The organism is Pseudobutyrivibrio sp. 49 (assembly GCF_900100545.1).
Lineage (GTDB): Bacteria > Bacillota > Clostridia > Lachnospirales > Lachnospiraceae > Pseudobutyrivibrio.
Genome location: NZ_FNDP01000003.1, coordinates 1 through 57,671 on the forward strand (window position 1 = coordinate 1; position 57,671 = coordinate 57,671).

General features: G+C 37.1%; 50 protein-coding genes, 3 tRNA genes and 1 other RNA gene (1 of these 54 running past the window's edge). 17 read left to right on the forward strand and 37 right to left on the reverse strand.

The genetic code is table 11. From position 1 onward, the window contains the following. Window positions 1–263: 263 nt before the first annotated feature. From BLP54_RS04265 to tadA, 9 genes are all read right to left on the reverse strand, one after another. Window positions 264–953 carry a CvpA family protein gene (locus BLP54_RS04265; protein ID WP_090167138.1) on the reverse strand — a complete coding sequence of 230 codons (690 nt, stop codon included), beginning with the start codon at window positions 951–953 and terminating at the stop codon, window positions 264–266. A gap of 1 nt (window position 954) precedes the next feature. After that, window positions 955–2,172, reverse strand: coding sequence for a DUF5711 family protein (locus tag BLP54_RS04270; RefSeq protein ID WP_090167140.1), 1,218 nt, complete (start codon window positions 2,170–2,172; stop codon window positions 955–957). A 65-nt stretch (window positions 2,173–2,237) separates the two neighbouring features. Next, window positions 2,238–4,133: a 1,4-alpha-glucan branching protein GlgB gene (gene glgB / locus BLP54_RS04275; RefSeq protein ID WP_090167142.1), complete on the reverse strand. Its 1,896-nt coding sequence runs from the start codon at window positions 4,131–4,133 to the stop codon at window positions 2,238–2,240. Between the two features lie 33 nt (window positions 4,134–4,166). Then, window positions 4,167–6,797, reverse strand: a complete 2,631-nt coding sequence (locus BLP54_RS04280; protein ID WP_090167146.1) for a hypothetical protein — start codon at window positions 6,795–6,797, stop codon at window positions 4,167–4,169. Between the two features lie 103 nt (window positions 6,798–6,900). After that, window positions 6,901–8,223: an AI-2E family transporter gene (locus tag BLP54_RS04285; protein ID WP_090167148.1), complete on the reverse strand. Its 1,323-nt coding sequence runs from the start codon at window positions 8,221–8,223 to the stop codon at window positions 6,901–6,903. A gap of 17 nt (window positions 8,224–8,240) precedes the next feature. Beyond that, a complete protein-coding gene (locus BLP54_RS04290; RefSeq protein WP_090167150.1) occupies window positions 8,241–10,526 on the reverse strand; it encodes a hydratase in 2,286 nt (761 codons plus the stop codon). A gap of 21 nt (window positions 10,527–10,547) precedes the next feature. Next, a complete protein-coding gene (locus BLP54_RS04295) occupies window positions 10,548–11,312 on the reverse strand; it encodes a hypothetical protein (protein WP_090167152.1) in 765 nt (254 codons plus the stop codon). 38 nt (window positions 11,313–11,350) lie between these two features. After that, window positions 11,351–11,552, reverse strand: an RNA gene (gene ffs, locus BLP54_RS04300) — signal recognition particle sRNA large type. 49 nt (window positions 11,553–11,601) lie between these two features. Beyond that, window positions 11,602–12,141 carry a tRNA adenosine(34) deaminase TadA gene (tadA, locus tag BLP54_RS04305; protein WP_090167154.1) on the reverse strand — a complete coding sequence of 180 codons (540 nt, stop codon included), beginning with the start codon at window positions 12,139–12,141 and terminating at the stop codon, window positions 11,602–11,604. Window positions 12,142–12,240: 99 nt separating this feature from the next. On the opposite strand from tadA, the gene BLP54_RS04310 reads away from it, so the two are divergent. Together BLP54_RS04310 and BLP54_RS04315 are read left to right on the forward strand one after the other, a co-directional pair. After that, on the forward strand, window positions 12,241–12,936 hold the full coding sequence (locus tag BLP54_RS04310; protein WP_090167156.1) for an anaerobic ribonucleoside-triphosphate reductase activating protein: 696 nt from the start codon (window positions 12,241–12,243) through the stop codon (window positions 12,934–12,936). Between the two features lie 24 nt (window positions 12,937–12,960). Then, window positions 12,961–13,509 (forward strand): GNAT family N-acetyltransferase, encoded by a 549-nt coding sequence (locus BLP54_RS04315; protein WP_090167159.1) that lies wholly within the window; start codon window positions 12,961–12,963, stop codon window positions 13,507–13,509. On the opposite strand, the gene BLP54_RS04320 is transcribed toward BLP54_RS04315, so the two are convergent. The 28 genes from BLP54_RS04320 to dnaA form a co-directional block, all read right to left on the reverse strand. After that, complete coding sequence (locus tag BLP54_RS04320) at window positions 13,510–14,799, reverse strand: alpha-amylase family glycosyl hydrolase (protein WP_242870625.1); 1,290 nt, start codon at window positions 14,797–14,799, stop codon at window positions 13,510–13,512. It lies immediately after the preceding gene. Between the two features lie 73 nt (window positions 14,800–14,872). Next, complete coding sequence (locus BLP54_RS04325; RefSeq protein ID WP_090167161.1) at window positions 14,873–17,026, reverse strand: YhgE/Pip domain-containing protein; 2,154 nt, start codon at window positions 17,024–17,026, stop codon at window positions 14,873–14,875. Further along, window positions 17,023–17,511, reverse strand: coding sequence for a hypothetical protein (locus BLP54_RS04330; protein ID WP_090167163.1), 489 nt, complete (start codon window positions 17,509–17,511; stop codon window positions 17,023–17,025). Before BLP54_RS04330 ends, BLP54_RS04325 begins: the two co-directional genes overlap by 4 nt. A 37-nt stretch (window positions 17,512–17,548) precedes the next feature. Next, a complete protein-coding gene (locus BLP54_RS04335; protein WP_090167165.1) occupies window positions 17,549–19,765 on the reverse strand; it encodes a YhgE/Pip domain-containing protein in 2,217 nt (738 codons plus the stop codon). Window positions 19,766–19,778: 13 nt separating this feature from the next. Continuing rightward, window positions 19,779–21,386, reverse strand: coding sequence for a tetratricopeptide repeat-containing diguanylate cyclase (locus tag BLP54_RS04340; protein ID WP_090167166.1), 1,608 nt, complete (start codon window positions 21,384–21,386; stop codon window positions 19,779–19,781). A gap of 26 nt (window positions 21,387–21,412) precedes the next feature. After that, window positions 21,413–22,267, reverse strand: a complete 855-nt coding sequence (rsmA, locus tag BLP54_RS04345) for a 16S rRNA (adenine(1518)-N(6)/adenine(1519)-N(6))-dimethyltransferase RsmA (RefSeq protein WP_090167480.1) — start codon at window positions 22,265–22,267, stop codon at window positions 21,413–21,415. A 2-nt stretch (window positions 22,268–22,269) separates the two neighbouring features. After that, window positions 22,270–23,055 carry a TatD family hydrolase gene (locus BLP54_RS04350; RefSeq protein WP_090167168.1) on the reverse strand — a complete coding sequence of 262 codons (786 nt, stop codon included), beginning with the start codon at window positions 23,053–23,055 and terminating at the stop codon, window positions 22,270–22,272. 110 nt (window positions 23,056–23,165) lie between these two features. Beyond that, entirely contained in the window at window positions 23,166–25,136 is a 1,971-nt protein-coding gene (gene metG / locus BLP54_RS04355) for a methionine--tRNA ligase (RefSeq protein ID WP_090167169.1), read from the reverse strand. 12 nt (window positions 25,137–25,148) lie between these two features. Then, the gene (locus tag BLP54_RS04360; RefSeq protein ID WP_090167172.1) at window positions 25,149–25,505 is read right to left on the reverse strand and encodes a zinc ribbon domain-containing protein; all 357 of its coding nucleotides are present in this window, start codon (window positions 25,503–25,505) and stop codon (window positions 25,149–25,151) included. Window positions 25,506–25,592: 87 nt separating this feature from the next. Then, on the reverse strand, window positions 25,593–26,582 hold the full coding sequence (locus BLP54_RS04365) for a calcium/sodium antiporter (protein WP_090167174.1): 990 nt from the start codon (window positions 26,580–26,582) through the stop codon (window positions 25,593–25,595). Between the two features lie 9 nt (window positions 26,583–26,591). Then, the gene (locus BLP54_RS04370; protein ID WP_090167176.1) at window positions 26,592–27,182 is read right to left on the reverse strand and encodes a manganese efflux pump MntP; all 591 of its coding nucleotides are present in this window, start codon (window positions 27,180–27,182) and stop codon (window positions 26,592–26,594) included. 221 nt (window positions 27,183–27,403) lie between these two features. Next, a complete protein-coding gene (locus BLP54_RS04375) occupies window positions 27,404–27,976 on the reverse strand; it encodes a phosphatase PAP2 family protein (protein WP_090167178.1) in 573 nt (190 codons plus the stop codon). A gap of 79 nt (window positions 27,977–28,055) precedes the next feature. Further along, a complete protein-coding gene (gene tyrS, locus BLP54_RS04380; RefSeq protein WP_090167180.1) occupies window positions 28,056–29,276 on the reverse strand; it encodes a tyrosine--tRNA ligase in 1,221 nt (406 codons plus the stop codon). Window positions 29,277–29,369: 93 nt separating this feature from the next. After that, window positions 29,370–29,440, reverse strand: a tRNA-Cys gene (locus tag BLP54_RS04385). A gap of 19 nt (window positions 29,441–29,459) precedes the next feature. Further along, window positions 29,460–29,547, reverse strand: a tRNA-Ser gene (locus tag BLP54_RS04390). 151 nt (window positions 29,548–29,698) lie between these two features. Continuing rightward, window positions 29,699–31,435, reverse strand: coding sequence for a peptide ABC transporter substrate-binding protein (locus BLP54_RS04395; protein ID WP_090167181.1), 1,737 nt, complete (start codon window positions 31,433–31,435; stop codon window positions 29,699–29,701). An 81-nt stretch (window positions 31,436–31,516) separates the two neighbouring features. Further along, window positions 31,517–32,497, reverse strand: coding sequence for an ABC transporter ATP-binding protein (locus BLP54_RS04400; RefSeq protein WP_090167183.1), 981 nt, complete (start codon window positions 32,495–32,497; stop codon window positions 31,517–31,519). A gap of 2 nt (window positions 32,498–32,499) precedes the next feature. Further along, entirely contained in the window at window positions 32,500–33,498 is a 999-nt protein-coding gene (locus tag BLP54_RS04405) for an ABC transporter ATP-binding protein (protein WP_090167185.1), read from the reverse strand. A gap of 14 nt (window positions 33,499–33,512) precedes the next feature. After that, on the reverse strand, window positions 33,513–34,580 hold the full coding sequence (locus BLP54_RS04410) for an ABC transporter permease (protein ID WP_090167482.1): 1,068 nt from the start codon (window positions 34,578–34,580) through the stop codon (window positions 33,513–33,515). Window positions 34,581–34,609: 29 nt separating this feature from the next. Next, complete coding sequence (locus BLP54_RS04415; RefSeq protein ID WP_090167187.1) at window positions 34,610–35,524, reverse strand: ABC transporter permease; 915 nt, start codon at window positions 35,522–35,524, stop codon at window positions 34,610–34,612. 28 nt (window positions 35,525–35,552) lie between these two features. Next, window positions 35,553–36,104 carry a Fe-S-containing hydro-lyase gene (locus BLP54_RS04420; RefSeq protein WP_090167189.1) on the reverse strand — a complete coding sequence of 184 codons (552 nt, stop codon included), beginning with the start codon at window positions 36,102–36,104 and terminating at the stop codon, window positions 35,553–35,555. Further along, a complete protein-coding gene (locus BLP54_RS04425) occupies window positions 36,104–36,946 on the reverse strand; it encodes a fumarate hydratase (protein WP_090167191.1) in 843 nt (280 codons plus the stop codon). The genes BLP54_RS04420 and BLP54_RS04425 overlap by 1 nt, the downstream gene beginning before the upstream one ends. A gap of 117 nt (window positions 36,947–37,063) precedes the next feature. After that, window positions 37,064–39,598 (reverse strand): DNA gyrase subunit A, encoded by a 2,535-nt coding sequence (gene gyrA, locus BLP54_RS04430; RefSeq protein WP_090167193.1) that lies wholly within the window; start codon window positions 39,596–39,598, stop codon window positions 37,064–37,066. Window positions 39,599–39,653: 55 nt separating this feature from the next. After that, complete coding sequence (gene gyrB, locus BLP54_RS04435) at window positions 39,654–41,582, reverse strand: DNA topoisomerase (ATP-hydrolyzing) subunit B (protein ID WP_090167195.1); 1,929 nt, start codon at window positions 41,580–41,582, stop codon at window positions 39,654–39,656. Then, window positions 41,579–42,676: a DNA replication/repair protein RecF gene (gene recF / locus BLP54_RS04440; protein WP_090167197.1), complete on the reverse strand. Its 1,098-nt coding sequence runs from the start codon at window positions 42,674–42,676 to the stop codon at window positions 41,579–41,581. Before recF ends, gyrB begins: the two co-directional genes overlap by 4 nt. Beyond that, window positions 42,666–42,881: a S4 domain-containing protein YaaA gene (yaaA, locus tag BLP54_RS04445; protein WP_090167199.1), complete on the reverse strand. Its 216-nt coding sequence runs from the start codon at window positions 42,879–42,881 to the stop codon at window positions 42,666–42,668. The genes recF and yaaA overlap by 11 nt, the downstream gene beginning before the upstream one ends. Further along, window positions 42,881–43,996 (reverse strand): DNA polymerase III subunit beta, encoded by a 1,116-nt coding sequence (gene dnaN / locus BLP54_RS04450; RefSeq protein ID WP_090167201.1) that lies wholly within the window; start codon window positions 43,994–43,996, stop codon window positions 42,881–42,883. The genes yaaA and dnaN overlap by 1 nt, the downstream gene beginning before the upstream one ends. 268 nt (window positions 43,997–44,264) lie before the next feature. Then, window positions 44,265–45,647 (reverse strand): chromosomal replication initiator protein DnaA, encoded by a 1,383-nt coding sequence (gene dnaA / locus BLP54_RS04455; protein WP_090167203.1) that lies wholly within the window; start codon window positions 45,645–45,647, stop codon window positions 44,265–44,267. A gap of 475 nt (window positions 45,648–46,122) precedes the next feature. Between dnaA and rpmH the strand changes: the two genes are divergently transcribed. From rpmH to fliY, 15 genes are all read left to right on the forward strand, one after another. Beyond that, a complete protein-coding gene (gene rpmH, locus BLP54_RS04460) occupies window positions 46,123–46,257 on the forward strand; it encodes a 50S ribosomal protein L34 (protein ID WP_015550658.1) in 135 nt (44 codons plus the stop codon). 48 nt (window positions 46,258–46,305) lie between these two features. Then, window positions 46,306–46,644, forward strand: a complete 339-nt coding sequence (rnpA, locus tag BLP54_RS04465; RefSeq protein ID WP_090167205.1) for a ribonuclease P protein component — start codon at window positions 46,306–46,308, stop codon at window positions 46,642–46,644. Between the two features lie 33 nt (window positions 46,645–46,677). After that, complete coding sequence (gene yidD, locus BLP54_RS16340) at window positions 46,678–46,890, forward strand: membrane protein insertion efficiency factor YidD (RefSeq protein ID WP_176754468.1); 213 nt, start codon at window positions 46,678–46,680, stop codon at window positions 46,888–46,890. A gap of 18 nt (window positions 46,891–46,908) precedes the next feature. Further along, a complete protein-coding gene (locus BLP54_RS04475; RefSeq protein WP_242870626.1) occupies window positions 46,909–48,183 on the forward strand; it encodes a YidC/Oxa1 family membrane protein insertase in 1,275 nt (424 codons plus the stop codon). A 14-nt stretch (window positions 48,184–48,197) separates the two neighbouring features. Continuing rightward, entirely contained in the window at window positions 48,198–48,827 is a 630-nt protein-coding gene (gene jag / locus BLP54_RS04480; protein ID WP_090167207.1) for an RNA-binding cell elongation regulator Jag/EloR, read from the forward strand. A gap of 108 nt (window positions 48,828–48,935) precedes the next feature. After that, complete coding sequence (gene mnmE, locus BLP54_RS04485) at window positions 48,936–50,306, forward strand: tRNA uridine-5-carboxymethylaminomethyl(34) synthesis GTPase MnmE (protein ID WP_090167209.1); 1,371 nt, start codon at window positions 48,936–48,938, stop codon at window positions 50,304–50,306. 19 nt (window positions 50,307–50,325) lie between these two features. After that, on the forward strand, window positions 50,326–52,206 hold the full coding sequence (gene mnmG / locus BLP54_RS04490) for a tRNA uridine-5-carboxymethylaminomethyl(34) synthesis enzyme MnmG (RefSeq protein ID WP_090167211.1): 1,881 nt from the start codon (window positions 50,326–50,328) through the stop codon (window positions 52,204–52,206). A gap of 71 nt (window positions 52,207–52,277) precedes the next feature. Continuing rightward, window positions 52,278–52,997 carry a 16S rRNA (guanine(527)-N(7))-methyltransferase RsmG gene (rsmG, locus tag BLP54_RS04495; RefSeq protein ID WP_090167213.1) on the forward strand — a complete coding sequence of 240 codons (720 nt, stop codon included), beginning with the start codon at window positions 52,278–52,280 and terminating at the stop codon, window positions 52,995–52,997. Between the two features lie 68 nt (window positions 52,998–53,065). Next, window positions 53,066–53,572: a hypothetical protein gene (locus tag BLP54_RS04500; protein WP_090167215.1), complete on the forward strand. Its 507-nt coding sequence runs from the start codon at window positions 53,066–53,068 to the stop codon at window positions 53,570–53,572. A 300-nt stretch (window positions 53,573–53,872) separates the two neighbouring features. After that, window positions 53,873–54,643, forward strand: coding sequence for a ParA family protein (locus BLP54_RS04505; RefSeq protein ID WP_090167217.1), 771 nt, complete (start codon window positions 53,873–53,875; stop codon window positions 54,641–54,643). Window positions 54,644–54,645: 2 nt separating this feature from the next. Further along, window positions 54,646–55,539 (forward strand): ParB/RepB/Spo0J family partition protein, encoded by an 894-nt coding sequence (locus BLP54_RS04510; protein ID WP_090167219.1) that lies wholly within the window; start codon window positions 54,646–54,648, stop codon window positions 55,537–55,539. A 36-nt stretch (window positions 55,540–55,575) separates the two neighbouring features. Continuing rightward, window positions 55,576–56,070: a DUF4446 family protein gene (locus tag BLP54_RS04515; protein WP_090167221.1), complete on the forward strand. Its 495-nt coding sequence runs from the start codon at window positions 55,576–55,578 to the stop codon at window positions 56,068–56,070. Beyond that, window positions 56,070–56,939, forward strand: a complete 870-nt coding sequence (locus BLP54_RS04520) for a DUF3881 family protein (RefSeq protein WP_090167223.1) — start codon at window positions 56,070–56,072, stop codon at window positions 56,937–56,939. Before BLP54_RS04515 ends, BLP54_RS04520 begins: the two co-directional genes overlap by 1 nt. Window positions 56,940–56,998: 59 nt before the next feature. Further along, a tRNA-Arg gene (locus tag BLP54_RS04525) sits at window positions 56,999–57,072 on the forward strand. Between the two features lie 211 nt (window positions 57,073–57,283). Further along, window positions 57,284–57,671 carry the 5' portion of a flagellar motor switch phosphatase FliY gene (gene fliY, locus BLP54_RS04530; protein ID WP_090167225.1) on the forward strand. 224 nt of this gene lie beyond the right edge of the window, so only the first 388 of its 612 coding nucleotides appear in the window; the start codon lies at window positions 57,284–57,286; its stop codon lies off the right edge, out of view.

Genomic DNA, 57,671 nt, shown 5'->3' on the forward strand with positions numbered 1-57,671 from the left:
ACATGTTTTAAAAACTTGTATTAATTCAAGGTTTGTTTCACTGTTCAGTTATCAATCTTCGCTTTGTTGTTGCTCTCAGCAGCAACTCGTTTATACTATCACGATATCAGCTTTTTGTCAACAACTTTTTTGATTTATTTTACAAAATCATTTTTTAGAAAACTCAGTGTTTTCTAAGTCGTTACCGCTTTTTGCGGAACGAATAGTATAATATCATCAGCAAACCTTTTCGTCAACACTTTTTTCAAAAAAAATTATTGTCTTTATATTCCGATAATTCTCTCAATTATATTGGCATTATATAACACTGTAAGTATAGGCTCTGCCTCTGTTTTTTCTATTATAAAGCTGCCCAGTTGTGTGGTGGGGAAACAATTAGCCAAATACATACAAACCCAGGTTATTAAAATGCCTTCTCCAAAACCCGCTAACACACCTAGAGAACGATTCACTCCTCGTATTCCCGGAACGAAACCCAAAAGTTCTATAGCCCTGCTTAATAAAAACAACGCAAGACTACCTGCTATTACACTAATAACCATAGCTATTCCATGTATAGCTGTTTCGCTTAACTCAGCTGATATAAATTGTATTGTGGTATCTATTGACGTCTGGATGGTTTCATCCAATTTTTCTTGCACTGATGCAGGCACCAGCTTCATTACAGCATCTTCTCCAGTGCCCTCTTCTTCCTGCTCTGATGATATGTATTTGTCTTTAAGATGAGTGACAATACTTTCCTGTACCATTGTTGGTATAGGAGTATTAACGTTCAAATAGTCAGATACCACCCCACATGCAAAATTCACGAAGCAAATTAAGAAAATCCATGAGACTAGCCCATATACTATTTTTAACATTCCCCTTTTTGCTCCTCGTATAATGCAAAAAAGCATTAATAATATAAATACCAAAAAAACGGGATTATTAACTATTCGATCAACATATGCCATATTACTTCAATCCTATCTCAGCTGTTTTACTTTCTTCTATTAAATAATATCTTCTGGAAGTAGCTCCAGGTATTACGCTATATACCTTTTCATCAAAAGAATATTTGAATTTCTCAAAGCCCTGTAAGTTATATATAGCTATATTGTTACCATCGCTAATGAGAATTTCATTGTTATCCATCAATGATACTTCTGTATAACTTTCATTGATCTCCTTGGTAGTAGTTTTAAGGCCATAGAGATTATATACGTTCAACTGATTTACAACAGTACCATCTTCCATTACTTCCTCGCAGACAAAGCCAAAATGGGTGTCATTATAGAAGATACTCTTCATCTCCTCAGGTACTGTAATTTCTTTGGCTACAGTGGCCCTGAGATTATTGTTGAATACAATTATTTTCTTATCTGCAAAAGCAATGGCTTTATCTTTATTCACAAACTCGATTTTAGGTATAATCGCCCCTATATAGGTATAGGTGGCAACAATATTATCTTCTTCCTCTCTTCCTTTGTCTGTGAAGTCATAAAATACAAGCTCTGAGGTGATATCACCTCCATTTACATTGATAATGGATAGCAATAGTTTTGTCGCATCGGAAGAAAGTGCCATTGATACAGGAAATCCTCTATTTTCTGGATGAATCTCGCCAGACACCAAAAGGGTTCCTGATTTATCGTACATCTGAATGTAGCTTGTGTTATTTTCCTGAAGCAGCAGGGCTACTGTTCCCTGTCCTGCTACTCTTGCGTCTATCACAGGTATATTGGTGGAAATTTGATTAATAAATCCCTTTGTTGAGAATATATCTACCTCATTTCCTTTCTTGTCAAAAGCAATAACATATGAACCACAGGTATCAATAGAAGGATTTATCATGTCATATGTATAGTTCCAAATAAGCGAACCATTATAGGCTGTGTAGAATATACCATCACCACTGTATTTTAAAAGGTTACCCTGAAAGCTACTGTAAATACTTTCACCAGTATCTACTCTCTCCCAGGTTTTAACCTCCTCAAAATCATCGTAGGTACTAATAATTTTAATCACAATTATCGCTACGATACTGAGTATTAGCAGAACAATCAGAAACATATACCTTTTCTTAGGAGGTTTGTAATCATCCTCAGGCTCCTGTCTCTTGAAAACAGGTACTTCCTGCTGTTCCTCGTCTTCAGTTGGTTCTGGTATTTTAATAATTTTAAAATCTTCCATTTATTCCCATCTCAATTCCCTAAAACTAAAGAAATGGGCTGCAGTCACAGCCCATATTTCTTAATTTAGTATGTAAATATTGCTACTTGGTATGGCGCAAGCGGAAAAGCGGCTGAATACTCTCTTCCATCACATTCCTCTCGTCTAGGAAGAATTACCTCTGGAATCCTTCCACCATTGCCGCCATATTCTTTGTTTTCACTGTCCAAAAGAAGCTTTAATTTTCTATTTATAGGAACGCCAACGCAATAATCCTCATATTTCATTGGTGTCATATTGATTACAAATAATAAATCATTCTTTCCATTCTTAGATTTGCGGACAAAGCTAAAAATACTTCTATAGCCATCATTGGCATTTATCCATTCAAATCCTGCCCATGACACATCCTGCTCGTACATAGCTGGATACTCTCTATAAATGTGGAGCAGCTTCTTAAACATTCTGGATACATGGCGATGATTAGGATTATCTAGAACATACCAATCTAACTCTCTCGCTTCGCTCCACTCTGTGCCCTGAGCGAAATCCTGTCCCATAAAGAGAAGTTTCTTACCAGGGTGTCCCATCATAAAGGCATATCCTGCCATAAGATTTTTATACTTATCAATCTCAAGTCCTGGCATTTTCGCCAACATTGAACCCTTAAGATGAACCACTTCATCATGGCTTAATACAAGAATATATCGCTCTGCTTCATTATAACTCATAGCGAAAGTCATCTTGTTGTGATTATCTTTTCTGAAATATGGATCCAGCTTCATATAATCGATGAAATCATGCATCCATCCCATGTTCCATTTGTAAGAGAAGTTTAGACCTCCATCTTCTACATCACCTGTAATCTTTGGCCATGCTGTAGATTCTTCTGCAATCATAACCACACCAGGATTACGGCCCCTAATGAGGGTGTTAATATGCTTAAAGAATTCTATAGCTTCCAGATTCTCGTTTCCACCATGCTCGTTTGGAATCCACTGACCTGGTTTCTTTCCATAATCCAAATAAAGCATAGATGCAACCGCATCTACTCTTAATCCATCAATGTGGTAGTGCTCAACCCACTGCAGAGCGCTTCCGATAAGGAAATTCTTTACTTCTGATTTTCCATAATTGAAAATCTTTGTACCCCAATCTGGGTGCTCGCCTTTTTTAGGATCGGCGTATTCGTATAATGGTCTACCGTCAAAATCAGCTAGACCATGAGCATCCTTAGGGAAATGAGCTGGTACCCAGTCAAGGATAACTCCTATGCCGTTCTTATGAAGGTAATTTATAAGGTACATGAAATCATCAGGTGTACCGTAGCGTGATGTAGGCGCATAATAGCCTGTAACCTGATATCCCCACGAACCATCAAATGGATATTCTGAAATACCCATCAACTCAACATGAGTGTATCCCATGTCTAATACATATTCTGTAAGGCTATGAGCAAATTCTTTGTAGCTATAAAAGCCATCGTTCTCCTCTCTTGGATGTCGCTTCCAAGAGCCTGGATGAACCTCATAAATAGCCAAGGGTTTTTCCCAAAAATTTCCACTCTTACGCTGCTTCATCCATGCGGAATCTGTCCACTTAAACTTAGTATTGTCGTAGAGAATAGATGCTGTGCCTGGTCTAAGCTCTGCGTAGGTAGCATATGGATCAGCCTTATACAATTTTTCTCCATTTTCAGTGTAGATAAGATATTTGTATAGCTGTCCTTCTTTTGCTTCTGGGACAAATGTTTCAAAGACGCCCTGACTCTCAGGTTCTACTCTCTGCATAAAATTTTTGGTCTCATCCCAGTTATTAAACTCTCCAATAACTGCAACTCTGCTGGCATGAGGTGCCCATACATCAAAATAAAAGCCATTTTCTTTACCCTTCTTTGCTTTGTGGGCTCCGAGCTTTTTATAGATGTCGTAATGAGTCCCCTGTCCAAATAAATAGCCGTCTAAGTCTGTAAAATTACTCATGCCTTTGCTCCCCTAATTATGTATTTTTATTGCTTAATCAAAATCCTTCTCTTTCAAAATAATATTGCCGTCACGGTCATATTTTGGCTTGTTAAAGAATCCACCTCTGGTAGATTTTTCTATAGCACCATCCATAATCTCTGCAACCTCTTTGATAGTTGTGGCATGATTATATCTACCAATGAGATTAATGCGGTTATATAAAGCCAAAACGCCCATGTCATCAATTGAGCATCCTGCCTCGTTTGCGTAAGTTCTTGCAAAAGAGACTAACTCGTCAATTGTGAAGGCAGGAATAACAATCTTCTCAGTAAAACGCTTTGCAAAGGAACTATCCTTTGCAAGAGCCTTCTCGATGCCTCTCTTGTTATCCTCGATAATAAGGATTGTACCAGTATTATCCTGCTCCATAAGAAGTGATAAGGTTACAGCTGTCTCTTTTGAAATATCTCCAGCTGTCTCTATTATCAGGCATCCTCCCTGAATCTTTGAATAAAGCTTCTGAATGTCTTTTTCATTAAGCTTTTCGCCGGAAATCTTTCCAATACCGCCCTTTGGATAACCTGTTTTCTTCTCTAATACTTTAATAATGCTGGTAGCCATCTGCGTCTTACCTGAGCCAGGCTCTCCAACAATTATGATATTGCCGCCGCTTAACTCTGGCTGCTTAATTCGGCCAACTGCCCCTGTAAGTACCTGTACAATACTTTCTTTCATACCGCTGATAGGAAGGAAGTAAGAGAAAGTCTCTAAATCCTCTGAGTCAAGATTGTAATCTGGTACTTCTTCCTTTATGACATTTGAAAGCACTTTTTCATCAACTAATTCTGCTATTTCCTGTGGTTCAAGAACGTTTTCAGAAATGATTGGAAGATCCTCTTCTACCTCAGAATCCATATAGACTTCTGATTCAGGATAAACTTCCGACTCGCTGATAGATGCGCTTGGCAACTCAGCTAATAAATCCTCTGGTATCTGAATAACTGGAAGCTCAATATCATCAATATTAATCTGAGCGTCCTGAATTTCTGTAGCCTCTTCTTCTGGCGCCTGGAACTCAGGCTCTTCCTGAACAGCAACATCCTCCCCATTTGTCAATCTGTCGATTTCCTGCTGCAACATTTTATTTACATCAGCAATCATCTCTGATGCTTCTTTTAAATCCACTTCTTCCTCTTCTCCCTCGTCTAATGTAGGTGGCTCCCAATTTGTTGTTTCCCCGAGAACCGTATCAGCAGCCTGAACAATTCCGCCAACTGTTGAAGCCGCAGTAGTAGCTGCCAATGCAGCGCCTTCTGCCTTAATGACAGGAATATCTACTGTACCCTGTACCAATCCGTCTATATCAAGCTTTGGAACTGAAAAACTTACTGTTTCCCCAGATGTCTCTTCAGCAGTTTCTGATTCAACCACCTCTTCTTCTACAGGTTCTTCAACTGCTGTTACGTTTGTATTTGCAAGGTATTCTTCCTTAAGCAAATCAGACGAAGTCATGCCTGAATTAAGCTTAGACATAGCTCCCTCAAGGCGATTAAGGACATTATTTGCCTCTCTAAGAGCCTTTGCTCTGGCGCTTTCAAGCTCCTTTTCCTTGGCATCTTCCATGGCAGCCTCTGCTGCACGCTTTGTCTTTTCCCACTCAGCAAGGACATCATCAATAGTCATCTGTCCTTCTATCTGTTCCTCTGTTTCTGTGCTTTCATCATCCAGTCTAAGAGAAATCTGTCCGTCGTATCCTTCCTCAAGGTACTGCTGGAAAGTGTCGTTTACTGAGAAAGTCACTGTTTCTTCCTCAACAGGCGCTGCCTCTTCAGTCACATGAAGGTAAGGAATCTCTTCAACAAGAGTCTTAATCGCATCGATGTTTTCTGTAACCTCACCTGTGTCAGTAGCCTTCATAATTTCGTCTATGTTTTTCTTAATCTCAGCCTGAAGATTGATGGTGTCAAATCTTTCTGGTCCTTCTGGGAGCTTGATATCTGCTATAGCTGGAAGAATCTCACTAGACTCTGCAACTGGCTTAGATGTGATTTCCACAATACCATCCTTCTTCTGCTGAAGGCTGCGATATTTATCCTCCTGAGCCTTATCAAGTGGCTGATAAAGCATTTTAAGCTCAAGCGCACGCTCTACTACTGGGCCGTCACCAAACCAAAGAATAATCTCATCACAAAGGCTGATACATTTATCTGCCTGATTTGTTTTATGGTATAAATAAGCAAGCTCATACGCCCACTCCTCGATAAAATCACTTTCCTTGAGCTGCTCAAGTATAGTGATAAGAGTGGCTGTATCAGCACCTTTTGCTGTATTAATATTATATTTCAGGATATATTTAAGACTATCATGAGGAGCAATCTGCACGAATTCATTGTAATATTCCTGAGCTTCGTCTAATTCCTTTAATTTGATGGAAATCATACAAAGCTTGTACAGAATCATCCTTCCGATAGGAGAACGCTCATGGGCAAGCAAAAGTAAGTCCCTGGCCTCATCAATTTTTCCAGCAGCCTCATATGATTCGCTACCGGCAATAAGGTCGTTAATATTATGGACTTTTCGCCAATTTATTGTATCAGCGACTGCCATTGCATCTGCGAATTTATTTTTTGAAACGAGATTCTTCATCTCTTCAATTATGTTTCTGTATTCCATTTTTTCCACTACGTTATTCTCCAAAACTACATACTTATAGTTATAAGAATTTTATCATACGTTTCTTCTAAAATCAAAAAAACTGGGACTTAAAATCCCAGTTTTTAGATTATTATTTTGTTGATTTTTTTCTAATCTTAAGTCTGCGTCTGCGTGCCTTTTTTTCCTGGTCATGAAACTGTGAATAAGGTACCAGCACATTATTTTCTGTATCTATATGATCTAAAGAAATGTATTCCTCTGTCTCCTCTGGAAAACCTCGTTTTATAACAAGAAAGCGAGCCAGCTTACCTGTTATATAATAAATTATTGCGACGATAGGAACAGCTATAACCATTCCCCAAAATCCAAAATAGCCTCCACCAAGGACTACAGCAAACACCACCCAGAAAGAAGATATCCCAGTGGAATCTCCAAGTATCTTTGGGCCGATAAGATTACCATCTATCTGCTGCAGAATAAGTATGAATATCAGGAAATATATTCCCTTCTTTGGCTCTGTAAGAAAAATTATCAGTACAGTAGGTATTGCCCCGATATAAGGACCAAATACAGGTACGATATTTGTAACTCCGATTATTACAGATACCAATATTGGATATGGCATTTTCATAAACAGGCAGCCAATATAGCAAGTGATTCCAATTATGATGGAATCAATCATTTTACCAATGATAAAACCATAGAAAATGTCACCAGATTTTCTACTAATTTCTAAAATGATATTCGCATAATCTGGTCTGAAAATACCGCAAATCAATTTTTTTGCCTGTCCCTTGAAAACTTCCTTTGAAAGAAGAACGTAAATCGAAACAAAAGCACCAATAATCAGGTTAATAAAGATTTTACCGATTGAGAGTACACTAGATGTGATAGTTGTCATCATTTTAGACTCGTCATAATCTATGTACTCTTCCAATAAGTTCAGACCTTCTTCCATAAGATCACCAATCTTATATTGCTTGGCCTGCATAAGCGCGTCTTCGAATCGACCCTTTGTTACATAATTACAGTAATCAAGCACCGCTGCCGCCTGATAATCGATATGATTAGCCAGGTAAACTATGGTGTTAATAAGATTAGGCATTACAGTAGCGATTATGTAAATAACTACTCCCATAAGTATTACAAGGGAGATGATTGAAGATACCAATCTGCTTGCCCTTTCAGCAGTCTGTTGATTTTTCCAAATCTTCTTAAAGGGCTTATCAAGCCATATCTCTAAAAATGTCATTATTGGATTCATGAGAAAAGCCATGGCAAATCCCATGAAAATCGGCTGAATTACCGCGAGAAGGTGGTCTATGGCCAGAGAAACACTACGGCTGTTTTTCAGGAGAAAATAGAAGATTATGATTATGAAGGCTGCATACACATACCCCCTCATCTTTTTCCTTCTAAGTTTTTCCTCTAATTCATAGCGATCCTCTGGCATATTCCCCTCCTAGATAACTACTGTCTGTTGTAGTTTATTAAACATCCCTTAAGGATGATTTCTCTCTCATCATCTGTGAGCTGGCCTAATGTCATTTCGAATTCCTTAAGACCATCTTCCTTAACAACATAAGCCTTGATTGACTCTGCCTTATTAACAACCGCATCCTTTATTCCAGGGATAAAGAGGAAATCAAGATTCTTGAATGGAAGCTCTCCCTCTGGAATAACAAATGGAAGCATACCCCAGTTAATAAGGTTTGAACGATATCTCTTAGTAGCATATTCGTTGGCAATATTTGCCCATCCGCCAAGCACCTTCTGGCATGATGCTGCCTGCTCTCTTGCTGAGCCATCACCTGGCTTTACAGCAAAGATTGTTGAACCAACTCCGAAGTTGTCATGGTTGATATCTGGATATGTCTCCTTTACCTTGTGAACAATCTTCTTTAATTCTGGTACTGCATCTCCAGCACACTCACCAGCCTCTAAAGCCTTCTGTGCTTTCTGGATATTTTTTGCTCTTCCTACGTACTCAGGATCCTTTCTTGACAATGTAAATTCTGCCAATCCAAGTGGATTAGAGCGGTAAGAAGATGTCTCTCCTGAAGGGATGAGCTCATCTGTGGTTGTAACAGGGTCGTGGATTTCTGATACAACTTGAAGGAATAAATTCTCTGGGAGAGCACTCATTTTTGGCCAATCCTTAATGTTTGGACCGAAGTGAATCTCTGTCTCAGGCTCTGCAACACCGTGTGAGTCAAATACGCGGTTTGCATAAATTCTTCCGTCAAAGTGATATTTTGGCTTGCTGAAATCAACATCAATATCAGTAGCTGCTGTAAGATAACCCTTGTTTGCTGCTGTAGCTGCAATTGAACGAGCATCCATAAGAGCAACTGATGCAATCTGACCATTCTGAAGCTTAGAACCTTCACGGTTAGGGAAGTTTCTAGTAGAGTGGCGAATTGAGAAGCCGTTGTTAGAAGGTGTATCTCCAGCACCAAAGCAAGGACCACAGAATGCAGTCTTAACAATTGCTCCTGTGCTCATAAGGTCTGCAACTGCACCATTCTTAACAAGCTCCATATAAATTGGAGTAGAAGCAGGATATACAGAAAGAGTAAACTCATCTGGACCAATGCTTGTTCCACGAAGAATATCTGCTGCATCGCAGATGTTTTCAAAGCCACCACCAGCACAGCCAGCGATGATACCCTGGTCTACATATAATTTGCCATTTCTAACCTTATCCTTGAGAGAAAACTCTACCTGACCATCAAGAGAAACCTTTGCTCTCTTCTCACAGTCATCAAGAATATCCATAAGGTTAGCGTTTAATTCCTCGATTGTGTATGTGTTGCTTGGATGGAAAGGCATAGCAATCATAGGCTTAATCTCATCAAGATTAATCTCAATCATGCCATCATAGTAAGCAACCTGTCCTGGATTAAGCTCCTTGTACTCTTCCTTACGACCATGAATCTCATAGAATTCCTCTGTCTTTTTATCTGTAGTCCAAATAGAGCTAAGGCAGGTTGTCTCTGTAGTCATAACATCCACGCCAATTCTGAAATCCATAGAAAGATTTGCAACACCAGGTCCTACAAACTCCATAACCTTGTTCTTTACATAGCCCTTATCGAATACCTCTCCGATAATAGCAAGAGCAACGTCCTGAGGACCCACGCCCTTTCTTGGAGTTCCTGTCATGTAAACAGCGATAACTCCTGGCATTGCGATATCATAAGTCTGATTAAGAAGCTGCTTAACAAGCTCTGGGCCACCTTCACCCATAGCCATTGTTCCAAGAGCTCCGTATCTTGTGTGTGAATCAGAGCCAAGAAGCATCTTTCCGCCACCAGCCATCATCTCTCGGGCAAACTGGTGAATAACTGCCTGATGTGGTGGAACATAGATTCCGCCGTACTTCTTAGCGCATGTGAGACCAAACATGTGGTCATCTTCATTTATAGTACCGCCTACTGCGCAAAGTGAATTGTGACAGTTTGTAAGGCAGTATGGGATAGGAAATTTCTCAAGGCCTGAAGCTCTTGCTGTCTGAATAATTCCTACGTAGGTAATATCATGGCTAATTAGCTTATCGAACTTAATCTGAAGATTGTCCATATTACCAGAGGTATTATGATCAGCTAAGATTCCATATGCCATTGTAGCCTGATGTGCTTGGTCTTTAGTTACATCGAGGCCTGTTGCTGCTTTAATAGCGGCAGCTGCCTCATGACCGTCTTCTACGATCTGTGTGCCATTAACTAGGTAAACTCCGTTGTTGTAAAGCTTCATTCCTTATTCTCCTTTTTGTTTCTAGTGCTTTTTTCCAAAAAGACCTCCAAGGCCTTTTTTTCCAGGTTTCTTATCCTCGTCTTTTGACTCTTCCTCCTGCCACTTAAAGTATTCGGCATCCAAGTCTTCAGAGGAAATCTCATTCTCCTCCCCAGATATATTACTTGCACCAAGGTCTTGGTCTTCATCTATAGCAATCCCTGCCTGTGCAAAGTATTCCTTGTTAATTCGAATCTCAGGTGCAGCATATTTTGGAGCATCAAAGTCATCCTCTGAGCCCTCCGCTTTTTCCCTGAGTAATCTCATGTTTTCTTCGTCAATAAGACGTAAGTATTTCTGTGTATCTATTAAATCATTAAGATGACCCTTAAGTTCAAGCTGATTTGTCTTAACTGCTTGAGTCTCCTCTTTAATTTTTTTGATGGTATCCTCGTATATTTTTGTGAAAGCTTCCTGAGACTCCTTTAAAGCCTCCTGAAGATTATCAAAAGCATTGTCTGTATACATGATTGAAGCGGCATAAATATCTTCAGCTTTTCTGGTAGCTTCAAAGACAATATCATCGCCCTGCTTCTGCATCTCACGATTAGCTTTATCACGGCTCTTAACGGTAAGCTCGTATTCCTCCATCATATCGTACATGCAGCTGTTTAAATCCTTAAGCAACTCCATCATGGCATTCTTGTCCACGATAACGTTTTTTGTGCTTCCTTCATATGGCTGTGCCTTTGAAAACAACACGTGCATATCTCTTAATACTTTTTCGGTTCTGTCCTGAGCTCCCATATTTTTCCCTCGAAATTTTAAAAAATTATATAAAAATACCGAGCCGCTACTCATAGATATCAATTGGTAGCCACCCTGAGGGCACTCCCTCCAGGCAACCCCGCGTCAGATGAGCGGGCCTACTTAGTGCTGCTGCATTCCTGCCCTGACACGATTCATAGGTGCCCATTACGCAGGACCCAAAGATCAGCATACCACCAAGGTAGCCGCCAAATGATATCTATATTTTGCTATGCTCGGAGCCTTTATTCTATGAAATAAAGGCGCTTTTGTCAACCAAATACCTTTATTACATTAACTGATTTTTTTGTTCGCGAAGTTCTTCAAAGAATCTAGTCATCATTTCTTTGCATTCATCGCCTAATACATTGGTCTCTAAATCGCATACGTGATTGAATTGATGCATCTGAAGAATGTTTAAAACTGAGCCTGCACACCCTGCCTTTGGATTCATTGCTCCAACCACTACACGTGGAATTCTAGCCTGTACTATTGCCCCTGCACACATCTGGCATGGCTCAAGTGTAACGTATAAAGTGCAATCCTCCAGTCTCCAGTCACCTGTCTTTTTGCAGGCTTCTGAAATAGCCGCAATCTCGGCATGAGCAAGAACGCTCTTGTCTGTGTTTCTGCGATTATAGCCCCTGGCGATAATTTTATCATCCTGAACTATTACACATCCGATAGGAACCTCGTTTATGTTGTAGGCTTTCTTCGCTTCTTTGAGGGCCTGTTCCATATATTTCTCATATGTCTTTAGGTTTTTCTTTTCAAGCTTTTCTGCCTGTTTTTGTATTCGTCTCTCCTGACGCTCTTCTTTTGACATCATGGAATTTTCCCTCCTGTTTTGCTATACTTTTTACTATGAAAATAGTAAATTAAAAAGCTATTTTATGTTAACACTTTTATCAATAAAAGGGAATGATTTATGCTTATACTAGGCCTACAGAAAACTACTCTTTTAGATTATCCCGGCAAGGTTGCCAGCACCATTTTCACCGGCGGATGTAATTTCAGATGTCCCTATTGTCACAACAGGGATTTGGTTGTTCCCCCACCTGATGTAATGGCGTACAGCGAAGAAGATATATTCACTCATTTACTCCAGAAGAAAAAGGTTTTAGATGGTGTATGTATAACTGGTGGAGAACCTACCTTACATAAAGATTTACCTGAGTTTATTGCTAAAATAAAAGAGCTTGGATTACTTGTAAAGCTTGACTCCAATGGGACAAATCCACAAATGATTAAAGAGCTTGTTAAAAGCGGACTCATTGACTATGTAGCCATGGATATAAAGCACTCAAAAGAAAAATACAATACTATAGCCTGCATGAAATCTTTTGATCTTTCTGCTATTGAGGAATCAGTAGCTTTCCTTAAGGAAGGTCATGTTGATTACGAGTTCAGAACTACCATTATGAAAGAGTGTCATACTTCTCCTGATATAAATGCCATTGGTCAATGGCTTGAAGGTGCTAAAGCCTATTATCTTCAAAGCTACAGGGAATCTGAGCAGGTAATTAATCCTATCTTTTCACCTCATACAACAGAAACACTAAATAGCTTTGTAGAAATATTAAAACCATACGTACCTAATACACATCTTAGAGGAATCGATTAAATTTCTTTTAAACCTGGAGGTATTATGAAATTTGAGATTGAAACTGAACGACTGTTATTAAGGGTACTAACAAAACAACAGGCAGATAAAGTTCTAGAGTTTTATTGTAGAAATCGCGATATTTTCGAGAAATACGAACCGGTTATGGGAAATGATTTTTATACCATCCCTCATCAAAAGAAAATACTAGATTTTGAATATCAAAATATCTTAAAGCTTTCTATGCTTAGATATTGGATTTTTGAAAAATATAATCCAAATCAGATTATAGGCACTGTAAGCTTTCGTAATATAGTCAAACCTATCTATGAAAGCTGTACGGTTGGATACAAGATGGACAGAGACCACGTTAATAAAGGCTACTGTTCAGAGGCTTTAAATGCCACTATACCTGTCCTTGCCCATGAGCTTGGAATTCATCGATTTGAGGCACTAATCCTGCCTGATAACGACCCTTCTATACATATGGTTGAAAAACTTGGCTTCAAATATGAAGGCATCCTCCGGGATAAAATAATTATCGGCGGAGAACGCCTTGATCATTGTATGTATGCCTATCTTGCTGACAACTAACTATTTAAGAATTTTACTACCATGAGGAGGAAGAACCACATCGTGATGTTCACCTCTATAATCGAAGCTTAGATTCTGCTGATTTGCAGTACTATTCAAAGCTACAATTACATATTCATCACCTAAAACTCTGGCAAAAACCAGAGTTTCATTTTTTACCTGAACTTCTTCATACAAGCCTGTTTTTAAGGCTTCTGAGCTCTTTCTCATCTCAGCCAGTGTTCTAATATGCTCAATCAAATCAGGATTCTTCATGTTATTTATATCAATAGCTGGCCTTAAAGCATAATCACCCTGTCCTGCATTTTTATCACCTTCTATTCCAAATTCACTACCATAATAAATCGATGGAAGACCTGGCATAGTGAAAAGCAAGGTGTATACAGGGAAGATATTTTCCTTCTCTTTTAGGAGGGTGTATATCCTGTTAACATCGTGATTATCAATAAAGTTATAGAGATATTTTCCCTGATATAGACCACCCTGTCCCCACTGGCGCTTCATAGCATAATTAATTTCAAAGTAATTATGGTCATTATGGCTTGAGTAAATACCCTTCCAGCATTCATAGTTTGTTACCGCATCAAGCATTTCATCATTTACATAGATATTGTAATCTCCATGAATGATTTCACCCATAAGCCAGAAGGTAGGTTTCTTCTCTTCTGTAAAAGACTTTAATCTCTTGAAAAAGTCTCTTTGAATACAATCTGCTGCATCCAAACGTAATCCATCTATGTCAAACTCATCTATCCACATTGCAACTGCATTTAACACATGGTTATTCACAGCTTCACACCAATAATTTAACTTTACCAACTCCTGAGCTCCAGCCCAGCAATCATAAGAAAAGCCATCGTTATACCAGTTATTTCCACCGAAGTTTAACCCAGAAATCCACTCTTTGTACTCTGAAGCTTCTCTTTTTTCTTTTACATCCAGGAAAGCCTTGTGTCCTCTACCAACATGGTTGAACACTCCATCCAACACTACCTTTATACCAGCTTTGTGGCATGCCTCTACAACCTTCTTAAAATCATCATTCGTTCCAAGTCTTGAGTCCAACTTGTAATAATCAAAGGTATCGTAGCCATGAGTTCCAGATTCCCAGATAGGACCAAGATAAATCGCATTTATTCCCAAATTTGTCATATGTGGAATCCAGTCAATAAGCTGTAGAATTCTATGTCCAGCAGTCTCTTCACCCTTATTCTCTCTAGGACAATCAAATGCCCCTATAGGATAAATGTGATAAAAGATACTGTTTTTTACCCAACTAATGTCTCTCATGGTGTCCTCCTTTAACTTTAATACTCATGTGTCCATTATTTAAAAAGGCGAGACTGTCCGTCTCGCCCTTTTGTTACAACAATATTCCTGATTTTTCTTTACTAATCTCAATCTTTTCATTTAGTAATTTGAATGGGTGATAAAGTACCACGCCTATAAATACAGCTACACCTACGTAAATCAATAATGTCAGCATACAATTCTTGTATGTGTCACCATAAAATCCACCAATGCATTCTCTTACTGCATTCATTGAATAATTAAATGGCATATATTTGTACAGCTGTTGGAATACCTTTGGAAGAACCTCTATTGGGAAGGTTCCTCCTGCTCCTGCTACCTGTATAACCATTAGTATAACAGATAATGCCTCTCCAATGTTGCCAAAAGAATATGCAAAGGAATAAAGGAGCAGTGAATATACAAAGGATGACCATGCGCATGCACACCAGAATAGCAACCTGTTTTCGCACTGGATTCCTACAAAAAGGAAGGCTCCAAGTACCGTAATCAATGTTTGTATTTGTCCTATCACACAGGTAACAAAGAATCTGCCGAAGAAGCATTCCCAGTTCTTAAGATTCCACATTCCTGTAGTATCTTTGATAGCCGTCTTAAGGATTGTAGACATAATCAGTGCTCCAACCCAAATAGAAAGGACAATATAAAATGGTGCTGTCATGGAACCATTGTTTTCCACAGGATAAACATACTCATCATTTATTTCCACAGGACTTCTTATAAAGTCTGAAAGAAGCTCTGGATCTGAAGTCAGCAGCTCCATTATTCTTGTATAAGCATCGCTATTACTAATACCTTTAATCTCATTAATAAGATTTGAAAGCTTCCTTTCCATCTCAACAGCTTCATCTCTGGATTTTACCAGCTTACTGCTTGATTGTGAAAGAATAGCTTTATAATCCTGAAGGTTCGCTACAACTGAATCTATGCTTGATGCATTGTAATTGAGAAGCTTCTTAACCTCTGCAACAGAAGCCGACGCTGAATCAATAGTCTTTTGAGCAGTTGGTGAAATCATAGTGCTGTAATCATTTCTAATGGTAGCAGTCTGTCCTAGGAAGCTAGAAATATCAGCAACTGTTTTTTGTCTTATCTCCTCAATATTTGCAGCACTATTGTTTTCCGCTGTAACAAATTCCTGTAAGTCTGTCCCTATCTTTATAAAATTCTCATTTGTGACCTGAGCTGTGTTATTTACTTTTTCTGGAAGGAACTGACTATACTTGGTAATTATTCCATATGCCGTATTCCAATAGGTATTTGCTGTATTATAGAGAGCCAAGGCATTTGGACCAAGCTTTGGGTCACCGACTTTGTATCCATTAAGTCTATTATTTAAATCATTTATAGTTGCATCAACATTGTTAAGCTGATTATTAACGTTATTAACAACCTCATCAGTCTTATTCTTAGCGTTTTGAACACTTTGTTCTAATGATGGATTCTGGGATTCTGCAGATTTCGCCATTTCCTCAGCTGTTTCAGCAATTGCTTTTGCAGATTGTGCTGCTGCCTTTCCAGCCTCAGTAACCTCCTTTGTAGAGTCCATAAGCGCTATATAAGAATCCAAAATTACGATGATTCCATTCAAATCAGAATCTAATCTCTCTAGCTTTGTAATACCTTTTCCTGTGATATTACCCTGCTCATCTAAAGTCGCAAAATATTCACCTGCTTTAAGCAAAACCTCTGCAATTGTACCTACAAATGCGTGATCAACCTCTCTCTCGATGGTTGTCTTTACCTTTGCAGTAATCTTTGGAGCAATAGCGTTCTTTTTTTCATTCTCATAATAGATAATCTTAGGATTTTCCATGTTTCCACCTAAGAAACTTATCATATCTGCACTAAATTGCTCATCTATAACAATAGCTGCATAATATTCGCCTGAATAAACTCCACCTACGGCTTCCTCAGCACTATCAGTAAATACCCAGCCTATAGTATCGTTTGCCTGTAGCCTGCTAATAATAATATTTCCAACATTTACCTCTGCGCTGCCTATAAGGATTCCCTGATCAGATGAAACTACAGCTACCTGCAGGTTCTTTGTTGCATCTGGTCCATATGGATCCCAGTTGGACAAAATATTAAACCATGCATACAGACAAGGGATAACTGTTAAGCCGATTATTACTACCATTGCAACTACATTAGTAGATAATCTCTTTATGTCTGATTCTATTATTTTCAAAACATTTTTCATTTCTTAAGCTTTTCTCCCACTGACTGTATATCTCTTCTAATTTCTTTTTTTATCTCATTCTTTTCTTTTCTAATTTCTTCTTTTTCTTTCTTTATCTCTTGTCTGATTTCTCGCTTCTTTTCCTTGATATCCTGAACCATTTCTTTTCTGGCATTGTTGATATCATCTAAGCCTTGAACTACTTCGTTTCCGATAAGTGCGTTAGTCTCATCTTCATCCATAATTCCAAATTCTTTTAATCTTTCTTGAAGCTTAAAGTCCATATATTCTATATACAAAAGATAGAATGATATACCAAATAAAGATACTATCCATAAAACCAAAAATACCAGCTTAGAGCGATTGCTTATAAAGCTAATAACTAAGAAAACCAATGGTAATAGGATGTTAACCTTAAGGCCTACTCGTATTTTCTTTTGATTATCTAAGTGTACTTTTTGCTGCAACTCAAAGAAGCGGTCGTACATTTCTTCCTTTTGATTCATAATACCTCCCAGGGCAATTCTAATAAATACTGATAAACTACATCATCTCAGTATCTTCCATGCGTTCTTCCATATAGTGATTAATCTGCTCAAACGGAATCTGTATCAATAATCCTATGATTAGAGCAACCATCATAAACAGACCTAAGCATATAAAGTTCTTAATATAATCAAACTTATACATTCCACATAAACATTCTCTTATAGCGTTGATTGCATAAGGGAATGGGAAGAAAATATACATTTTTTTGAAGAACTCTGGCAATAACTCTATTGGATAAGTTCCTGAACTTCCTGCAATTTGAATTACTACGATTACTACAGAAAGTGCTTTTCCCACATCTCCCCATGTTACAACAAGGGAATAAATTAACAAGGTAAATGTTGTGGCTATAACAGATGCCGCAAGCATAAAATACCATGGATGTACACACTGAATGTGAAGCAAGAATAAGTCTCCAAGTACAATAATTATCGCTTGAAGTTGTCCTAATACCCAATAAAGGACATATCTTCCAAAGAAAAGTTGTTCCTTGGACGCATCCTTGTATTTGCTCTTATCTGGCTTTACCTTAATAATCGCTGTGAGAATTAAAGCTCCAACCCAAAATGCAAGGGTTGAATAGAATGGTGCAACAGCTGAACCATAATTTTCTATTGGATAAACAGCCTCTGTAACTACCTCAACTGGGGTAGAAAAGAATTTTCCGTATGCTTCTGGATCTCCAGATAAGGCATTAACTACTACCTGTACCTTCTCGCCATCTCCAACCTTTTCTATCTGATTAATTACTTCTATCAATCTACTATTGATATAAGCTATAGCCTCACTTGTCTTGACAAGGCTGGTGTTTGCTGCATCAACAGTATTATCAATAGCAGTAAACATTATCATAAGATTACCAAAGGTATCGCCTAAAGAATTAAGCATCTGGTTTGTACTATATAAATCATTTGTAAGATTTTTAAGATTTGCATTAATCTTTGGAACCAATTGTTCATTATATTTTGACTTAAGACTATCAGTGTGATTTCTTATCTCTGCTACCTGAGCTCTTAACTCTTCCTCTTGATTTCTGGCCAAATCAGTTGCTATTACTGGCGCATTGTTGATGATTTCTTCTGTTTTCCACTGAATATACTCTTCTGTTTTTGTCTTAATATCGTATGCTTTCTTTCCAGCATCGATATAATCTCCATATCCCATAGCTCTAAGGATATTCTCTACCACATCTAGCTCAGCTTTATAATCCTCTATTGCCTGATTTGCCTCATTTTTCGCAATAGTTTCTGGATTAATCTGGTCTAACGCACCCGAAATTGCTCCTACATCTTTAGCTAAATCTGAAAGATTAGTAGTTATATCAGATACATTTTGTGTAGCTTCAGCTGCTTTTAATTTGCTATCCATATCTGCCAGAGTGCTATTCATAAGATTAAGCATATCGTTTACATCAGCAGAATAGCTATTCATAGTTACATTGGCATCATTAGCGGTTTTAGCAGAATCATATACTGCACTTGCACTTCTTCTGGCCTGATTTTTTAAGTTTTCTGCGTCTGCATTTGCTACTGCTAGAGATTGCTGAAGCTTGGCATCATTTTCAAGTATCTTTTTTATAGTTTGCTGTTCTTCTTCTAGATCCTGACTTAGCTCTCGTAAGCTATTAATGGCAATATTTATATCTTTATCTTCTTTAAGATCATTTTTTAACTTGTCAGCATCAGAAATTACTTCGCTAACAACTACCTCTGTAAAAGCTACGTTAATGTTGTTCTGAAGGGATTGAACCACTGTATCAGAAATCTTTGTGGCTACTGGATTTTTCTTTTGATTCTCATAGAAATGAAGCGTTGGACGCTCAACATCCTCTGATAGGACGTTGTACATGTTATAGCTAAAATCCTCATCTATAACTACTGCTGCATAATAATCGCCACTATACACACCTTCAATTGCCTCATCAGAAGTTTCTACAAACTGCCAATTTACAGAGGTGCTCTCATGAAGATCATCTATAATTGTATCGCCTTGGTTATGATACTCCCCATCCTCGTCAGTAAAGCCTTTATCCAAGGATACTGCGGCAAGCTTTAGTGCGCCTGTGTTTCCATAAGGATTCCAGTTGGAATAGATATTAAACCATGCATAGAGTGCTGGAAGAAAACAAATTCCAATTACAATTACTAGTGCAAAGAAATTTTTAACTAAGCTTAATATGTCATCAAAAAAGATTCTTAATACCGTTTTCATTTATTATCCCTTTTTATATTGATTCAGCATCGCAAATTTTTATATTGTTTCTGCTCTGCTGCTTAACTTCGTATAGCATTTTATCAGCCCCCTGAAGGTATGAGAAAAAGCTGTCTTTTCCCTTTGGTGAACCACAACAGATTCCCTGAGAAATAGTTACCCTGTCGTCAGTCAATGAAAATTTATGCTCAACATTTGCATTGTAAATCTTTCTACGTAATGCACTGGCTTTTTCCATTACTTCTTTTGAGGCAAGTCCTTCGTATATTACAACAAATTCATCTCCGCCGTATCTTGCTGTAAATATATTATCCTCGGAGGACATTTCAATAAGTGTATTAGCGATAAATCTAATACAATCATCTCCTGCCTGATGGCCATAGTTGTCGTTGAACTGCTTAAAGAAATCGATATCCAATATCTCTACGGCTACAGCTGTATTATTCTCTTTTGCTCGTTCAAAGACTTCCTCACTATACTCATTTAACTTCAATCTATTATACATCCCAGTTAACGGGTCTGTCTCTGAACGTTTTTGCAAAAATGTATTCTCTTCCTCTACTTTTTTATTGATTTGTGTAAGCTCCATGTACGAATTACGCATAACTATCATGTCACTTACCATCAATCTGTTCTCTCTCTCCATATATTCGGATAACTCAAAGAACAATACAGAGGCTATTTTGTATTCCTCTATCTGCCCAACCTTGCGATAATACCTGATTTTTAGGGTGAGAAGCTTACGTTCCAGATTCTTTATAAGGGTATACTTTGTTAAATCATCAAGAACCATATACGCTTTAAAAAAATCATCATATTTATTTATTGAAAGAAGCATTCCCAGATAGTCATAGAAATCGTCAAATACATCCATAATTGGCATATTTGCGCTTGTATTTGTGTTTACCATGTCTATCCAGTAATCTCTTGCTTTTTCCTCACCTATGGCATTGCTTACCCTTGCAAAATAGCAGTAGATTACAATCTTTCCTATGTCCTGAAGGTATGGCATACAATCACTTTTCAGCTTTTTTTCTATTTCAAGATATTCCTCCTGAGAACCAAGCTTTAAATATGCCCTGCCAAGACCCAATAATACAGCTGTAAGATTTTCTATATATCCCTCAATGTGCTGATGTTCCTGGATATAAGAATAAGCAATCTCTATATGTGAAATAGCTTTATTAAATTCTTCAATATTGAGATATAAAGATCCCAGATTAAGATGTATTATCCACTCAATGTCTGCAAGTGAATTATCCTGACAGATGCTAATTGCCTTGATGAAGTAATCAAGGGCAAATGGAGCGTTTCCTCTGTTTAAGGAAACAATACCAAGCATATTGTTAGCCATTGCAACATAGTTCCACTCTTTAACATTTTCCATAGGAGCTATAGATGCACTCATCTGGGAATAAAAATTTGATGCGTCGTTTAGAAGATAATATGTTTCACCTTTAGAAAAATGGGCATAACCCACCAAGGCATCATCCTTCATGCTGTTTCCATAAGTAAGAAGACGATCACATGCAGAAATTAATGCCGATGGGTCCTTACCTCTATTTTTTTGAATCTCCCCTATGAGAAGCTGGACTTCTCTGCTGTAGGCCAGGACATTCATAAGCCTAACCTCCGTGTTACGTATAGTTACATCTCTTTTAAGATGTTAGTAAGCTTTGCAAAATCTTCCAAAGATAGGCTTTCTCCTCTGACAGTAGGAATAAAACCAGCTTTTGAAATCGCTTCTGCAATCTGTTCCTTAGAGTAGTGCAATCCATTGCTAAGTCCATTTTGAAGAGTTTTTCTTCTCTGATTGAAAGAGGCTCTTATAATCTGGAACAATAGCTTTTCATCACATTCCACTGGTGGATTGTTGTGACACTTAAGATTGATGACTGTACTTGTTACCTTAGGCTGTGGCATAAAGCAGCTAGGTGGTGCATCGCAAACAATTTTTGGATTTGAATAATACTGTACCGCAAGTGAGAGAGCACCGTACTCCTTTGAGCCAGGTCCTTCCTGCATTCTGTCAGCCACTTCCTTTTGAATCATAATTGTAATTGATTCAAGTGGTACATGGCTTTCAAACAATCCCATAATAATAGGTGTTGTTATATAGTATGGAAGATTGGCAACTACCTTAATTGGCTTTCCACCGTTTTTCTCCTCAGCAAGTGCCTTTATATCAACCTTTAAAACATCCTGATTGATAACAGTCCAGTTTTTGTAAGAGGAGAGCGTATCATCCAAAATTGGAATAAGCGTCTTATCAATCTCCACCGCTACAACTTCTCTGGCTTCCTCGCAGAGGCGCTGTGTCATAGTTCCGATACCTGGACCAATCTCAAGGACAAAATCATCCTTTGTGATTCCAGCTGCATCTATAATATTGTCCAATATGTTGCCGTCAATTAGAAAGTTCTGGCCAAATTTCTTCTGAAAAGAAAAGCCATGCGCTTCCAAAATAGCTTTTGTATAAGTTGGATTGCTTAAATATGCCATCATTAATTCCTTTTTGCTTTTGTATATATTCTAAGAGCGTTCTCGTAGGTAACTCGTTCAACCTCTTCAACGGAAACACCCTTTATTTCAGCGATTTTTTCTGCTACATAACTCAGGAAAATAGAAGAATTACGCTCACCGCGATGTGGAACTGGTGCCATGTATGGACAATCAGTCTCAAGCACAATGTTTTCAAGTGGAATAGCCTGAACTGTCTCCACTAGTTTTTTTGAATTTTTAAAGGTGACAACACCTCCAACTCCAATATACCATCCCATTTTTACATATTCTAGGGCTATTTCCTTGGAGTATGAGTAGCAATGGATAATGCCTTTATTTTCCTGGGTATTATACCTCATAATTGTGTTTAAAGTGTCTTCTGCGGCGTCTCTGGAGTGGATAACTACTGGAAGATTAACCTCTTTAGCAATATCAAGCTGACGCTGAAACCATTCCCTTTGTTTGGCTCTTCCTTCCTCATCCTTTATCCAGTAATAATCTAGACCTATTTCGCCTATAGCTACAACCTTTGGGTTAGAAGCGTTAGCTTTAATCCAATCAAGATTCTCCTGGGTCATATCATCCATTTCCTCAGGATGAATACCTAGAGCAGCGTAGACATTTTCATATTCTTCAGCCAACTTTAGGCTGTCTTTGCAGCCCCTAAAGCTAGCTCCGATATTTACTATATTTCCAATATTATTTTCTCTCAATAAATGAGAAAGAAGTTCGACTCTATCTCCGTCGAACTTCTCATCATCATAATGAGCATGTGTCTCAAAAATCATATGACTATCTCCCGCCTGTTACACATACAATCCTAAATATTGCTTTCAGTCACTAGATGTTCCTTTCAGCAACATTTAGAGATTGTCTGCTACAGGCTATTTATAATTTACTAACAGATTTCGGCACCTGCTGGCATCGCATTCTCTGGTGTCATGAGTGAGAGATTACCCTCAGCATCCTCTGCGCAAAGAAGCATACCTTCTGATAATACACCTGCAAGCTTGGCTGGCTTAAGGTTTACAAGAACCATAACCTTCTTTCCAACCATTTCCTCTGGTGTGTACTGCTTTCTAATTCCTGAAACGATCTGCTTTGTCTGAGAACCAATCTTTACCTGTGAGCAAAGAAGCTTCTTAGAACCCTTAACAGCCTCGCATGCAACAATCTTTCCTACCTGGAACTGCATCTTCATGAAATCATCAAATGTGATTTCTGGCTTAGCCTCGATATCGATACCTTCCTCATCATCAGCTGCTTCTTCTGGCTGTGCTGGATGAAGCTCAGCAACCTTTGCCATAACCTCATCAAGGTCAAGACGAGCGAAGAGAATCTCTGGTGTTTCTGTAACCTTTCCACCGTTTGGATAGTGACCAAATGTAGAAAGCTCATCATAAGGGATTTCCTTTGTACCAATCTGAGCAAGAATCTTCTCAGATGTCTCAGGCATAAATGCCTTGAGAAGAGTAGCACCAATTGAAATACCCTCAACAAGATTGTATAGAACAGTAGCAAGTCTGTCCTGCTTTGCCTCGTCCTTTGCAAGTGCCCATGGCATTGTCTCATCGATATATTTGTTACATCTCTTGAAGAGATTGAAGATTTCTGTGATAGCATCAGCAACGCGAAGATCTGCCATCTTCTTTTCAACTGCTGAAACTGTTCCTGTAACTACTGCCTTAAGATCAGCATCAACATCTTCAGCTACACCCTTGTCCTCAACAACACCACCGAAGTACTTATTACTCATAGAGATTGTACGGTTTACAAGGTTGCCAAGTGTATTTGCAAGGTCAGAGTTAACACGCTCAACCATAAGTGGCCAAGAGATAGCACCATCATTTTCGAATGGCATCTCGTGAAGAACGAAATATCTAACAGCGTCTACACCGAAGAAATCAACAAGCTCATCAGCATAGATTACATTTCCCTTTGACTTTGACATCTTGTCATCGCCACCATCTGCAGCCTTAGTAAGAAGCCATGGATGACCAAATACCTGCTTTGGAAGTGGAAGATCAAGTGCCATTAAGAAAATTGGCCAATAAATTGTATGGAAGCGGATAATATCCTTTCCGATAAGGTGAAGGTCTGCTGGCCAAAGAGCCTTGAACTGGTCTGTAGACTCACCATCACATTCATAACCAATACCAGTGATATAGTTTGTAAGAGCATCAAGCCATACATATACAACGTGCTTTGGATCAAAATCTACAGGAATACCCCATGTAAATGATGTTCTGGAAACACAAAGATCCTGAAGACCTGGAAGAAGGAAGTTGTTCATCATCTCGTTCTTACGTGATACAGGCTGGATAAATTCAGGATGTGTATTGATATATTCAATAAGCTTATCAGCATACTTGCTCATTTTGAAGAAGTAAGCCTCTTCCTTAGCTGGCTGAACCTCACGACCACAGTCTGGGCATTTGCCATCTACAAGCTGTGACTCAGTCCAGAAAGATTCACATGGTGTACAGTAAAGTCCTTCATATGAACTCTTATAAATATCGCCCTTATCATAGAGCTTCTTGAAAATCTTCTTAACCTGCTTCTCATGATCCTCATCTGTAGTACGGATGAACTTGTCATAAGATGTGTTCATTAAATCCCAGATGTTTCTAACCTGACCTGAGATATTATCAACGAATTCCTTTGGTGTAACGCCTGCCTCTGCAGCCTTAAGCTCAATTTTCTGGCCGTGCTCATCTGTTCCTGTCTGGAAGAAAACATCATAACCTTCCTGTCGACGGAAGCGTGCGATACTATCTGCAAGAACGATTTCGTATGTGTTTCCAATATGTGGCTTACCAGATGTGTAAGCTATGGCTGTTGTAATGTAATAATTCCCTTTGTTGCCCATTTCTAATAACTCCTACTCTTCAAATATATCATCTATTTTTTCTCCACATGAGCTGCAGAACTTGGAGCCATCTTTAACTAAAGCTCCACATTTTGGACAGGCTTTTCCGCCCTTTAACTGCATAATATCATCGGAGATTTCTTTTATTCTTAGGATTACGGCTGTGATTTCTTTAATTTCCTCATCATCCTCATCCTTATGCTCGTCATAGTATTTTTTTCCAAGCTTTTCATAAAGCTTTGTTAATTCCGCTTCTTTAACTTTCTTATCGTATTGAAGCTTGGTCATGTCTCCAGCATTCTGAGCCATTTTTCCAAGGTCCTTTGTGGTATTAACTATACTATCTGATAATTCATCAAAAAATCCCATACTGACCTCCTTCTCAAAACGTTAAAAACCCCTTTAAACCTTTTGATTTTAACACAATAGGTTATTTTTTACCACTATTTACGGTGTTTAGGCAATGCCACCATCACGGATAATTATATATGCTAAATATCCAATATATAGAGCAAGCATTACTACACCCTGAAATCTGCCAAGACTCTTCTTAAAAAAGCACATCATCCAAACAATTACTGAAAAACCTACAAGAATCAAAATATCAATTGCATTAACTGTCATGAATGTAACTGGTGAGATAGCAGCGGCAGTTCCAAGAATCAATAAAATATTGAAAATATTGGAACCAACTACGTTACCAATTGCCATATCAAGCTCATTTTTCTTAGCTGCGACAACTGATGTAACAAGTTCTGGTAAAGATGTTCCAAGTGCTACGATTGTAAGACCTACAAGTGTCTCTGACATACCAAATTTGAGTGCAAGAGTAGTGCAGGAATCTACAACCCAGTCACCACCAAACTTAATGGCAACTGCACCACCTATTATGTAAACAATGCATAGCCATGTTGGAAGATCTACGATTTCCTCCTCAACTTCAACCTCTGCCTCATGAGCTGCAGCTTTTCTAGATTTCTTAGCAGCAGAAAGCATGGATAAAAGGAAAATGATAAATGCAACCAAAAGAATGGCACCATCTACATGACCCACTTCATATCCAATAAGTCCCATAACCATAAGTGCTACGGCACAGGCTACTGAAAATGGAAAGTCCTTCTTTATAGTGTCGTCTCCAACCTCCAATACAGAGAAGAGAGCACAGCTTCCAAGTACTACCATAAGGTTGAAAATATTTGAACCTACTACATTTCCAATTGCAAGCTGATTACTTCCTGCCATTGAAGCTGTAACTGAAACAGAAAGCTCTGGAAGAGATGTACCCATAGCAACGATTGTCATACCAATTACAAGGGCTGGTACATGTAGCTTTTTAGCCACTGCAGAAGCACCCTCAACAAAGAAATCTGCACCCTTAATTAGAAAAACAAAACCAACTACCAGTAAAATTAGTGCTCCAGGCACTGTAGAAAAAAATGTAATCATAATATCCTCCTAAAAACCAAGGGTTATACCCATTGTATGTTCCAGTAATATTTTTGTTCCAATGAAAATAAGGATTATACCACCAACCAGCTGAGCCTTTGCTTTATATCTGTCACCAAAGATATTGCCTACATAAACACCAATTGCTGAAATGACAAATGTTGTAAATCCAATAATAGAAATAGCCCTTAAGATGTTAAAGCTTTCCTCAAAAGCAAAGGTTACACCACAGGCGAGAGCATCAATACTTGTAGCTATCGCCATAAGAGTAAGTTCTTTGTAATCAAGCGGTGGGTCCATCTCCTCCACAACATCTTTTTCTTTCCATTCTTTTACTGCATCAGCTATCATTTTTCCACCGATGTAGAAGAGTAGTATAAATGCAATCCAGTGATCATAGGCTGAAATCTTTTTTGCAAAAGTGTTGCCTACAAGATAACCAATCAGAGGCATTATTGCTTGAAAACCACCGAAAAATAAAGCAATGATTAACATCTGCTTTTTGTTAACCTTTCTCATGGCAAGACCCTTGCAAATTGCTACTGCAAATGCGTCCATGGAAAGGCCAACGCCAATTAGGAAAATGTCCAGTAATCCCATTTTTTAAACTCCTTTTACTATATGTGAGGATATCAAAAAAGACCCACGTGTACGAAAAACGTACACGTGAGTCTCACTATTTAATGTTTGCCAGGTTTATCACCGAGTCTGTTGACAAACAACACATTCATTTATTAATGCGCTAGCTACTCCCTCACGAAGATGTATACAATATACTAAACATTCATGAATGAGTCAACCAGACTAAGACCTGAATATTACTAAATACTTGTTTTTTTGCTGTATTTCTTATAGAAGTACTCAACTATAAAATAGCTTACAATACCACCACAAATACCAACGCGGGTTCCTGCTAATACATCTGTTGGCCAGTGTACAAATACATATAGTCGACTAATAGCAATCATTGCTGCAAGCACTAATGCAGGAATACCGAGCTTCTTGTTTCTAGTGAAGATAGCTGTAGCAACTGCAAAGCTGGCATTTGAATGACCTGATGGAAATGAAAAGTCATGAGGAACATTTACGAGTAACTGTACCTCTGGCTCAAGCCAGCATGGTCTGCATCTCATGATAGAAGGCTTTAAAATCAAATTACAAACGATAACTGTAAGAATAAGTGAGATAGTAGCCTGGACACCTATTTTTCTATTGAAAGGCAGCACAAGTAGCAGTAAAACAACAACTATCCAAAACCATCCTGCATTTCCTAAAAAGGTAATCTTTGGAACAATAAAATCTAAAACTGAATTGTGAATACTTTGAAACCAATGAAGTAAATCTAATTCCCAGTCGAAATAGAAAACCTTTGAACTCTCGATTATAGCTTCCATAATTATTTATAACTCCTTTAAAACAAAATAGTGCCAGGGCCATCGCCCCAGCACTTATTGTAAATGTAAAATGTGTTTTTTATGCTTCAATCTTGCAGAATGATTTCTTACCCTTCTTAAGCATGAATTCTTCTGCAAATGCATCTTTTTCGTAAGATGCGAATGGATCTGCAACCTTCTCACCATTTACAGAAACACCACCCTGTGTTACAGCTCGACGAGCTTCTGCACGGCTTGCTGTAAGTCCAGCAGATACAAGAATCTGAAGGATGTCTACCTTACCATCTCTGAAATCTTCTGCTGAAAGAGTGTGGCATGGTACGTTCTCAGAATTTGCACCACCTGCAAAGAGAGCCTTTGAAGCCTCGCGAGCCTTATCAGCTTCCTCTGTACCGTGAACCATCTGAGTAAGTTCGTAAGCAAGGATATCCTTTGCCTCGTTAAGCTGAGCACCCTCCCAGCTATCCATCTTCTGGATTTCTTCAATTGGAAGGAATGTAAGCATACGAATGCACTTAAGAACATCTGCATCGCCTACATTTCTCCAGTACTGGTAGAACTCGAATGGTGTTGTCTTGTTAGGATCAAGCCATACAGCATTTCCTGCTGTCTTACCCATCTTCTTGCCCTGTGAGTCAGTGAGAAGAGTGATAGTCATGGCGTGAGCATCCTTGCCAAGCTTACGTCTGATGAGCTCTGTACCACCAAGCATATTAGACCACTGGTCATCACCACCAAACTCAAGATTACAATTGTATTTCTGGAACATGTAATAGAAGTCGTAAGACTGCATAATCATGTAGTTGAACTCAAGGAATGAAAGTCCCTTTTCCATACGCTGCTTGTAGCACTCTGCACGAAGCATGTTATTAACTGAGAAACATGCACCTACTTCACGAAGTAACTCAACGTAGTTAAGATTAAGAAGCCAGTCAGCGTTGTTAACCATAAGAGCTTTTCCATCAGAGAAATCAATAAAACGCTCCATCTGCTTTTTAAAGCACTCAGCGTTGTGATCGATATCCTCACGAGTAAGCATCTTTCTCATGTCTGTACGACCTGAAGGATCACCAATCATAGTAGTGCCACCGCCGATAAGGGCGATTGGCTTGTTACCAGCCATTTGAAGTCTCTTCATAAGTGTGAGAGCCATAAAGTGACCGGCTGTAAGGCTGTCTGCAGTACAATCAAAACCTATATAGAAAGTTGCCTTGCCCTCATTAATTAATTTTTTAATTTCTTCTTCGTTCGTTACCTGGGCTATCAGGCCACGAGCTACTAACTCGTCATAAATTGTCATTGCATTTCCTCCTTACTTTATTTCAATAGTTAGTATATTTAATTATAAACAAAAATCCCTCGCCCCCATTACTAGGGTCGAGGGATTTGAAAGAGGTGCCAACCAGATTTGAACTGGTGATAGAGGTGTTGCAGACCTTTGCCTTACCACTTGGCTATGGCACCATATTTATAACAAGTAAAACGGAGAAGGAGGGATTTGAACCCTCGCGCCGGTTGCCCGACCTACACCCTTAGCAGGGGCGCCTCTTCGGCCTCTTGAGTACTTCTCCAAGTTGTAGGTAATTACTTATTTTGTTCGACGCAAGTGTTATTCTACTAGAGTAATACACCATTGTCAACAAAAAAATGGGGAAATCTTAATGATTTCCCCAAGTTTTTTTTCTCAACCTTTAAGTAGTATAAAAACTAGCGAAATCCATATTAATTAGCTGACTTTTCAGCGTACATGAAGTACTTATTCTGATTAAGTGAAGTATAGATTCCTGTTACGTTTGACTTCTGAAGATAGATATCATTGTAGTAGTAAATAGGTACTACTGCATTTGTCTCCATAAGCATATCCTCAGCTTCACGCATAAGGTCTACACGAGCTGCGAAATCTGTTGTGTCGTAAATCTTCTGGATAAGCTCGTCATATTCCTTCCATGAAGGTGCAGAAGAGTTGCTTGAATCCTTACCTAACTGCATATCGTTGTTACCACCATTTGAAAGCCACATCTCAAGCATGTTGATAGGATCGTTAAAGTCTGCAATCCATCCTTCACGAGCAATATCAAACTTACCAGCTTTTCTATCCTCAAGGAATACATTCCAGTCCTCTGTCTCAATTTTAACATCGATGCCTACAAGGCCCCAATCCTGCTGAATACATGCAGCAACAGCTTCGTGACCAGTTCCTGCATTTGTCATATATGTTACTTCAAGTGCTGGGCTAATCTTATATCCGCCGTTACCATCAGATTCAAATGAATAACCGCACTCTTCAAGAAGACTAACTGCTTCTTCAACCTTACCTGCACCTGTTTCTTTAGCATCATAGTAACCAAAGTCATCTGCTTCAAATACGCCACCGTTACCATCAGCCATTCCATCTGGAATAAATGTATCAGCTGGTACCTGTCCTGTCTGACCTACAGTATCAACGATGTACTTTCTGTCGATAAGAAGAGAAAGCGCTTTTCTCATCTTATTAGCCTGCTCAGCAGTAAGATTCTTAAATAAATCAGAGTTTACGTTGAATCCAACATAGTATGTTCCAAGTGTATCGATTACGTGGAACTCTGGGCTATTAAGAAGTGACTGAATCTCATCGTTTGGTACTGTATCAGCAAAGTCAATATCTCCTGCATTGTAAGCAGCATAGATAGCTGTATCATCTGCTGAAAGCATGAACTCAAGCTTCTCAAGCTTTACATCATCTGCTCTGTAGAAGTTAGGGTTCTTCTCATATACCATAGACTCGTTGTGCTTCCACTCTTTAAGTGTAAATGCACCATTTGAAACGAAACCTGGCTCCTGTGCCCAAGCACCTGGCTGTGTACCGTCTGTGTTAGCAGCCTCAACATCTGGCTGGTAAACAGGCATGAATGTTGGGAATGCAAGAAGATCATAGAAGTATGCACAAGGTGCATTAAGCTTTACTGTAAGTGTGTAATCATCAGTTGCCTCAATCTGAAGTGTACCATCTCCATTTGTAGCGATTGGAGCAAACATATAAGCATAGTCAGCTGCTGTTTCCTCAGCTACTGCACGGTTCCAGCTATATACAAAATCGTTAGCTGTAAGTGCTTCTCCGTTAGACCACTTTGACTCAATAAGCTTGATTGTGTATGTAAGTCCGTCCTCAGATACCTCTGGCTCGCCATCTGCAAGGGCTGGTACACAGTTGTTGTTTTCATCGTATGTGTAAAGACCTACAAATGAATTAACTGCAAGACAAGCTCCATCAACTGATGAGTTAAGTGCTGGATCGAGATAATCTGGCTCTGATGCAAGATTAAGTCTAAGTGTTGTTGTGTCTGTGTCTACTGCTGTAGCTTCTGCTGGTGCAGCTTCTGAACCGCTTTCTGTACTTGGAGCTGCGTTCTTATTTCCACATGCTACAAGGCTAGCTGCCATAGAAGCTACGAGTAAAACTGCGATAAGTTTCTTTTTCATGCTTCTTTTCTCCTTTTTTATGTTTTACTTTTTATCTCAAGCCCGAAAGCTTAAAACCATATTAATTGACAATTGTGTATTTTATTTGTTCCAACAAGCAACAAAATGTCTGTTGCCTCTGTCTGTAAGTGGTGGCATTTCCTTTGCACACTGCTCTGTCGCATATCTACATCTGGTTCTGAAAGGACATCCACTTGGCATCTTAAGTGGACTTGGAACATCTCCCTCAAGAATAATTCGCTGACTCTTTCTAGCAATATTTGGGTCTGGAATAGGTACAGCTGATAGAAGAGAGAGAGTATATGGGTGCACTGGATTATTGTTTAAATCATCTGCATCTGCAATCTCCATGATATGTCCCAAATACATAACAGCGATTCTATCTGAAATATGATGAACAACTAAAAGGTCATGAGCGATGAAGAGGTATGCAACTCCGAGCTTTTCCTGCAATTCCTCAAACATATTTACAACCTGCGCCTGAATAGAAACATCAAGGGCTGAAACTGGCTCATCACAAACAATAAACTTTGGATTAACTGCAAGTGCTCTTGCAATACCAATTCGCTGTCTCTGTCCGCCTGAGAACTCGTGAGCATAACGCATGGCGTGCTCAGCATTAAGTCCTACAGTTTCCATAAGTGAAAGAATTTTATCGCGGCGCTCACCCTTAGAAGAGTAGAGCTTATGAACATCAAGAGGTTCTCCGATAATATCCTCAACTGTCATTCTTGGATCAAGTGATGAATATGGATCCTGGAATACCATCTGCATCTGCTTACGGTATGGATGCATATTTACATCAATTTTTTTCTCACTATCAAAAAGAACATCTCCATCAAATACAATACGTCCGGCTGTTGGCTGGTAGAGACGAAGAAGAGTACGACCAACTGTTGTCTTACCACAACCTGACTCACCTACAAGACCAAGTGTCTCGCCTGGCTTAATAGCAAATGAAATATCATCAACTGCCTTAAGGGGTACTGTTCTAAAACCTTCCTTGATAGGGAAGTACTGCTTTAAATGTTCAACCTCAAGGAGGTATTTTTCTTCACTCATTATTATGCCTCCTTACTTTCATACAATTTTTTTACATTCATCCAGCAGCTAGCCAAGTGAGAATCACTGATTCTAAGCTCATCTGGTACTTCCTTAAGACAAATTTTCATCGCTTCATCACAACGAGGGCAGAATGCGCAACCCTCAGGCATATTAAGAAGATTAATTGGTGTACCACCGATTGGTACTAATTTTTCGTTCATATTGTCTGTACGTGGGATTGAACGAAGAAGTCCCTTTGTATATTCGTGGGCAGGAGAGTAGAAAATATCATCTGCTGTACCACGCTCACATACACGTCCACCATACATTACAAGAATTTCATCACACATTGATGCAATAACACCAAGGTCATGTGTAACCATAATGATTGCCATTCCAAGCTTTTTCTGAAGATCCTGCATAAGTTCAAGAATCTGAGCCTGGATAGTAACATCAAGAGCTGTAGTAGGCTCATCTGCGATAAGAATATCTGGCTCACAGGCAAGGGCCATAGCAATCATGTCACGCTGTCTCATTCCACCAGAATGCTCATGTGGATACTGCTTAAGTCTCTTTTCTGGGTCATTCACACCAACAAGCTTCAAAAGTTCTATTGCTCTTTCCCTAGCTTCTGATTTTGACTTGTTTGTATGAAGTCTAATAGCTTCTTCAAGCTGATAACCAACAGTAAATACTGGATTTAAGCTGGTCATAGGATCCTGAAAGATAATAGAGCATTTACTTCCTCTGAATTTTTGCATTTCTCTTTCAGAATATTTTGTTATATCATCACCCTTGTATAGAACCTCACCTGATGTGATACGTCCTGTCTGGGCAAGAATTTGCATTATTGAATATGCTGTAACTGATTTTCCTGAACCTGATTCTCCAACAATACCAAGAGTCTTTCCCGGTTCAAGATTAAATGTAATACCGTTTACTGCTTTGACCTCACCTGCATCTGTAAAAAAGCTTGTATGGAGGTCTTTTACTTCAAGTACATATTTTGAATCTGCCATAATATCCTCCTAAATTAATCAAGCTTTGTATCGAATGCATCTCTAAGACCGTCACCAAGAAGGTTTAGAGCAAGTACGATTAAGCAAATAATAAGTGCTGGAATAACAAGTCTTGCTGGATAAGACTGCATACCGGCTCTTGCATCATTGGCTAAGGAACCAAGTGATGAAAGTGGTTCTGAAACACCAAGTCCTAAGAATGCCAAGTAGCTTTCTGTAAAGATTGCACTAGGAATCTGAAGGGCAGTGGTGATAATGATTACTGATAAACAGTTAGGTAAAATATGCTTTCTAAGAATTTTACCGTTTGATGTACCAATACATCTTGCAGCAAGTACGTATTCGTTATTCTTGATTGTAAGAATCTGGCCTCTGATAAGACGTGCCATACTTACCCAATAAAGAAGACCAAATACAATAAACATTGAAATCATATTTGCTCCCAATTTTGAAAAGACTGTTCCAGCCAGTTTTCCTGCAAGATTTTCTTTAAGAACAACTGAAATCAAAATGATAATAAGCATATCAGGAAGAGAATATATGATATCAACAATTCTCATCATAATAAGGTCAACTTTTCCACCAAAGTAACCAGCTATTGAACCATAAATAATACCGATAAGTACTACCATGATTGCTGCAATGATACCTACAGAAAGACTAACTCTTGTTCCATAGATAACACGAATGAAATAGTCTCTACCTAAACTATCTGTACCAAAAATATGTGGGAAAAGATCTTCTCCTGTTTCTCTCATATATTGGAGTTCTCTATCTGAATACATAAAAAATCCAAGGTTTGCACTACCCTTATCTCGAACTCCATTTACTGAAATAATCTGGTCGTATGAGTAAGGTACAATGTGTGGTGCAATAATAATTATTAAAATAATAAGTGCAAGTACTACAATGCTTCCCATCGCAAGTGGATTCTTACGAAGGCGTCTCATACCATCCTTAAAAAATGTTGTAGACTCACCCATAACGTCCTGCTGACGTTTTTCCTCATCTGTCGCCTTTTCAAAATTTGCTGAGCTGAATTTTGAAAGATCTACCTGTGCTGACAGGAGGCTTTTCTTCATTTCTGTATTTTCCAATTTCTGATATCCTCCTAATCAAGCTTAATTCTAGGGTCAACAAATTTATAAACAATGTCAGTTAGCAAATTTGCAACTACCATAAGAATTGCAAGGAATATTGTTACTGCCATGATTGTTGTATAGTCTCTGTTTGTTATTGATGTGACAAATGTTGAGCCAAGTCCACCGATTGTGAAAATGTTCTCTACAACCATCGATCCAGTTAAAATATATGCAACCATTGGTCCAACATAAGTGATTACTGGAATAAGTGCATTTCTAAGGGCATGTAAGAAAATTACTTTTACCTTTGAAACACCTTTTGCTCTGGCTGTTCTGATGTAATCTTGATTTAGAGCATCTAACATACTTGTCTTTGTAAGACGAGTAATATAAGCCATAGGATATACAGCAAGTGCAATTACTGGAAGTGTATAGTTTGGTTCTGAACTTAAACTAACTACAGGGAACCATCCGAGTCTTACACAAAATACTAAAAGTAGAAGAGTAGCAAGAACGAAGGATGGCATTGCCGTTCCTAAAGTTGTGAAGAAAATAATCAATCTATCAGGTAATTTATTTCGATTCAATGCTGCGATTGCACCGAGAATGATTCCGATAATAATAGCTACAATTGCTGCTCTTCCTCCAAGTTTTGCAGATACAGAAAACTTTGAAATCATATCAGCCCAAATAGGACGACCTGAATGTAAAGAGATTCCCCAATCCCCATGAAGCAAATTTTTCATGTAGAGAACATATTGCTCTCCAACGGGTTTATCCAGATTGTATCTGGCCTCCAATGTTGCAATAACAGCTGGAGATGTGGCCTTTTCTTTGTTGAAAGGACCGCCTGGAATAGCGTTCATAGCGAAGAAAGTAATCATTGTTATTATCCAAATGGACACTATAGCCAGCAAAATTCTTTTTGCGATATACTTTGCCAAATCATTAAACTCCTTTTCTTTCTTTAATCTATATTTGACTAAATTCTTTGATAGCAGTTTCGTATAGATTATTTCCTTCACTGTCTACAACAACAATTACTGGAAAGTCTTCTACATATAGCTTTCTAATGGCTTCTGCACCTAAGTCATCGTAGCAAACTATCTCAGAACTTTTTATACATTTTGATAGTAGTGCACCTGCGCCTCCAACAGCTGCAAAGTAAACACCTTTATTTCTAACTATGGCGTCTATTACCTCTGGTGTTCTTTTGCCTTTTCCTATCATTACCTTCATTCCAAGGTCTAATAATCTCGGAGCGTATTTATCCATACGACTAGCAGTGGTAGGACCTGCGGAACCAATTGGTCTTCCTGGTCTAGCAGGAGATGGTCCCATATAATAAATTGTGCAATTTTCTATTGGTATTGGAAGTTTTTCTCCCTTATTTAGAGCTTCATTCATGCGTCCGTGGGCTGCATCTCTTGCAACATATATTGTTCCCGAAATATAACAATAGTCTCCAGCATGAAGTGAAGTAGCAATTTCTGATGTTATTGGTGTATTAATCCTATGCTCCATTATAATTCCCTCGTTATATGTCTATTTACGTGACAGCAAATATTAATTGCTACTGGCAATCCCGCAATATGGGTCGCATATGTATTAATATTTACCGCTAGAGCAGTAGTAGTACCACCAAGTCCGCCCGGCCCTATGCCAAGCTTATTTATCTTTTCAAGCATTTCATCCTCTAAATCCTTTACCCAAGGAATATTCGGACGTGCTGAAAATTCTCTTGTAAGTGCCTGCTTAGCCATAAGTGCTGATTTTTCGAAGGTTCCTCCGATTCCTACACCTACCACCATTGGTGGACAGGCATTTGGACCAGCATCCTTTACTGCTGTAAGAATTGCTTCTTTTACGCCTTCAATTCCATCTGCAGGCTTTAGCATAAATACTCGGCTCATATTTTCTGAGCCAAAGCCTTTCGGAGCAAGTGTAATTTTAAGTCCATCTCCAGCAACTAAATCGTAATGAATTATTGCCGGTGTGTTGTCTCCAGTATTCACTCGCTCAATTGGATCACCTACCACAGATTTTCGTAGGTATCCCTCTGTATATCCCAGTCGCACTCCCTCGTTAATGGCATCTGTCAAAAGGCCTCCTTCTATGTGAAGTTCCTGACCTACTTCAACAAAAAATACTGCCATTCCTGTATCCTGACAAATCGGTATTTGTTCTTTGTCAGCTATATTTAGATTTTCTTGAAGCTGGTTTAAAATTTTCTTACCAAGCTCTGATTTTTCGGTATTAACTGCTTTTTTTAAGGCTGTATTCATATCTTCTGAAAGATAATGATTAGCCTGTATGCACATTTCTTTTACTGTGTCTCGTACAACTGTTGTCTGTAAATTCTTCATTATTATACCCTGATAATACTTTACATTATTCTCACTTTAAATCATTAAAGTGTTTATTTAACAAAAAAGGGACTGCTATCTAAATAAATAACAGCCCCATTGCTATTATGTTAAATACTATTCTTCGGTTGTTGAACCTTCATTTAATTCTTCAACCTCTTCTGCGAGTATTGTATCACTTTTTCTAACTTTTGCAATACTAATTAACTTAGTATTTTCTTTTAGATCAATTAATTTTACTCCAGAAGTAATTCTGCTAAGAAGAGTAGTACCAGCAACCTCAATTCTGATGATTGTACCTGCTGTATTTATAAGCATTACCTCGTCATCCTTTTCTACTGCCTTAGCACCAATAAGATTACCTGTCTTCTCAGTAATCTTGTAACATTTAACACCCTTACCACCACGGTGGATAGTGTTAAATTCTGTCATAAGTGTACACTTACCAAGACCATTTTCTGAAACAGTCATAAGGCTCTCACCCTGAGAGATAAGCTGCATTCCAATGATTTCATCATCAGCAGAAAGATTCATACCGATAACACCCATTGTTGCACGACCAGTCGGACGAACCTCAGTCTCGCTGAAGCGAATTGCCTGACCATACTTTGTAACCATGATTACATCTTCGTCACCATCAGTAAGCTTAACCTCGATAAGTGTATCGTCATCACGAAGAGTGATAGCTGTAAGACCATTCTTTCTGATATTGTCGTATTCAGTAATCTTTGTCTTCTTAACAAAACCATCAGCCGTAGCCATGAAGAGGTATTTATCCTCATGATAATCTTCGATAGGAATCATAGCTGTAATTTTTTCATCAGGCTGAAGCTGAAGAATATTAACAATTGCAATTCCTCGGCTTGTACGGCTAGATTCTGGAATTTCGTACGCCTTTATACGATAAACTCGTCCTTTGTTTGTAAAGAAGAGGAGATAATCGTGAGAAGACATCATGAGCATTTCGGTAACATAATCCTCATCGATGGTCTCCATACCCTTGATTCCCTTACCACCTCTATGCTGAGCCTTGAAGTTATCTTCGTTCATACGCTTGATATATCCAAGCTTTGTGAAGGTAACAACTGTATTAGTAACAGGAATCATATCCTCCATGCTGATATCGAACTCATCGAATCCGATAGATGTACGTCTGTCGTCACCGTACTTATCAGCGATTTCTGTAATTTCAGTTTTGATTACACCGAGAAGAATCTTCTCATCACCTAAGATTGCCTTCAATTTTCCAATTAAAATCTGTAAATCATCATATTCCTTCTGAATCTTGTCACGCTCCAAACCTGTGAGAGCACGAAGACGCATATCAACAATAGCCTGTGCCTGAGCATCTGAAAGACCAAAACGCTCCATCAATGTGGCCTTTGCTGAATTTACATCAGCGGAACTTCTGATAATCTGAATTACTTCATCAATGTTATCAAGAGCAATGAGCAATCCCTCTAAAATATGAGCGCGCTCCTCAGCCTTATTAAGCTCGAACTTAGTACGACGTGTTACAACATCCTTCTGATGGTCGAGGTAGTGCACAAGCATCTGCTTAAGATTAAGAATCTTTGGCTGATTATTTACAAGTGCAAGCATAATAACACCGAAAGTATCCTGAAGCTGAGTGTGCTTGTAAAGCTGATTCAAAATGATGTTAGGATTTACATCACGGCGAAGCTCGATACAAACACGGATACCTTCACGAGATGACTCATCACGAAGATCTGTGATTCCATCAATCTTTTTATCCTTAACAAGCTTAGCGATATTCTCGATAAGTCTTGCTTTATTAACCATGTATGGAAGCTCAGTAACAACAATTCTGTTCTTACCATTATCCATAGGCTCGATTTCTGAAACTGCACGAACTCTAATTTTAGCACGTCCAGTTCTGTAAGCTTCTTCGATACCTGTCTTTCCAAGGATTACTCCACCAGTAGGAAAATCAGGTCCCTTTACAATATCAAGAAGCTCATCGATTTCTGTTTCTCTATCTTCTTCTACCTGGTTATCAATAATTTTATTTACAGCACCAATGATTTCACGAAGATTGTGAGGTGGAATATTGGTAGCCATACCTACAGCGATACCAGTAGTACCATTAACGAGAAGGTTAGGATAGCGGGCAGGAAGAACAGTTGGTTCCTTCTCAGTCTCATCAAAGTTTGGCATGAAATCTACGCCATCCATATCGATATCTTTACCAGTGGTGAATTTCTCATCCTTGTAATTGATACCGAACATAGTCATAGAAATCTTAGAAAGACGAGCCTCTGTGTATCGCATAGCAGCGGCACCATCGCCATCCTCTGAACCAAAGTTTCCATGTCCATCTACAAGTGGGTAACGAGTATTCCATTCCTGAGCCATATTAACTAGAGCTCCGTAAATAGAACTATCACCATGAGGGTGATATTTACCCATTGTATCACCGACAATACGTGCACATTTTCTGTGTGGCTTGTCAGGACCATTGTTCAATTCAATCATAGAGAAGAGAACTCTACGCTGAACTGGTTTTAAACCATCTCTTACATCAGGAAGTGCACGTGAGGCAATAACGCTCATGGCATAATCGATGTAACTGGTCTCCATTGTTTCTTTTAGATCAACATCATGAATGTTATCAAAAATTTTGTCGTCCATAGTTTTCCTTTATCTTTTGCTTTTTGGGGCGAAGCCCCGATTTTTATATAAAAAATTAGATATCTAAGTTCTGAACATACTTAGCGTTCTGCTCAATGAATTCACGTCTTGGCTCAACCTTATCTCCCATAAGAGTAGAGAATGTAACGTTGATTTCAGATGCATCCTCATCATCGATTACTACACGCTTAAGAATTCTCTTTTCAGGATCCATTGTTGTCTCCCAAAGCTGCTCAGCATCCATCTCACCAAGTCCCTTGTATCGCTGAATCTTGTTATTATTGTCACGACCAACCTCAGTAAGAATTTTATTTAATTCCTCATCAGAATATGCATACCAAACCTTTTTATTTTTCTCCAACTTGTAAAGTGGAGGAGTAGCAAGATATACATAACCCTGCTTAATAAGCTCTGGCATAAATCTGTAAAGGAATGTAAGCATAAGTGTGGCGATGTGAGCACCGTCAACGTCGGCATCAGTCATGATAATAATCTTGTGATAACGAAGCTTTGAAATATCAAAGTCTTCATGAATACCTGTACCGAATGCTGTAATCATTGCCTTAATCTCGGCGTTTCCGTAGATTCTGTCCTCGCGGGCTTTTTCTACGTTAAGAATTTTTCCACGAAGTGGAAGAATAGCCTGAGTTGCACGGCTTCTTGCTTTCTTAGCAGAACCACCAGCGGAATCTCCCTCTACGATAAAAATTTCACAGTTCTTAGGATCCTTATCTGAACAGTCAGCAAGCTTTCCTGGAAGTGACATTCCTTCAAGAGCTGTCTTTCTACGAGTAAGATCACGAGCTTTACGAGCTGCCTCTCTTGCTCGCTGCGCAAGCAGCGATTTTTCGCATATATTTTTAGCAATTGTAGGATTCTGCTCTAAGAACCATGTAAGCTGCTCTGAAACTATTGCATCAACAGCTCCTCTTGCCTCAGAATTTCCAAGCTTTTGCTTTGTCTGACCTTCAAACTGTGGCTCCTCAATCTTGATAGAAATGATAGCAGTAAGACCTTCACGAATATCATCACCATCAAGCTGTGGATCGCTGTCCTTTAAAATCTTATTATCTCTAGCGTATTTATTAAATACCTTTGTAAGAGCTCCTCTAAAACCAGTAAGATGAGTACCACCTTCTGGAGTAACGATATTATTTACATAACTGTAGGCCTGATCCTGGAATCCGTCGTTGTGCTGCATAGCAACTTCAACGTAGATATTGTCTCTTGTACCTTCACAGTAAATAACCTCATCATAAAGAGCTTCATTACCACGGTTAATATACTGAACAAATTCCTTGATTCCACCCTCGTAATGGAAGCTTTCCTCTCTAGGCTCATCACCTCTTGTATCTGTAAGAGTTATACGAAGTCCCTTTGTAAGGAATGCAGTCTCACGAAGTCTAACCTTTAATGTCTTAAAATCAAAGATAGTTGTCTCAAATATTGTCTCGTCTGGTAGAAATGTGACCTTAGTTCCTGTCTCTTCTACTGGGCAGGTACCAATTTCTTTAAGTGGATACATAGTCTTTCCACGCTCATATCTCTGCTTAAAGATTTTTCCTTCACGCTTAATTTCTACTTCAACCCAATTTGAAAGGGCATTAACAACAGAAGCACCAACACCGTGAAGACCACCAGATACCTTGTATCCGCCACCGCCGAACTTTCCACCGGCATGAAGAACTGTAAATACAACCTCAACCGCTGGAATACCAGCTTTACTGTTGATTCCTGTAGGAATACCACGACCATCGTCCACAACAGTAATTGAATTATCTGGATTAATTGTTACCTGAATATGGGTACAAAATCCTGCAAGCGCCTCATCAACAGCATTATCAACTATCTCATATACCAAGTGATGAAGACCTCTTTCAGATGTAGAACCTATATACATACCAGGGCGCTTTCTAACTGCTTCAAGTCCCTCTAAGATTTGTATTTGATCTGCACCATATTCCTGATTAACTTCTTGACTCACCTTTGTTCCTCCGTAATTAAATCTATAGAACCATTTGTTACTTTATACACTGTATTAAGCATAAATCTATTTTTTACAAATTCATCAATACCTGTGCAGGTAATGATTGTCTGCGTATCAAGTAGATTATCTAATAAATAACTTTGACGATTTTTATCAAGCTCTGATAAAACATCATCTAAAAGTAATATTGGTTTATCGTTTATTGTATCTTCTACAAGCTTTATTTCTGAAAGCTTAAGTGAGAGAGCGCATGTACGCTGCTGTCCCTGACTTCCAAATTTTCTAATATCAATTCCATCAACTGTAATTTTAATGTCATCCCTGTGAGGACCAACACTAGTCTGACAGAATCTTAAATCCTTTTCTTTGTTATTCACTAATTCATCAAGAAAAAAGATATCCTCGATATTTGGCTCATAGCTGACATTTATATTTTCTTTACCGCCAGTAATTTTACTGTGAATATCTTTAACTATAATGTTGATATCATCAATAAATTTTTGACGTCTTGTTATTATCTTTTTACCATAATTAATTAATTGCTCATCCCAAATTGGTAGAGTTTCTTTTAATTCTGGCTTATATATAATTTCTTTTAAAAGGGTATTTCTTTGATTAAGAGCTTTATTGTAATTAGTTAAGTCTGAAAGATATATTTTATCAATCTGACAAAGCTCTGCATCCATAAATTTTCTTCTCTCAGCAGGACCATTCTTGATTATATTTAAATCCTCTGGAGAGAAAAAAATTATATTTATAAGACCAAATAAATCCGCAGCTTTTTTTATTGGAACCCTATTAATAGCTATTCCTTTGGATTTATTTTTTTTCAAATGAATATCTATTTGATAATCTCTGTCATTTTTTGAAATGACAGTTTTAATATGACTTTCATTTTTATCAAATTTGATAATTTCTTTATCACGACTGCCTTTATGAGATTTTGTAGTACCTGATAAATATGCAGCCTCTAATATATTAGTTTTACCTTGGGCGTTGTCACCAAAGAGAATAGTAGTATGCTCATCAAAATTAATATTTAATGATTCATAATTTCTAAAATTCTCTAACTCAATGGATTTAATTATCATTAGTAACTGTTACGCTTTCTCCATTAAATTCTACAACATCACCTGGGTAAACCTTCTTACCTCGACGAGTTTCAACTTCGCCATTATACTTTACAAGACCATCTTCAATAACTTCTTTAGCCATTGCACCTGATTCAACAAGGTTAGCAAGCTTAAGAAGCTGGCCTAATTTTATAAATTCATCTCTAATTTGAATCTTTTCCATTAATTTGCTCCTGGATTATTAAAGTTTACAGGAAGAACAATGTAAATGAAGGAACCTTCATCATCCTTAATGAAGCATGGGCTCTTAGCATTAAGCATGTAAAGATTGATTTCTTCATCATCTATAACCTTGAGGGCATCCATTACAAACTTTGGATTAAATCCAATCATAATATCCTTACCCTCTTTAACAATATCAATATCTTCATTCATTGAACCAATAAATGATGAAATTGAAAGTGACATTGTAGATCCTGCAGCATTAACAATGATAGGTTTCTTATCTCCCTCGTTAACAAGGATAGTAGCTCTATCAATACAATCAAAGAATTCTCTTTTATTAATCTTAATCTTTGTTTCATAATCAGCAGAAAGCATCTGCTCAATTTTGAAATATTCACCTTCAATGATTCTTGAAACAACAGTAGTCTGATCAAACTCAAAAATAATGTGATTATCAGTAACGAAGATATTTACTTCATCATCAATACCACCATCTACAATCTTAATGATTTCGTTAAGTGTCTTCTTTGGAACAACAACTTTAACATCATCAGCTGGATTTTTAAGTTCAACATTTCTAATTGAAACTCTATGTCCATCAAGGGCAACAACCTTAAGCTTATTATCCTTAATTTCAATAAGCTCACCTGTCATCATCTTATTATTTTCATTATCAGCTACTGAGAAGATAGTCTGTCTAATGATATCTCTAAGAGTAAGCTGAGAAATAATGATTGGCTGGTTTCTCTGAATATTTGGAAGATAAGAGAAATCTTCACCAGATTTTCCTATAATGTCAAACTTAGCTTTTTCACATGTGATTGATGTCTTATATGAAGAATCTGTTTCAATAGTAACTTCATTATCAGGAAGCTTTCTTACAATCTCAGAAAACTTCTTTGCATCAAGAGCTATGATGCCTCTTTCAGAAATAGTTCCATTTACAATAGTTTCTATTCCTATTTCCATATCATTAGCAGTAAGTTTAATCTCTCCAGCTGAAGCATCAATAAGAATGCATTCAAGTATTGCCATTGTAGTTCTTGTTGGAACCGCTTTTGAAACAATATTTACACCTTTAACAAGGTCGGATTTTTGACAAGTGATTTTCATTGGTGTTCTCCCTTTCAAAAAAAATAAATAAAATATATATTCTTAGTACTCTTATTATAGGTTGTGGATTTGTATATAACTGTGAAACCCCAGTATCTACACGTAAAACATGGTCTAATAACTTTTAAAAATCTGTGAATTAATTATTGATAATGTATGGATAGTTTGTGAATAAAAATTGTCTAAATTTTTAAATATCTACCGTTTTGGAAAGTGATTAACATATTGTTCACAGATTATCCATAATGTTATTAACAAGTTTTCCACATTAATTTGGATTAATCTTTTTCTTAATAGTTTCTACGAGATTCTTTGTATTCTCATCTTTTTCAATTTCTTCACCGATTTTATTTGCACCGTGAATAATTGTTGAATGATCTCGTCCACCTAGTAAGGAACCAATTGCCTGAAGAGAGCAATCAGTCATTGTATTGCATAAATACATAGCAATCTGTCTAGGTCTTGCAACATTACTAGATCTATTTTTAGAAGCCATCTGATCAACTGTAAGATTAAAGTGCTCTGATACAACTTCTATAATAAGCTGTGGTGTTATTTCTCTTGAAACATTTGGAGATATAAAGTTCTGTAATTCTCTTTCAGCAATCTCCATTGTGATATCTATTTTTTCAAGTCTAGAGAAGGCAATTAGCTTATTTAATGCACCCTCGATTTCTCTAATGTTTGACTGAATATTTTCAGCAATGTACTTTCTTATTGATTCATCTAGATTGAAGTTTTTATCTTCAACCTTCTTATTAAGAATAGCCATACGTGTTTCATAATCTGGATATCCAATATCAGCCATAAGCCCCATATCGAATCTTGATTTGAAACGATCATCCAAAGTCTCCATATCCTTAGGTGGCTTATCTGATGAAATAACTATTTGTTTACCCATGGCATGAAGTGCATTAAAGGTATGGAAGAATTCTTCCTGAGTTGCTTCCTTTCCTATAATAAACTGAATATCATCTACCATAAGAACATCAACAGTTCTGTATTTATCTCTAAAACGCTGCATAGCAGTAGCATTAGAATTAGCTCTCATGTTTTCAATAACTTCGTTTGTGAATTCTTCTGAAGTTACATATAAGATATGAGTGTTAGGATTTTGATTTTCGATATAATTTCCAATTGCCTGCATCAAATGAGTTTTACCAAGTCCAGGTCCTCCATATATATAGAGGGGATTGTAAAATTCACCAGGTGATTCTGCTACCGCAAGTGCTGCAGTCTGGGCAAATCTATTATTTCTACCTACGACGAAATTATCAAAAGTAAACTTTGGATTAATAGTAGTATTGCCAATTTTCTTTTCATTATATGTTGGAGCTTCTTCTATATTAATATTTACATTTTTTTCTTTTTTGATTTGATTTGCATTATCCTGAGAGATAACTAAGATTTCATCGAATTGAATACCTGTGATTTCTGCGATTGTAACTTTAAGTGGTGTAGCATATTTTCTTGTTACGTAACTAAGAGTCATTGTATTTTGATCACCACTGTAAGTAAGATATAATTTATTATCTTCTATTTGAAATAATTCCAGAGGTTTGATCCAAGAATCATAAGATACATCTGTGATAGCGTATTCATTTTTTAAATAGGAAAGTATCTCTTCCCATTTCTTAACAATTTCTTCCATATATAGTCCCTTTTATCCACAATTTTAAACTATTTACTATTCTAAACTAAATAAGGCATTTTAGCAATATTTACTATAAGAATGGTGTAGGGGATTGTTTAAGAAAAAAAGAGGCTTATTTTTGAAATTTGAGCCTGTATTTAGCCTGTTAATATTTATCCACAACTGTCTATTTTTCTTATCCACAGAATTATGTATTTATTTTACAATAATTGTTATATTAAATGTGGATAAATTAAAATTAATCCCATTTTATCCACATAGTTTTCCACACATTGTAGATAACATTTTATTTTTTTTATAGCTTTGAACACAACATTTAGTATTCAAAATTTGTAAAAATATTAAGATATTGTGTTTTTTAGTTATCCACAATGAATTCTATATTTAAATATCCGTTTTTTTATTGACTTTATAGGCTTTTGCCTTTATAATTTCAACTGATGTTTTCTCATAAAGAGGAGGTGGATATATTATGAAGATGACATATCAACCAAAAAAGAGACAGAGATCCAAAGTTCATGGATTTAGATCTAGAATGAGCACAGCAGGCGGACGTAAGGTACTTGCTGCTAGACGTGCAAAAGGAAGAAAGAAGTTATCAGCTTAGGCCACAGACCATGTGGTCTTTCTTTCTATTTAAAGGAAAATATTTGTTATGGAATTTAGTGAATCATTAAAAAAGAATAAAGACTTCACTCAAGTATACAGAAGAGGTGTGTCTAAAGCTAACCGCCAGCTCGTTATGTATATTTACCATAATAATACAGATCGAAATCGCATTGGAATTTCTGTTAGTAAAAAGGTTGGAAATTCGGTAGTTAGGCATCATTTGACGAGACTGATAAGAGAAAGTTATAGACTAAATGAAGAGATGTTCAATAGTGGTTTGGACATTGTAGTCGTTGTGAGAGAGGCCGCAGCTTCTGCTAATTTCGATGAGATACAAAAATCTTTGCTTCATCTTGCAAATCTTCACAAAGTAACTCGAAAATAATTGGAATTATCATTTCCATTGTGTTGAATAAGTATGTTGAAGAGACTATTTATATTTTTAATTAAGTTTTACCAAAAATATATATCTCCAATAAAAACTACTAAATGTCCTTATTGCCCTAGCTGTTCAAATTATGGCCTTCAGGCGGTTGAAAAGTATGGCGCTATTAAGGGTGGTGGTTTGGCTTTGTGGCGTATAGTTCGTTGTAATCCTTTTTCTCATGGTGGATATGATCCAGTTCCATAAAAAACTGGAGGTTTTACATTGAGCGAGCTTTTATTAACCGCTTATAACGGTTCAATCTTAGGACCTATCGCTAAGGTTCTTGGTTGGTTCATGGACAAGATTTATATTCTTCTTGCTTCTATTGGTATTGAGAATATAGCTCTTACTATCATTATTTTTACAATCTTTATTTATCTTTGTATGTTCCCTCTTACATATAAGCAGCAGAAGTTTGCTGTTCTTACACGTAAGATGCAGCCTGAGATGAAGGCTATTCAGGATAAGTATAAAGGTAAAAAGGATCAAGCCTCTATGCAGGCTCAGCAGAGTGAAACTCAGGCACTTTATGATAAATACGGCATTTCTCCTACAGGTAGCTGTGTTTACATGTTAATCCAGATGCCTATTCTTTTTGCGCTTTATAGAGTTTTCTATAATGTTCCAGCTTACATTTCTTCTGTAAAGAATGTATTTACAGAGCTTGTAAATGGTATTATGGCTACTGATGGTTTTGCAAAGACTATGCAAACTATCTATGAAGAGTCTGGTGTTAAGAATCTTAAGCCTGATTTTACAGCAGCAGATACCTCTGTTGTATCAGATTCTATTATTGATGTACTTTATAAGCTTCCAACAGCAGGTTGGGAAGCTGTTACTTCTAATTTTCCTGATTTAGCTTCTTCTGTTGATACAGTTGTTGCTAAGCTTGAGAAGATTAATTACTTATTTGTTCTTAATATTTCAGATACTCCACTTAACCTTATTAAGGATGGTTGGTCATCTAATACTAAGAATTTTGGTCTTATTATTTGTGCATTGCTTATTCCTGTTTGCTCATATCTTTCACAGATGGCAAATATTAAGCTTACACCTCAGTCTACAGAGGGACAGTCAGAGCAGATGGCTCAGCAGATGAAGACAATGAATCTTATGATGCCACTTATGTCTCTTTTCATCTGTTTCTCAGTTCCTGTAGGTCTTGGTCTTTACTGGATAGCTGGTGCTGTTGTTCGTATTATTCAGCAGTACTTCTTAAATAAGCACTTCGAGAAGATTGATCTTGAGAGTATTATTGAGAAGAATAAAGAAAAGGCTGCAGCTAAGGCTGAAAAGCGTGGCATTCGTCAGGCTCAGATTTATGAGGCTGCTCGTATGAGCACAAAAGCAGCTACTATGACTGAAAAAGCTAATATGCTTTCAGATGATTCTGATACTCTTAAGAAGGCTGAAGAGTTTAGATCTAAGGCTAGTAGCGGTTCACTTGCTTCAAAAGCAAACCTTGTTAAAGAATTTAACGAGATGAATAATAAATAGGGGGGAACTTAATAATGGAATTTAAAGAGTTTACTGGTAAGACTGTTGATGATGCCCTTACTAATGCAACAGTTTCATTAGGTGTAACTTCTAGCGAAATCAAATATGAAGTAATTGAAGAAGGAAGCTCAGGTTTCCTTGGAATTGGTTCTAAAGAAGCTATCATTAAGGTAGTAATTTCTGCTGATGAAGATCCAAAGCAGGTTGCTAAGGAATTCCTTAATGGTGTATTTGAGGCTATGCAGCTTGAAGTTAATATTTCAATGGAGTTCAACGAGGAAGATGATACTCTTTTAATCGACCTTGCAGGTCCAGAGATGGGTGTATTAATTGGTAAGCGTGGACAGACACTTGATTCTTTACAGTATCTTACAAACTTAGCTGTTAATCGTTCTTCTGAAAAGTATACAAGAGTTAAGATTGATACAGAGGATTACAGACGTCGTAGAAAAGAGACTTTAGAAAATCTTGCAAAGAATATGGCTAGCAAGGTTAAGAGAACAAAGAAGGCTGTTACTCTTGAAGCTATGAATCCTTATGAGAGACGTATTATTCATTCAGCACTTCAGAATGATAATAACGTTACAACTCATTCAGAGGGTGAAGAGCCATATCGCTACGTAGTAATTACACTTAAGAAATAATCTTTTGATTTTTTAGGGTTAGTCTTATAATTAGACTAACCCTTGTTGTTTGTTTTATAGAATTTATAAGTCTTATATGCTCTATAAGATGAATAATTGGAGGCTATTATGTATCGTTCAGATACCATTTGCGCAATCGCAACATCTATGAATAGTTCTGGCATTGGTATTATCCGTGTCAGTGGAGAAGAATCAATTTCTATAGTTGATTCTATTTTTCGTGGAAAAAATAAACTGGTTGAATGTGATACTCATACTATTCAATATGGCCACATTGTTTCAAAGAATGAAATCATTGATGAAGTATTAATAATGCTTATGAAAGCTCCTAGAAGTTATACTACTGAGGACACTATTGAAATAGATTGTCATGGTGGCGTACTTATTCTTAAAAAGGTTCTTTCACTTTTAATAGAAGCAGGAGCAAGAATAGCTGAGCCTGGAGAATTTACAAAGCGAGCATTTTTGAATGGAAGAATAGACTTGTCGGAAGCTGAATCAGTTATGGATTTGATTTCTTCAAATTCAGAATTAGCTATGAAGAATTCCATTAAACAATTATCGGGTTCATTAAATAAAATCATTGTTGATTTAAGAGATAAGATTCTTTATGAAACAGCATATATAGAATCAGCTTTAGATGATCCAGAACACTATGATTTAACTGATTATCCTGAAGAGTTAAGAGGTAAAGTTAATGATATGATTGGACGAGTTGATGATTTGATTGATTCATTTAATTCTGGTCATATTTTAAAAGAAGGTATTAATACTCTTATTTTAGGAAAACCTAATGCTGGAAAATCTTCACTTCTCAATACATTAAGTAGAAGAGAAAGAGCAATCGTTACTGATATTCCAGGAACTACTCGAGATACATTGGAAGAGCAGATTACAATTAATGGTGTTTCTCTTAATATTATTGATACAGCAGGTATAAGGGAGACAGATGATATAGTTGAAAAAATAGGTGTAGATAAAGCACTAGATTCCATTGATGATGCTGATTTAATTTTATTTGTAATTGATTCGTCAAGGCCACTGGATGAGAATGATGAATTTATTATTGATAAAATTATAGATAAAAAGGTAATCATTTTACTTAATAAATCTGACCTCGATACAATGATTAGCGAGGAAGAAATATACAATAAATACAATAAACCTGTTATTTCTTTCTCATCTGTAAGCTTAGATGGCCTCAAAACATTAGAATCTAAAATTACAGATATGTTCTTTAGTGGTCAGGTTAAATCTGATGATACTTTGTATATTACAAACTCAAGACAGGCTGGTTGTTTGACTAATGCAAAGAATAGTTTGTCTAATGTTTTAAATAGTATTGATAATATGATGCCAGAAGATTTCTTCTCTATAGATTTGATGGATGCATATAATTATCTTGGTGAAATTACTGGTGAAACTATTGATGATGATTTAGCTAATAAGATTTTCTCAGAATTCTGTATGGGAAAATAAAAGTGGTAAGGAGTAATAAATGAGTCACGTTGAAGAGTCCTATGATGTAGTTGTTATAGGAGCTGGTCATGCTGGTTGCGAAGCTGCACTTGCTTCAGCCCGCATGGGATTAAATACAATTTGTTTTACAGTTAGTATGGATTCTGTTGCAATGATGCCTTGTAATCCTAATATAGGAGGAAGTTCTAAGGGACACCTTGTTAGAGAGCTTGATGCACTTGGCGGACAGATGGGTATTAATATTGATCATACTTTTATCCAGTCTAAGATGCTTAATAGTTCAAAGGGTCCTGCTGTTCATTCACTTAGGGCACAGGCTGACAAAGCTGCATATTCTCAGAGAATGAGAAAGACTATGCAAGATACTGAAAACCTTACTTTAAGACAGGCTGAAGTTACAGAATTAATTATTGAAGGTAAAAAAGTAGCTGGTGTAAAAACTCTTTCTGGTGCTACTTATCATTGTAAAGCAGTTGTTATTTGTACTGGAACATATCTTAGAGCAAGATGTTTATATGGTGATGTTATTGAATACAATGGTCCTAATGGTTTAAAGGCTGCTAATCATCTTACTGATTCATTATTAGCTAATAATGTAGATATGAACCGCTTTAAAACTGGTACTCCGGCAAGAATTGATAGTAATTCTATTGACTATTCCAAGATGGAACCACAGTATGGTGATGACCCTGTTATTCCATTTTCATTCAGTACACCTAGAGAATCTGTTCAGATTGAACAGGTACCTTGTTATCTTACTTATACTAATGAAAAGACTCATGAAATTATTAGAGCAAACCTTGATCGTTCACCAATGTATTCAGGTGTAATTGAAGGTACTGGTCCAAGATATTGTCCAAGTATTGAAGATAAAGTTGTTCGTTTCGCTGATAAGAATCGTCATCAGCTTTTCGTTGAGCCTGAAGGACTTAATACAAATGAGATGTATATTGGTGGTATGAGTTCTTCAATGCCAGAGGATGTTCAGTATGCTATGTACAGAACTGTACCTGGACTTGAAAATTGTAAAATTGTTCGTAACGCATATGCGATAGAGTATGATTGCATTAATGCTACTCAGCTTAAAGCCAGCTTAGAGTTTAAAGATATTGATGGTCTTTTTGCCGCTGGTCAGTTTAATGGAAGTAGTGGATATGAAGAAGCTGCAGCACAGGGATTAGTTGCTGGCATTAATGCTGCACTTAAGCTTCTTGGAAAAGAACCAATGATTCTTGATAGAAGTAATTCTTATATTGGAGTTCTTATTGATGACCTTGTTACTAAGGAGACGAAAGAACCTTATCGTATGATGACATCACGTGCTGAGTACAGACTTTTGCTTAGACAGGATAATGCTGATTTAAGACTTTCAAAGATTGGTTATCAGGTAGGTCTTTTATCAAAAGAGCGTTATGACCATGTTGTAGAAAAGAAAAGACAGATAGAGGAAGAGGTAGCCAGAATTAAGGAGATTAATGTTGGTGCCAGAAAAGAAGTTCAGGCGTTGCTTGAATCTTACGGAAGTATTCCTCTTTCAAATGGTATAAAGTTAGTTGATTTAATTAGAAGACCAGAGCTTGATTATGATAAGCTTGCTCCTATAGATCCTGAAAGACCAGAGCTTTCTGATGAGGTAAGAGAAGAGGTAAATATTTATATTAAATACGAAGGTTACCTCACAAGACAGGCAAAGCAGGTTGAACAGTTCAAAAAGTTAGAGTCTAAAGTTATACCACAAAATCTAAATTATGAGGATGTTTCTAGTTTGCGTTTAGAGGCAAGACAGAAGCTTACAAAATTACGTCCTGCTAACATAGGACAAGCTTCTCGTATTTCTGGAGTTAGCCCAGCAGATATTTCTGTTCTTTTAGTATATCTTGAAACATATAAGGGTAACTAATTTTTTAATTAATGTTTTTAAGGGTACTTATATATACCCTCAATACAATCAAAATTTTTTTAAGGAGTTATATGAGTAGAGATTATTCATACTTAGTTGATACATTATCAGGTTGGAATTTTACTTTAACTGACAGACAGATAGAGCAGCTTGATTTATTTTATGAATTATTAGTAGAAAAAAATAAGGTAATGAACCTTACTGCAATTACAGAGTTTGATGAAGTTATAGTTAAACATTTTGCTGATAGTTTATCTATATGTACTGTATTACCTGATTCAGTTAAAACAGTTTGTGATCTTGGGACAGGTGCTGGTTTTCCTGGTATTCCTATGGCAATTGCCTATCCTGATTTACAGTTTACACTTATTGATTCTTTGAATAAACGTATTAAGTTTTTACAGGAAGTAGTTGATGCTTTAGGACTTACTAATGTTACATTGGTACATGCCAGAGCAGAAGAAGCAGGACGTAATAAAATTTATAGAGAGATGTTTGATTTAGTTGTATCTCGTGCAGTAGCTAACATCTCTACTTTATCGGAATATTGTTTACCTTTAGTAGATTTAGGTGGATACTTTATTAGCTTTAAGTCAGGAGATGTAAAAGAGGAAATTGAAGCATCGGGTTCTGCAGTTAAAAAGCTTGGTGGTAATTTAACTAAGCCTGTATATTTCTCATTACCTGATACAGATATCAGTAGATCTTTTCTTATTATTAAGAAAGAGAAGAATACACCAAAGGCTTATCCAAGAAAAGCTGGTACTCCTAGTAAGGAACCGCTTAAGTAATATATGTTTCACGTGGAACATATTTAGTAATTGTTTTTTGTTACAACACAATATATGGGGGAATATCTATGATTAATGACTTCCTAAAAAAATATCAGGAAGAGCTCATTTCTGAAAAAATCCAATTAAAAGAAGACATGGACTTATTAGAAACAAAGATTAAGGAAGAAAATAAATTCCTTAGTCTTCTTGAAGAGTCCAATGAATCATATTTCAAAGAATTTACTCCAAGAGATTTAAATTCAAAAAACAATAAAAAGGCAGAAGAAATACGTGCTTTTCTTATTGAACTTAATAGTGAGTTAGATGAAAAACAAACTCAAATGAAATTCTATGATGGAAGATTAGTAGAGCTTAATACTTTAATATCTAACACGGCCACTAAACAAGAACCAGTTATTGAAACTGTTATTGAAGAAGAACCTAAAGTTTATGATGACGAAATAGAAGTAGTTAACCCTTTAGGAATCTCTAATTCCGATTTAATTGGAAGACTTTCTAATATAAAAGATTTGATTTTATTAGATCCATACAGGGCACAAATGGAATTAGAAAAAATTATTTCTACTATATAATCTTCACTAACCTAAATATAGATATGTTTCACGTGAAACATATTATTTATATATTTGATTAAAAACACAAAATATAGTACTAGGAAATTTGAATCAACTCCTAGATATTGCAATTTTAAATGATAATGTTTCACGTGAAACATTATCATTTTATTAATTAAACACCTATATATAGTTAATAAAAGAGATTTTTATATAAACCGTACAGATATTCTTAGTAGAATTGAAATTCAGGGAATGATATAATTCTAAGAGTTAACAAATATGTGGTACTAGAAAAAGAAAAGAGGGAGACAATAAATGAAGAGAGTGATTGCAATTGCCAACCAAAAGGGTGGAGTTGGTAAAACTACTACTAGTATTAATCTTTCAGCATGCTTAGCTGAAGCAGGAAAGAAAGTCCTTGTTATCGATACTGATCCACAGGGAAATGCTACAAGTGGTCTCGGATTAGATAAGGATGAATGTGAGAATACTGTTTATGATTTAGTGTTAGATCAGTGCAGCATTAAGGAATGTATGTATGAGGTAGAGAATATCCCTAACCTTACAATTATTCCATCAAATGTTGATTTAGCTGGTGCAGAAATTGAACTTCTTGGAATCAATGAGAAAGAATATATCCTTAGAAATGCAGTAGATTATGTTAAGGATGATTTCGATTATGTAATTATTGATTGTCCTCCTTCACTTAATATGCTTACAATCAATGCTATGACAACTGCTGATTCTGTACTTGTACCAATTCAGTGTGAGTACTATGCGTTGGAAGGAATTAGTCAGTTGATTCATACTATCGACCTTGTTCAGGAAAGACTTAATTCTAAGCTTAAAATAGATGGTGTTGTATTTACTATGTATGATGCCAGAACAAATCTTTCTTCCGATGTAGTTGATACTGTTAAAAATAATCTTAATGCAACAGTATATCAGACTATTATCCCTAGAAATGTAAGATTAGCCGAAGCTCCATCACATGGACTTCCAATTAATCTTTATGATTCAAAGTCTACAGGAGCAGAGAGCTATCGTAATCTTGCAAAAGAAATTATTGGGAGAAAGGATTTATAAAAATGGCTGTTAAAAAGGGAGGTCTTGGTAAGGGATTAGATTCTCTTATTGTAAATAAGAATGAGGGTGTAGTAGCTGTTAATCCAGAACAGCATGGTGCCCCAGTCGAAGTTGATATTAATAAGGTTGAGCCAAACAAGCTTCAGCCTAGAAAAAACTTTGATGAGGATAAATTACAGGATTTAGCAGAGAATATTAAGATACATGGAATTATCAATCCACTTATCGTTCAGGACCGAGGAAAATATTATGAAATCATCGGTGGTGAGCGTAGATGGAGAGCTGCTAGAATTGCAGGTTTTAAGAAAGTACCAGTAATCATTATGAAGCTCAGCGAGCAAGAGTTCGTTGAGATTTCTCTTATTGATAACATCCAGCGTGAGCAGTTAAATCCAATTGAAGAAGCAATGGCTTTTGCAAGACTTATCGATGAGTTTAAGCTCAAGCAGGATGAGGTAGCAGAGAGAGTATCAAAGAGTAGAACAACAATCACAAATGCTCTTAGATTACTTAAGCTTGATAAACGTGTCCAGGATATGATTGTTGATGACAAGCTTACAACTGGTCATGCTAGAGCTATGCTTGCAATCACAGATCCAGATAAGCAGTATGAGTTTGCTGAAAGAGCCTTTGATGAGAAGATGTCTGTTCGTGATGTTGAGCGTGAAGTAAAGAAGCTTATAAACGATAAAAAAGCAGATAAGAAATCAAAGGTAGCAGAGCTTGATCCACAGTTAGTTGCAGTATATGAGCAGACTCAGGAAAAACTCAAGGGAGTACTTGGCACAAAGGTATTTATTAATGCCAAGGATAACAAATCTGGAAGACTTGAGATTGAGTACTATTCACAGGATGAGTTAAACAGAATTGTAGATTTACTTGAAAGTATAAAATAAAACATATGTTCGAAATGAACATTTATAGGAGTACAAATGATAGAACAGTATTTAGGTTTTAGTTTAGATTACATTTTATTAGGACTTGCAGCACTTGTCCTAGTTTTGATTATTCTCTTAATAGTTTTCATTGTGCAGATGGCAAAGCTAAAGAAGAGATATAAGATTTTTATGCAGGGTAGCACAGCAAGATCATTAGAGGATACACTTATCTACAGATTAGAACAGGTAGATGAGCTTATCGAAGCCAATGCAAGTAATGAAAGAAATATCGATACAATCATTAAAAACATGCAGGGATGTTTCCAGAAGATTGGTCTTGTTAAGTACGATGCATTTAATGAAATGGGTGGAAAGCTTAGTTTCTCACTTTGCTTATTAGATGAGAACAATTCAGGATTTATAATTAATGCTATGCATTCTCGTGAGGGATGTTATACTTATGTTAAGGAGATTATAGATGGTAATTCTATAATTCAGCTTGCAGAGGAAGAGGAAAAGGCATTACAACAGGCTTTAGGTGATAATTAATGCATAAATACATGCCAGCAGTTGGTTTTACTAAACTAAATAAAGCAGCGCTTGAAGAATTAATTAAAGAAATTACTCTTCGACCAGATTATCAGGAATCAGCAATTGATTTTGAAGGAAATCAGTTCGTGGAGCTCAGATATATGGTAGCTGATAACGTGGGATTAGTACTTAGAGGAATCTACAATGAAAATGACGAGTTCATTTTAGATTATTACTATCCTACTTATTTTGGTGCCTCAGTTTCAATTAACAATGATGTTGAAGTCATAAAGCAAACCGATAAAGATAATTACTATGTTATGTGTGATGAAATAAGATTAGGTGTTAATCTTATTTTCCAGCTACAGAACATGGGAGAGTTCCTTAGAAAAAATGGAAGAGCAACAAAGATTGATAAAAGAGACATAAAGCTTGCAGCGCTTTCAACAGAAGGAAAGATCCTTTTACCTGTATACGACAACGAAAAGAGTCGTATTAAGGAAAAAATGAATAATCAAAAAAGAATAAATCTTGTTGAGCAGGCAAGAGATGGAAACGAAGAAGCCCTTGAAAGTCTAACTATGGATGAAATTGATTTATATCAAAAGATTTCCAGAAGAGTAACCAGAGAAGACATTTTTAGTGTCGTTACTTCATTCTTTATGCCATATGGAATTGAGAATGATAAGTACGAAATTCTTGGTGATATTTTGGATGTGAAGTATGTTGTAAATCATCTTACCATGGAAGAGCTTTGCATGATGATCATTGAGAGTAATGATGTAATTCTAGAAGTATGTATCAATAAAAACGATTTATTCGGAGAGCCATTGGTTGGTAGACGCTTTAAGGGAATAATTTGGCTACAGGGAACAGTAGAATTTTAATAGCCTTGATTTTTCATAACTAGTAGATTAAAATCAAATAGTTGTGAAAAATCGCTTCTGTTTGAGTAGCTCAGCTGGATAGAGCGTCCGCCTCCTAAGCGGAAGGTCGTGGGTTCGAATCCCATCTCGAACATTAATTTAATAAACAGAAATTGGAGCCGAATGGCTCCTTTTTTATTGCTTGTTTAACACTGTTTATCCACAATAATTTCGCAATATTGTCATAAAATAGTTAATATTGAGAAGTAGTCTAATAATTATAAATATTGTATAATCAAAAGTAGAATATATAACTATGATTTCATACAAAGGGGGAAAATAATTATTTAGGAGGACGGTTGTCTATGGCTGATGTTACTTTAACAAAAGAGCAACAAGATACACTAGGTGAAATTGCGAATATTAGTATGGGATCTTCTGCAACATCTCTTAGTGCATTACTAAATAATCTAAAGGTAGATATTACTACACCTAAGATTGAATTAATCAGAAAGAGTGAATCACTTGATGATTATCATGATGTGTGTGTATTAGTACATATTAACTATGTAAAAGGATTATCAGGTAGTAATGTTTTAATCCTGAAGGAAGATGATGTTAAGATAATTGCTGATTTAATGATGGGTGGCCCTGGTGTGGCAGGACCAGATGCTATAGGAGAAATCCAATTATCTGCTGTATCTGAAGCAATGAATCAGATGATGGGAAGCGCAGCTTCTTCGATGTCACAGC

Bases quoted from the DNA above. Each gene is read 5' to 3' on its own strand.
- BLP54_RS04265 (WP_090167138.1), bottom strand. From the start codon at position 953: ATGGCATATGTTGATCGAATAGTTAATAATCCCGTTTTTTTGGTATTT.
- BLP54_RS04270 (WP_090167140.1), bottom strand. From the start codon at position 2,172: ATGGAAGATTTTAAAATTATTAAAATACCAGAACCAACTGAAGACGAG.
- glgB (WP_090167142.1), bottom strand. From the start codon at position 4,133: ATGAGTAATTTTACAGACTTAGACGGCTATTTATTTGGACAGGGGACT.
- BLP54_RS04285 (WP_090167148.1), bottom strand. From the start codon at position 8,223: ATGCCAGAGGATCGCTATGAATTAGAGGAAAAACTTAGAAGGAAAAAG.
- BLP54_RS04290 (WP_090167150.1), bottom strand. From the start codon at position 10,526: ATGAAGCTTTACAACAACGGAGTTTACCTAGTTAATGGCACACAGATC.
- BLP54_RS04295 (WP_090167152.1), bottom strand. From the start codon at position 11,312: ATGGGAGCTCAGGACAGAACCGAAAAAGTATTAAGAGATATGCACGTG.
- tadA (WP_090167154.1), bottom strand. From the start codon at position 12,141: ATGATGTCAAAAGAAGAGCGTCAGGAGAGACGAATACAAAAACAGGCA.
- BLP54_RS04310 (WP_090167156.1), top strand. From the start codon at position 12,241: ATGCTTATACTAGGCCTACAGAAAACTACTCTTTTAGATTATCCCGGC.
- BLP54_RS04315 (WP_090167159.1), top strand. From the start codon at position 12,961: ATGAAATTTGAGATTGAAACTGAACGACTGTTATTAAGGGTACTAACA.
- BLP54_RS04320 (WP_242870625.1), bottom strand. From the start codon at position 14,799: ATGAGAGACATTAGTTGGGTAAAAAACAGTATCTTTTATCACATTTAT.
- BLP54_RS04325 (WP_090167161.1), bottom strand. From the start codon at position 17,026: ATGAAAAATGTTTTGAAAATAATAGAATCAGACATAAAGAGATTATCT.
- BLP54_RS04330 (WP_090167163.1), bottom strand. From the start codon at position 17,511: ATGAATCAAAAGGAAGAAATGTACGACCGCTTCTTTGAGTTGCAGCAA.
- BLP54_RS04335 (WP_090167165.1), bottom strand. From the start codon at position 19,765: ATGAAAACGGTATTAAGAATCTTTTTTGATGACATATTAAGCTTAGTT.
- BLP54_RS04340 (WP_090167166.1), bottom strand. From the start codon at position 21,386: ATGAATGTCCTGGCCTACAGCAGAGAAGTCCAGCTTCTCATAGGGGAG.
- rsmA (WP_090167480.1), bottom strand. From the start codon at position 22,267: ATGGCATATTTAAGCAATCCAACTTATACAAAAGCTATTTTGGAAGCG.
- BLP54_RS04350 (WP_090167168.1), bottom strand. From the start codon at position 23,055: ATGATTTTTGAGACACATGCTCATTATGATGATGAGAAGTTCGACGGA.
- metG (WP_090167169.1), bottom strand. From the start codon at position 25,136: ATGGGCAACAAAGGGAATTATTACATTACAACAGCCATAGCTTACACA.
- BLP54_RS04360 (WP_090167172.1), bottom strand. From the start codon at position 25,505: ATGGGATTTTTTGATGAATTATCAGATAGTATAGTTAATACCACAAAG.
- BLP54_RS04365 (WP_090167174.1), bottom strand. From the start codon at position 26,582: ATGATTACATTTTTTTCTACAGTGCCTGGAGCACTAATTTTACTGGTA.
- BLP54_RS04370 (WP_090167176.1), bottom strand. From the start codon at position 27,182: ATGGGATTACTGGACATTTTCCTAATTGGCGTTGGCCTTTCCATGGAC.
- BLP54_RS04375 (WP_090167178.1), bottom strand. From the start codon at position 27,976: ATGGAAGCTATAATCGAGAGTTCAAAGGTTTTCTATTTCGACTGGGAA.
- tyrS (WP_090167180.1), bottom strand. From the start codon at position 29,276: ATGACAATTTATGACGAGTTAGTAGCTCGTGGCCTGATAGCCCAGGTA.
- BLP54_RS04395 (WP_090167181.1), bottom strand. From the start codon at position 31,435: ATGAAAAAGAAACTTATCGCAGTTTTACTCGTAGCTTCTATGGCAGCT.
- BLP54_RS04400 (WP_090167183.1), bottom strand. From the start codon at position 32,497: ATGAGTGAAGAAAAATACCTCCTTGAGGTTGAACATTTAAAGCAGTAC.
- BLP54_RS04405 (WP_090167185.1), bottom strand. From the start codon at position 33,498: ATGGCAGATTCAAAATATGTACTTGAAGTAAAAGACCTCCATACAAGC.
- BLP54_RS04410 (WP_090167482.1), bottom strand. From the start codon at position 34,580: ATGAAGAAAAGCCTCCTGTCAGCACAGGTAGATCTTTCAAAATTCAGC.
- BLP54_RS04420 (WP_090167189.1), bottom strand. From the start codon at position 36,104: ATGGAGCATAGGATTAATACACCAATAACATCAGAAATTGCTACTTCA.
- BLP54_RS04425 (WP_090167191.1), bottom strand. From the start codon at position 36,946: ATGAAGAATTTACAGACAACAGTTGTACGAGACACAGTAAAAGAAATG.
- gyrA (WP_090167193.1), bottom strand. From the start codon at position 39,598: ATGGACGACAAAATTTTTGATAACATTCATGATGTTGATCTAAAAGAA.
- recF (WP_090167197.1), bottom strand. From the start codon at position 42,676: ATGATAATTAAATCCATTGAGTTAGAGAATTTTAGAAATTATGAATCA.
- yaaA (WP_090167199.1), bottom strand. From the start codon at position 42,881: ATGGAAAAGATTCAAATTAGAGATGAATTTATAAAATTAGGCCAGCTT.
- dnaN (WP_090167201.1), bottom strand. From the start codon at position 43,996: ATGAAAATCACTTGTCAAAAATCCGACCTTGTTAAAGGTGTAAATATT.
- dnaA (WP_090167203.1), bottom strand. From the start codon at position 45,647: ATGGAAGAAATTGTTAAGAAATGGGAAGAGATACTTTCCTATTTAAAA.
- rpmH (WP_015550658.1), top strand. From the start codon at position 46,123: ATGAAGATGACATATCAACCAAAAAAGAGACAGAGATCCAAAGTTCAT.
- rnpA (WP_090167205.1), top strand. From the start codon at position 46,306: ATGGAATTTAGTGAATCATTAAAAAAGAATAAAGACTTCACTCAAGTA.
- yidD (WP_176754468.1), top strand. From the start codon at position 46,678: ATGTTGAAGAGACTATTTATATTTTTAATTAAGTTTTACCAAAAATAT.
- jag (WP_090167207.1), top strand. From the start codon at position 48,198: ATGGAATTTAAAGAGTTTACTGGTAAGACTGTTGATGATGCCCTTACT.
- mnmE (WP_090167209.1), top strand. From the start codon at position 48,936: ATGTATCGTTCAGATACCATTTGCGCAATCGCAACATCTATGAATAGT.
- mnmG (WP_090167211.1), top strand. From the start codon at position 50,326: ATGAGTCACGTTGAAGAGTCCTATGATGTAGTTGTTATAGGAGCTGGT.
- rsmG (WP_090167213.1), top strand. From the start codon at position 52,278: ATGAGTAGAGATTATTCATACTTAGTTGATACATTATCAGGTTGGAAT.
- BLP54_RS04500 (WP_090167215.1), top strand. From the start codon at position 53,066: ATGATTAATGACTTCCTAAAAAAATATCAGGAAGAGCTCATTTCTGAA.
- BLP54_RS04505 (WP_090167217.1), top strand. From the start codon at position 53,873: ATGAAGAGAGTGATTGCAATTGCCAACCAAAAGGGTGGAGTTGGTAAA.
- BLP54_RS04510 (WP_090167219.1), top strand. From the start codon at position 54,646: ATGGCTGTTAAAAAGGGAGGTCTTGGTAAGGGATTAGATTCTCTTATT.
- BLP54_RS04515 (WP_090167221.1), top strand. From the start codon at position 55,576: ATGATAGAACAGTATTTAGGTTTTAGTTTAGATTACATTTTATTAGGA.
- BLP54_RS04520 (WP_090167223.1), top strand. From the start codon at position 56,070: ATGCATAAATACATGCCAGCAGTTGGTTTTACTAAACTAAATAAAGCA.